Origin of the sequence: Pseudarthrobacter sp. NamE2 (assembly GCF_005796205.1) — a bacterium.
Classification (GTDB): domain Bacteria; phylum Actinomycetota; class Actinomycetes; order Actinomycetales; family Micrococcaceae; genus Arthrobacter.
The window spans coordinates 1-44,202 of sequence record NZ_VAHN01000022.1 but is presented as its reverse complement, the minus strand read 5'-3'; the positions used below and the strand labels follow the sequence as shown (position 1 = coordinate 44,202).

Annotated in this window: 44 protein-coding genes and 4 pseudogenes; 22 read left to right on the top strand and 26 right to left on the bottom strand. The window is 61.1% G+C overall.

Annotated elements, in window-relative coordinates:
- Positions 1-411: 411 nt before the first annotated feature.
- Positions 412-963 carry a MarR family winged helix-turn-helix transcriptional regulator gene (locus FDW83_RS18210; protein WP_240721047.1) on the top strand — a complete coding sequence of 184 codons (552 nt, stop codon included), beginning with the start codon at positions 412-414 and terminating at the stop codon, positions 961-963.
- A 49-nt stretch (positions 964-1,012) separates the two neighbouring features.
- Here the strand turns inward: FDW83_RS18210 and FDW83_RS18205 are convergent, their stop codons facing one another.
- From FDW83_RS18205 to FDW83_RS18160, 10 genes are all read right to left on the bottom strand, one after another.
- Positions 1,013-1,297: a hypothetical protein gene (locus FDW83_RS18205; protein WP_138139484.1), complete on the bottom strand. Its 285-nt coding sequence runs from the start codon at positions 1,295-1,297 to the stop codon at positions 1,013-1,015.
- Between the two features lie 41 nt (positions 1,298-1,338).
- Positions 1,339-2,475, bottom strand: coding sequence for a Vms1/Ankzf1 family peptidyl-tRNA hydrolase (locus FDW83_RS18200; RefSeq protein ID WP_138139483.1), 1,137 nt, complete (start codon positions 2,473-2,475; stop codon positions 1,339-1,341).
- Positions 2,472-2,690, bottom strand: coding sequence for a hypothetical protein (locus tag FDW83_RS18195; RefSeq protein WP_138139482.1), 219 nt, complete (start codon positions 2,688-2,690; stop codon positions 2,472-2,474). Before FDW83_RS18195 ends, FDW83_RS18200 begins: the two co-directional genes overlap by 4 nt.
- Positions 2,691-2,793: 103 nt before the next feature.
- Positions 2,794-3,129 carry a hypothetical protein gene (locus FDW83_RS18190; RefSeq protein WP_138139481.1) on the bottom strand — a complete coding sequence of 112 codons (336 nt, stop codon included), beginning with the start codon at positions 3,127-3,129 and terminating at the stop codon, positions 2,794-2,796.
- 59 nt (positions 3,130-3,188) lie between these two features.
- Entirely contained in the window at positions 3,189-4,445 is a 1,257-nt protein-coding gene (locus tag FDW83_RS18185) for an FAD-binding protein (RefSeq protein WP_138139489.1), read from the bottom strand.
- Positions 4,446-4,754: 309 nt separating this feature from the next.
- Positions 4,755-4,946: an IclR family transcriptional regulator C-terminal domain-containing protein gene (locus tag FDW83_RS19785; RefSeq protein WP_138139480.1), complete on the bottom strand. Its 192-nt coding sequence runs from the start codon at positions 4,944-4,946 to the stop codon at positions 4,755-4,757.
- Between the two features lie 726 nt (positions 4,947-5,672).
- Positions 5,673-7,109 (bottom strand): aldehyde dehydrogenase family protein, encoded by a 1,437-nt coding sequence (locus FDW83_RS18175; protein WP_138139479.1) that lies wholly within the window; start codon positions 7,107-7,109, stop codon positions 5,673-5,675.
- Between the two features lie 39 nt (positions 7,110-7,148).
- Positions 7,149-8,105: a C-terminal binding protein gene (locus FDW83_RS18170; RefSeq protein WP_138139478.1), complete on the bottom strand. Its 957-nt coding sequence runs from the start codon at positions 8,103-8,105 to the stop codon at positions 7,149-7,151.
- The gene (locus tag FDW83_RS18165; protein WP_205754700.1) at positions 8,102-9,292 is read right to left on the bottom strand and encodes a fumarylacetoacetate hydrolase family protein; all 1,191 of its coding nucleotides are present in this window, start codon (positions 9,290-9,292) and stop codon (positions 8,102-8,104) included. Before FDW83_RS18165 ends, FDW83_RS18170 begins: the two co-directional genes overlap by 4 nt.
- A gap of 159 nt (positions 9,293-9,451) precedes the next feature.
- Complete coding sequence (locus FDW83_RS18160) at positions 9,452-10,177, bottom strand: GntR family transcriptional regulator (RefSeq protein ID WP_138139476.1); 726 nt, start codon at positions 10,175-10,177, stop codon at positions 9,452-9,454.
- A 195-nt stretch (positions 10,178-10,372) separates the two neighbouring features.
- On the opposite strand from FDW83_RS18160, the gene FDW83_RS18155 reads away from it, so the two are divergent.
- The 10 genes from FDW83_RS18155 (at position 10,373) to FDW83_RS18110 (ending at position 20,254) form a co-directional block, all read left to right on the top strand.
- Positions 10,373-11,266, top strand: coding sequence for an NAD(P)-dependent oxidoreductase (locus FDW83_RS18155; RefSeq protein ID WP_138139475.1), 894 nt, complete (start codon positions 10,373-10,375; stop codon positions 11,264-11,266).
- Positions 11,259-12,269, top strand: coding sequence for a carbohydrate ABC transporter permease (locus FDW83_RS18150; protein ID WP_205754699.1), 1,011 nt, complete (start codon positions 11,259-11,261; stop codon positions 12,267-12,269). Before FDW83_RS18155 ends, FDW83_RS18150 begins: the two co-directional genes overlap by 8 nt.
- Positions 12,266-13,156 (top strand): carbohydrate ABC transporter permease, encoded by an 891-nt coding sequence (locus FDW83_RS18145; protein WP_138139474.1) that lies wholly within the window; start codon positions 12,266-12,268, stop codon positions 13,154-13,156. Before FDW83_RS18150 ends, FDW83_RS18145 begins: the two co-directional genes overlap by 4 nt.
- A gap of 20 nt (positions 13,157-13,176) precedes the next feature.
- The gene (locus tag FDW83_RS18140; RefSeq protein ID WP_138139473.1) at positions 13,177-14,520 is read left to right on the top strand and encodes an ABC transporter substrate-binding protein; all 1,344 of its coding nucleotides are present in this window, start codon (positions 13,177-13,179) and stop codon (positions 14,518-14,520) included.
- A 27-nt stretch (positions 14,521-14,547) separates the two neighbouring features.
- Complete coding sequence (locus FDW83_RS18135; protein WP_138139472.1) at positions 14,548-15,762, top strand: CaiB/BaiF CoA-transferase family protein; 1,215 nt, start codon at positions 14,548-14,550, stop codon at positions 15,760-15,762.
- Positions 15,759-16,553, top strand: a complete 795-nt coding sequence (locus FDW83_RS18130) for an enoyl-CoA hydratase (protein ID WP_138139471.1) — start codon at positions 15,759-15,761, stop codon at positions 16,551-16,553. The genes FDW83_RS18135 and FDW83_RS18130 overlap by 4 nt, the downstream gene beginning before the upstream one ends.
- Before the next feature lies 1 nt (position 16,554).
- Positions 16,555-17,415, top strand: coding sequence for an amidohydrolase (locus tag FDW83_RS18125; protein WP_171027615.1), 861 nt, complete (start codon positions 16,555-16,557; stop codon positions 17,413-17,415).
- Between the two features lie 63 nt (positions 17,416-17,478).
- On the top strand, positions 17,479-18,243 hold the full coding sequence (locus FDW83_RS18120) for an RraA family protein (protein WP_138139468.1): 765 nt from the start codon (positions 17,479-17,481) through the stop codon (positions 18,241-18,243).
- A gap of 131 nt (positions 18,244-18,374) precedes the next feature.
- Positions 18,375-19,130 carry a sugar phosphate isomerase/epimerase gene (locus tag FDW83_RS18115; RefSeq protein WP_138139467.1) on the top strand — a complete coding sequence of 252 codons (756 nt, stop codon included), beginning with the start codon at positions 18,375-18,377 and terminating at the stop codon, positions 19,128-19,130.
- Entirely contained in the window at positions 19,127-20,254 is a 1,128-nt protein-coding gene (locus FDW83_RS18110; RefSeq protein ID WP_138139465.1) for a Gfo/Idh/MocA family protein, read from the top strand. The genes FDW83_RS18115 and FDW83_RS18110 overlap by 4 nt, the downstream gene beginning before the upstream one ends.
- A 411-nt stretch (positions 20,255-20,665) precedes the next feature.
- Here FDW83_RS18110 and FDW83_RS19625 read toward each other — a convergent pair whose 3' ends face one another.
- Positions 20,666-21,925 (bottom strand): calcineurin-like phosphoesterase C-terminal domain-containing protein, encoded by a 1,260-nt coding sequence (locus tag FDW83_RS19625; protein ID WP_240721046.1) that lies wholly within the window; start codon positions 21,923-21,925, stop codon positions 20,666-20,668.
- Positions 21,912-23,297, bottom strand: coding sequence for a metallophosphoesterase N-terminal domain-containing protein (locus FDW83_RS19620; protein ID WP_240721045.1), 1,386 nt, complete (start codon positions 23,295-23,297; stop codon positions 21,912-21,914). Before FDW83_RS19620 ends, FDW83_RS19625 begins: the two co-directional genes overlap by 14 nt.
- 501 nt (positions 23,298-23,798) lie before the next feature.
- Between FDW83_RS19620 and FDW83_RS18095 the strand changes: the two genes are divergently transcribed.
- A complete protein-coding gene (locus tag FDW83_RS18095) occupies positions 23,799-24,014 on the top strand; it encodes an NAD(P)-dependent oxidoreductase (RefSeq protein WP_138139487.1) in 216 nt (71 codons plus the stop codon).
- A 99-nt stretch (positions 24,015-24,113) separates the two neighbouring features.
- Here the strand turns inward: FDW83_RS18095 and FDW83_RS18090 are convergent, their stop codons facing one another.
- A complete protein-coding gene (locus tag FDW83_RS18090; RefSeq protein ID WP_138139464.1) occupies positions 24,114-25,238 on the bottom strand; it encodes a serine hydrolase in 1,125 nt (374 codons plus the stop codon).
- A 369-nt stretch (positions 25,239-25,607) separates the two neighbouring features.
- On the opposite strand from FDW83_RS18090, the pseudogene FDW83_RS18085 reads away from it, so the two are divergent.
- From FDW83_RS18085 to FDW83_RS18070, 5 genes and pseudogenes are all read left to right on the top strand, one after another.
- Positions 25,608-25,840, top strand: a pseudogene (locus FDW83_RS18085) (ATP-binding cassette domain-containing protein); the annotation flags it as partial.
- 14 nt (positions 25,841-25,854) lie between these two features.
- Positions 25,855-26,157, top strand: a complete 303-nt coding sequence (locus tag FDW83_RS19685) for a plasmid pRiA4b ORF-3 family protein (RefSeq protein ID WP_255469953.1) — start codon at positions 25,855-25,857, stop codon at positions 26,155-26,157.
- Positions 26,057-26,509 (top strand): plasmid pRiA4b ORF-3 family protein, encoded by a 453-nt coding sequence (locus tag FDW83_RS18080; RefSeq protein WP_255469952.1) that lies wholly within the window; start codon positions 26,057-26,059, stop codon positions 26,507-26,509. Before FDW83_RS19685 ends, FDW83_RS18080 begins: the two co-directional genes overlap by 101 nt.
- 356 nt (positions 26,510-26,865) lie before the next feature.
- A complete protein-coding gene (locus tag FDW83_RS18075) occupies positions 26,866-27,837 on the top strand; it encodes a hypothetical protein (RefSeq protein ID WP_205754698.1) in 972 nt (323 codons plus the stop codon).
- On the top strand, positions 27,812-29,290 hold the full coding sequence (locus FDW83_RS18070) for a hypothetical protein (protein WP_205754697.1): 1,479 nt from the start codon (positions 27,812-27,814) through the stop codon (positions 29,288-29,290). Before FDW83_RS18075 ends, FDW83_RS18070 begins: the two co-directional genes overlap by 26 nt.
- 79 nt (positions 29,291-29,369) lie before the next feature.
- Here the strand turns inward: FDW83_RS18070 and FDW83_RS18065 are convergent, their stop codons facing one another.
- Together FDW83_RS18065 and FDW83_RS18060 are read right to left on the bottom strand one after the other, a co-directional pair.
- The gene (locus FDW83_RS18065) at positions 29,370-29,969 is read right to left on the bottom strand and encodes a recombinase family protein (protein WP_138139463.1); all 600 of its coding nucleotides are present in this window, start codon (positions 29,967-29,969) and stop codon (positions 29,370-29,372) included.
- A 385-nt stretch (positions 29,970-30,354) separates the two neighbouring features.
- Entirely contained in the window at positions 30,355-32,085 is a 1,731-nt protein-coding gene (locus FDW83_RS18060; protein ID WP_138139462.1) for a hypothetical protein, read from the bottom strand.
- A 513-nt stretch (positions 32,086-32,598) separates the two neighbouring features.
- Between FDW83_RS18060 and FDW83_RS18055 the strand changes: the two genes are divergently transcribed.
- From FDW83_RS18055 to FDW83_RS18045, 3 genes are all read left to right on the top strand, one after another.
- A complete protein-coding gene (locus FDW83_RS18055) occupies positions 32,599-32,955 on the top strand; it encodes a DUF3140 domain-containing protein (protein WP_138139460.1) in 357 nt (118 codons plus the stop codon).
- A 43-nt stretch (positions 32,956-32,998) separates the two neighbouring features.
- Complete coding sequence (locus FDW83_RS18050) at positions 32,999-33,883, top strand: class I SAM-dependent methyltransferase (protein WP_205754696.1); 885 nt, start codon at positions 32,999-33,001, stop codon at positions 33,881-33,883.
- A gap of 343 nt (positions 33,884-34,226) precedes the next feature.
- The gene (locus FDW83_RS18045) at positions 34,227-34,733 is read left to right on the top strand and encodes an OsmC family protein (protein ID WP_138139458.1); all 507 of its coding nucleotides are present in this window, start codon (positions 34,227-34,229) and stop codon (positions 34,731-34,733) included.
- A 229-nt stretch (positions 34,734-34,962) separates the two neighbouring features.
- On the opposite strand, the pseudogene FDW83_RS19615 reads toward FDW83_RS18045, so the two are convergent.
- The 5 genes and pseudogenes from FDW83_RS19615 to FDW83_RS19605 all read right to left on the bottom strand — a co-directional run.
- A pseudogene (locus FDW83_RS19615) lies at positions 34,963-35,690 on the bottom strand (cation transporter).
- Between the two features lie 46 nt (positions 35,691-35,736).
- Entirely contained in the window at positions 35,737-36,579 is an 843-nt protein-coding gene (locus tag FDW83_RS18035; protein ID WP_138139457.1) for an alpha/beta fold hydrolase, read from the bottom strand.
- Between the two features lie 1,180 nt (positions 36,580-37,759).
- Positions 37,760-39,016, bottom strand: a complete 1,257-nt coding sequence (locus FDW83_RS18030) for a S8 family peptidase (RefSeq protein ID WP_138139456.1) — start codon at positions 39,014-39,016, stop codon at positions 37,760-37,762.
- Positions 39,017-39,471: 455 nt separating this feature from the next.
- Positions 39,472-39,690, bottom strand: a complete 219-nt coding sequence (locus FDW83_RS19610) for a hypothetical protein (protein ID WP_240721050.1) — start codon at positions 39,688-39,690, stop codon at positions 39,472-39,474.
- Between the two features lie 67 nt (positions 39,691-39,757).
- A pseudogene (locus FDW83_RS19605) lies at positions 39,758-39,958 on the bottom strand (glycoside hydrolase family 3 C-terminal domain-containing protein); the annotation flags it as partial.
- Here FDW83_RS19605 and FDW83_RS19600 point away from each other — a divergent pair.
- Positions 39,912-40,220, top strand: coding sequence for a hypothetical protein (locus FDW83_RS19600; RefSeq protein WP_240721049.1), 309 nt, complete (start codon positions 39,912-39,914; stop codon positions 40,218-40,220). The pseudogene FDW83_RS19605 and the gene FDW83_RS19600 sit on opposite strands and share 47 nt — an antisense overlap.
- A 119-nt stretch (positions 40,221-40,339) precedes the next feature.
- On the opposite strand, the gene FDW83_RS19595 is transcribed toward FDW83_RS19600, so the two are convergent.
- The 5 genes from FDW83_RS19595 to FDW83_RS18005 all read right to left on the bottom strand — a co-directional run bounded on the left by FDW83_RS19595 (position 40,340) and on the right by FDW83_RS18005 (position 43,141).
- Complete coding sequence (locus FDW83_RS19595) at positions 40,340-40,810, bottom strand: glycoside hydrolase family 3 C-terminal domain-containing protein (RefSeq protein WP_240721044.1); 471 nt, start codon at positions 40,808-40,810, stop codon at positions 40,340-40,342.
- Positions 40,811-41,107: 297 nt separating this feature from the next.
- Positions 41,108-41,299: a YegP family protein gene (locus tag FDW83_RS18020; RefSeq protein ID WP_138139455.1), complete on the bottom strand. Its 192-nt coding sequence runs from the start codon at positions 41,297-41,299 to the stop codon at positions 41,108-41,110.
- A gap of 298 nt (positions 41,300-41,597) precedes the next feature.
- Complete coding sequence (locus FDW83_RS18015) at positions 41,598-41,807, bottom strand: hypothetical protein (protein WP_138139454.1); 210 nt, start codon at positions 41,805-41,807, stop codon at positions 41,598-41,600.
- An 805-nt stretch (positions 41,808-42,612) separates the two neighbouring features.
- Complete coding sequence (locus tag FDW83_RS18010; protein WP_138139452.1) at positions 42,613-42,861, bottom strand: TfoX/Sxy family protein; 249 nt, start codon at positions 42,859-42,861, stop codon at positions 42,613-42,615.
- 139 nt (positions 42,862-43,000) lie between these two features.
- On the bottom strand, positions 43,001-43,141 hold the full coding sequence (locus tag FDW83_RS18005) for a hypothetical protein (RefSeq protein ID WP_240721043.1): 141 nt from the start codon (positions 43,139-43,141) through the stop codon (positions 43,001-43,003).
- A 3-nt stretch (positions 43,142-43,144) separates the two neighbouring features.
- Here FDW83_RS18005 and FDW83_RS19590 point away from each other — a divergent pair, with 3 nt between their 5' ends.
- Entirely contained in the window at positions 43,145-43,507 is a 363-nt protein-coding gene (locus FDW83_RS19590) for an Lsr2 family protein (RefSeq protein ID WP_240721042.1), read from the top strand.
- 157 nt (positions 43,508-43,664) lie between these two features.
- Here the strand turns inward: FDW83_RS19590 and FDW83_RS19255 are convergent.
- Positions 43,665-44,202 (bottom strand): annotated as a pseudogene (locus tag FDW83_RS19255) (hypothetical protein); the annotation flags it as partial.

Sequence of the window (44,202 nt, the reverse complement as noted above, 5' to 3'; positions counted from 1 at the left end):
TGACGCTTCCTCCTTGGCCGCTTCTTTCTTGGAGGTGCCGGAGCTGGTGCCCGGGGCAGTGGTGGCGAAGCTGTCATCAACTCCGGTGGCCGGTGCCGCAAAGGGGTCGGTCGCAGCGGTGTTGGGGGTCTGGGGCCATTGGTTCTCTGTCATCGGGCTCTCTTTCATCAAGGGTTAGCTGGCAACAAGAACCAGCAGTGCTGGCGATTAGTAAGCAAGGTTACTAACTAGATACTAAGCACACTTTGCTTTTGATGCGCAAGGGGGAATGACGTTGGGCGATGATTTTCTGCGCTTTCGACCGGGAGGGATAGTAAGCCTACTTGCGAATATGATGCTAAGCATGCTTATTGTAGGAGCGTAGCGACGCAGGCGCCCCGCATCATGCCACCTACAGGAAGGCCCCGGCCGATGACCAGCAACCTCGATCCAGACGCCCGGAACAGCTACCGCCTGATCACCCTGGCGGCGCGGCTGGTCCAGAGGCGCCAGGACGATGCGCTGGCACACCTTGGATTGACGAGGGCTGCGGTCATTGCACTTGAAGGGCTGGCCGGCGGGCCGCTCAACCAGGAGCAGCTTGCTGAGGCGATCCGGGTGCAAAGCCAGACGCTGGGCCGGATCCTTACCCGGCTGGAAGCAGCAGGCCACATCACCCGCACCCGCCAGCAGTCAGACCGCCGGCAGCTGAAGGTGGAACTGACGGAGGCCGGGATGGCTGCGCTGGAAGCGGCACGGGATGCGGAAATCAACGCCTATCCTGACGATCCTTCCATCGGGTGGAAGGTCCTCCAGGACGAGCTGACCAAGTTCATCAGCGCCCTGCCCACGGGCAGGCATCCGGAGGTGGTTCCGTTCGTGGCGCCTGACCATCGCCCGGCGCGGCGGACGCATCACGGGCGGCACAGTAACCGCCGCGGAACAGGCGCACACGGCGAAGGGAACCAGAAGCCGCAACCCTAGGGCCATGCGGTTCAGGTTCCCTATCATGAGGCCGCCAAGTCTGGAGGAATTACTCCTGGCTCCTCCGGTCGTCGCCCAGCAGTCCGCGTTGGGCGAGGTCTGCTTCTTCTGATGATTCTTCCGGCAGGGGATCGGTGGCAGGAGGCACCTCACCGGGCGCATAGTCAGCCAGCCCGGCTGCCACCCGTTCCTGTTCGGCTGCTGCCTGGTATACGTCGTCGTCCACGTTGTCGGGCATCTTTGCGTGCCCGGATTGGTCCGGGTTCGGAAGGGCGTCCTCCCCGGGAATAATCACGCCGCCCGGGGCCTCGGGGGTTTCGTCTGCTGCAGTCATGATGGCACCTTCCAATCAGTTGGTTTGGCAGCTTGGCTGGATTACGACGACGGCACGTCCGGTCCCGTGGACCAGCGCAGAAGTGCCGCCACGTCAACGCCTTCCGGCAGGACCGGGCCGGGAACCAGCAGGACCCGGGCATCCGTCAGCGCCGCTGCCCGAAGGAGGGCAGCCGGTGCGGGAACCTTGCCCAGGACGTTGGCCGCCAGGGATTCCTCCTCGGCTGCTGCAACCCAGGGTTCGGCATCCAGGGCAAGCAAGGTCCTTTCGGACAGTGCGGCGTCGTTGAGGATCAGCACGTCCACCTGCGCCTGCTGCAGTGCGTGTACAACTGCGCCTATGCCGGTGGCGGATTCAGGGTTTGCCTGGCCTTCCTCCATTGCCAGCCGGTCCATGACCTCCTGCTGCTCGGTGGCCCAGAGCTCGGCGACTTTCTGGTTGACCTGGTCTTCGAGGAGCTGGTTGTCCGCGCCCGCCGTGTGGGTATGCGAATCCACCTGGGACACGAGGACCTGGCTTGCCTGCGAAAGTTGCTCGTGGACGAGCCCGCGGGCGCGGATGTCCCCGGCGAGAACGATCAGCCGGGCCCCGCTGCTGCTGGCCACCCTGTCGATCTCGCTGGCTATTTCGTCGGCGTTGCGCCGCCAGACATCCTCGGTGTGGTGCTGGAACCGGAGGTGGGCCCAGCCGCCGCCCTGGAACTTGTTAACATGCTCATGTTCGCCCTCGACTTCCCGGGTGCTGGTGGGGCCGCCGGCACCTGCGTGGTACAGCCGGATTTCCCCGTGCTCGCGGCTGACCTCGGCCACGACATACGGGAGTTCTTCCGGGCGGTGCTTGACCAGGGGCAGAAGGTCTGGAATGGGGTCCACGGAGACGCGTTCCGGCAGGACGAGGTCCCCGGGGAGGACCTCGTTGATCTCTGCTTTGCCCTGGTGTACCAGGACAAAGCGGGCCACGGGGGCCGGCACGCCTGTTGCCGGCTGGATGGCCTGCTCCATGGCGTCAAGATCGGATTCGGTTGCGCCCTGTCCCTCGAGCTGTGTCCGGACGTTGCCGGGACTGACATCTGCAGTTTCCAGGGAATCAACTGTCCCGGTGCCGGCATTGACGTAGGCGGTGCACCAGGGGCCGGATTGCCGGTAGAGGTCCGCGTACTGCTTGAGGCTGCCGGTCACTGTTCCCCCTCCTCATCGTCGTCCAGGGGGTCCGGTGAGGCGACCGGGTTGAGGGCCTCCCTCACTTCCGCAGCGTCCGTGTCATCCGGAAATGGCTCCGTCTCACGGAACTCTTCCGCGTGGGCCGGCTGGTTACCGCGCACCACCCCTTGGGTCTCGTGCTGCATCTGGTCATCCAGCTCGGAGTTGTGCTTGGTGTTTCCTCGTTCAGCCATGACGATCTCCTTCGCGCGTGATTAGTATCACAGGCTTACTAGTTCGTCATTTCACCGTAGCACCAGGAGGCGGGCGTTTATAGGGGTATTTTCCAGCCTATTGTTAAGCCGCGCAGGCGTCTTTCAGTGCCTGGACTGACTCAGCAGGCACCTGGTCTCCGGCCTCCGCAATCTCGCCCAACGGCGTCGTAATTTCTGCCGGAACGCCTGCCGTGCGGGCGGCGGTTACCAGCCCTGCCAGCACCTGCTTGTCCTCGGCGGTGACCAGCCCGTCCTGGACAACGGCGCAAATCTGCCGGTTCACTTCCTCCGCCGCTGCGGTGGCGACCTTGGACGCGGCGTCACTGGCTGCGTTGCTGGCAGCCTCCTCGACGGCGCCGCAGCCGGCGAGCAGCAGCATCAGGGGGACGGCGGACAGGGCGGTAAGGCGGTGTTTCATCCCTCCAGCCTAGCCTTTGTGCAGTGTAACTATTGTTCGGTGGTTATTGTGCCCGGGAGTCAGCGGGCGCGTGCCGCGGGCGCGCCGAGCACGGTGTCCAGGAGGGCGTTGCGGAGCTTGCCCCCGGGATCGTGCGCCCCCGCAAGTGCGCGGAAATCGGTGAACCGCGGGTACAACTGATCCCACTCGTAGCCGGCGGGGGTGAACAGCTTGCCCCAGTGCGGCCTGCTGCCGAAGGCGCGCAGCAGCTCCTCCAGCTGCGGCAGGAGCGCTTCCACTTCTGCCTGCAACGGCTTCCAGGTGAAGTGCAGGGCGACGCTCTGCTGCTGGTGGAACGGGCTGAGCCAGAACTCGTCCGCAGCGATGGTGCGGATTTCCGAAACGAACAGCACGGGTGCCAGCTTGTCCGCAAGGGTGCGGACTGCCTGGATGGCTTCGGGTGCGTGTTTCAGCGGCAGGATGAACTCGCTTTGCAGCTCCTCGCCTTTGCTGGGGGTGAACTCGTGGCGGAAGTGGGGAAGCCGGTCCAGCCAGGGGCCCGCTTCGTCCAGCTGTTGGGTGCAGTTTTCTGCGGACATGTCCGGCAGGGGATGCCTGGGCCGGATGGCAGCGGTGGCGCCGAAGAGGTCTGTCAGCTGCGGGTCGCCGTCGAGGGCTTTGAGCCAGGCCTGGCTGACGGTGTCTCCCGCGTAGTCCGTGAAGAGGCTGACGCTGTAGGCGCTGGAGACCAGGTCTTCGAAGTTTTCCAGGGCCCTGTCCCACGGGAGGTTCTCCAGCACGCGCTGGCGCATCTGGAAGCTGGGGCTGACCGCCAACTCCAGGGCGGTGACGATGCCCAGGGAGCCAAGGCCCACCACGCTGGCAAGGAACTCGTCGCCGTCCTCTTTTGTGAGCTTGGTCAGCTCGCCGGACGGCCGCACGAGTTCGATAGATTGGACCGCGCCTGCCAGGGACTGGTTGTTGACGCCTGAGCCGTGCGTTCCTGTCTGGATGGCACCTGCCACGGAGATGTGGGGGAGCGAGGCCAGGTTATGGATGGCCACGCCCTGGCGTTCCAGTTCACGGCAGAGGGCGCCGTAGCTGACGCCGCCGCTGACCCGGACTGTTCCCCCTGTTGCGTCCAGCTCGATGGACTGGGGGAGGGCATCCAGAAGGATGTGGGTGCCCTCGGTGTCGCCGATGCGGTTGAAGGAGTGGCGCGAGCCAAGGGCCTTGACGCGCCCGGCCTTGCCAACAGCGTCCGCCAGTTCGGCTACCGATTCGGGGCGGTGCACATCTGTAGAGGCGTATTCGAGGTTTCCTGCCCAGTTCTTCAAGTCTTCCACTTTCCCGGTTGGTGCCATGGCCTCCTCAACTGTCAGCGCTAACAAAGGTGGTGTCAAGGTGGCGTAGGTGGTCTTCGCTGAGGGCGGAGGATTGTTGCTGAGTGTCAGGTTGGGTTCTGGGATCTCCAGCAAGGCGTGTCAGAGAGCCGATTGGAATGGAGTCGGGCATCGGTAGTTTCTGAACTGTCTAGCAGTTGTGCTGCATGCCGGGGCAGTCCCGTACTGGGCGCAGCCCGATGCATCTGCCAGCATAACCAGCAATTGGGCAGCTTAGCTGACGGCGGCAAATCCGAGGTCGACTTAGATTGCATCAGCTGTTTCGAGGAGCTTTGGTACGCACACCGATTTCTCGCTCACCGTCGACGACGGCAAACCCCTCTGGCGGACTTTCGCCAGTTCTTCTTGTAGCCGTTCAGGGTCAGTGACGGTTGTTGGCGTGAGAGCTTTCAGCTCTACCCGTTGTAGGTAGTTTTCGAGAGCATGCTGCGGCAACCATGCGAGAGCATGGCCTTACCCAGGGATGCGGCGGATGCCGGCAGACGTGAGCCCGTGGCTAGGGAGATTGCCACGTTCCTGTCGGCTGTAATGCGCGCAAGATAGACGATCTCGTCCTCATCAAAAGTGCCATGGAGCAGGACTCCTCAAATTCCTTAGCAAGGCGTCGCAAGTGCGGTTGAGCCGTTTCCCAGTAGGGTAGGGCGGCCAGGTAACCGAATCCTAATCGCAGGACTTTAGGCGTGAGACTGAAATTCCTCCCGTCGGTCTCTGCGAAAACTAGGTGGACGAGACTAAGCAGGATGCGCCGAGCTGTGGGGCGAGTCAGGTCGGCCAGTTGTGCCGGCTTGCTCATCGTCAGGCTCGGGTTCGTCTAAGAAAGCATCTGCAAGAGTGCAGGCTTTCGCTACGGAGTCGATGTCAAGGCCCGCGGCGACCAGGTCGTAACGCTCTGATCCGTCGGGTTGCTATGCAAAGCTTGTTTCGTAGCGCCAAGTGGTCCTGCCGATCCGCTGTTGGCTTTTTCGTTGTCAGCGTCAAAGGGATCGGAGATGAGGCCGGCCCTCAGGAGATCGGTTATGGACGAGCCTGGGACTGAGGCGGGGACAGGGCTTGCGGGAAAGTCGTGGGGTGCTTCGCCGCCTGCGGGGGTGACAGTCCGCCCGCTGGTGAGTTCCGTATATGCCAATGGTTTTGCTTTCTGTGCCCGAAGGGTAGGGAGGTTTAGGGGTTGGTGTAGATGGTCTTGGTGGTGCTGTAAAACTCTTTGGCGTAGCTGCCTTGTTCCCGCGCGCCGTAACTGGAGGCCTTGGTGCCCCCGAAGGGGACGTGGTAGTCCACCCCTGCTGTCGGCGCATTGACCATCACCATCCCGGCTTGGGCGTGGCGTTTGAAGTGGGAGGCAAGTTTCAGCGAGGTGGAGCAAATGCCGCTGGAAAGCCCAAAAGCGGTGTCGTTAGCGACGCTGAGTGCTTCCTCGTAATCCGCTACCCGGATGACGGAGGCTACGGGGCCGAAGACTTCTTCCCGGTTGATGGTCATGTCTGGGGTTGTGCTCTTGACGAGCGCGGGGGAGAGGTAGAAGCCGGTTGTGGCCCTTTCAAGGATCTCACCGCCGATGACGTCGCCTCCCTCGGATGCGGCGAGTTCGATGTAGTGCCGGTCCTGGTCCAGCTGCGTCTGGTCCACGACGGGTCCGATGATGGTTTGGGGGTCCAGTGCGTTGCCAACGGTCAGTGTTCGCATCCGCTTCTCCAGGGCCCCAACAAATTCATCGTGGATGCCGTCCGTGACGATGAGGCGGGAAGAGGCGGTGCAGCGCTGGCCTGTCGAGAAGTAGGCGCCGTTGATGCAAACCTCCACCGCGAGCTCCAGGTCTGCATCATCGAGGATGACCATGGGGTTCTTTCCGCCCATTTCGGTTTGGACCCGGATGCCGTGTTCTGCCGCGGCCTTGGCGACGCTGTTGCCTACTCCTACTGACCCCGTGAAGCTGATGGCATTAACCAGCCCTGATTCAGTCATCGCAGCTCCTACCTGTGATCCGCTGCCGTAGACCAGGTTCAGTACACCGGCGGGCAGTCCTGCCCGGGTGAGGATATTGGCCAGCTCCCAGGCACAGCCCGGAGTGTTGCCTGCCGGTTTGAATACCACAGTGTTCCCCCAGGCCAGGGCGGGGGCGATTTTCCAGGCGGGTATGGCGATGGGAAAGTTCCAGGGGGTGATGACGCCAACAACACCGACAGGTTCCCGGACGATTTCGACTGTCATTCCCGGGCGCACCGAGGGAATGATTTCTCCGCTGAGGCGCAAACATTCCCCGGCGAAAAATTTGAACAGTTGCCCGGCGCGGGTCACCTCGCCGATGGCCTCTTTAATGGGTTTGCCCTCCTCGCGGGCCAGCAGTGTTCCCAGTTCCGCCACGCGGGCAAGGATCTCAGCGCCTGCCCGGTCAAGTACCTCAAATCGCTGCTGCGGCGTAGCTTGGGCCCACTGTTCGCGGGCGTCATCCGCCGCAGAGATTGCTGCCTTGATTTCCTCCGCTGTCGCTGAGGGTGTCATGCCGACAATGTCTGTCGTATCGGAGGGATTGATGTTTTGGGTGCCGGCCTCGCCTTCCCAGCGGCCGGCGATGAGATGACGGTATTGCGTGGTGTCCATTCCAGATCCTTTGGAAGTTTTTTGTCAGTGGACCGGCGCTCAGGTGACGGGGCAGCGGAGCTTTTCTCCGGCGAGATGACGCGCCGCTTCTTCTGCGGCGAGCCGCTGCAGGTTGGCCAGGGATTCATCGGAAAAAAAGGCTGCGTGGGGGGTGAGGAGGACGTTTTCCAGTTTTCGCAATCTGGAGCCTGGGGCCAGGGGTTCGGGGTCAAAGACGTCCAGTGCTGCTCCTCCGAGCCGTCCCTCGATGAGGGCGTCGGCCAGGGCCTCTTCATCAATGAGCCCGCCGCGTGAGGTGTTGACCACCAGTGCACCCGGACGCATTGTCGAGAGTGTGACCTCGTTGATCAGCTGATGGTTTTCGGGGGTGAGCGGAGCATGGAGTGAGACAACGTCTGATTCCTGCAGGAGTTTCTTGAGCGGGACCAGCTTGATGCCGGTACCTTCCAGTGTTGGGGCGCTTACGAAGGGGTCGTGGGCGATGATGGTGAAGCCGAAGGGCTTTAGCCTTGCCGCGGCTGCCCGCCCGATCCGGCCAGTGCCAATGAGTCCCACGGTCGTCTGTGAGAAGCCGGGCATTGAGCCCAGGTCATTGGGGCGGAGCCATCCGTCGCTGCGGATCCGGGAGTCCAGCTGTTTGACTTTGCGATGAAGGGCGAGGATGCAGGTGACGGCGTGGTCTGCGACGGTGTCGGCTCCGTAATCCGGTACATTGCTGACCGAGATCCCCAGTTCGCGGGCTGCTGCAATGTCGACGTTGTCGTAGCCGATGCCGTAGCGGATCACCAGCGCCCCAGGCGCCATCGCTTCCAGCACTGGGCGGGTGATTGGGGCGAAATTTACAAAGGCGACGGCGGCTCCGGCGAGGGCTTCCTTCGTTTCTGCTTCGCTGACGCACTGGTGGGCATTGAAGACAGAGCCGAAGCGGCGCGCAACAGCTTCTTCACGGGTTACGTTCCCGAACGCCTGGTCCGTAACGACGACTTTGGCGCTCATGCTGTGACCTCTTCACGGGCGGGCAGCAGGCCCCTGCTGGCGAGGTTGCGCATCAGCGATGAGATCCCGAAGACCCAGTCGGGGGCTGTTTCGGAGCTGGTTACTGTGTTGATGAGTGCACCGAGTTTGGGGCTTGAGATCGATACCCTGTCGCCTTCGTGGTGGGTGAACCCGGCTCCGGCTTCGCCGCGGTCCTGGGTGGGGGCAAACAGAGTGCCGGTCAGCAGCACGAACCCGTCCGGATACTGGTGGTGGGGGCCCCATGCGTGATGGATGAGGTCGAGCAGGTCGCGGCTGATGGCCGACATCGAGCTGGTGCCGTTCATCTCAAATTTGTCCGCCGTTCCTGTTACACGCAGTTCAATGTCCAGGCTCCTAGCAATTTGAAGGGTGAATGAGTCGTCAAAGATCCGGATAAAGGGACCGAGGGCGCAGGAGGCGTTATTGTCTTTGGCCTCGGTGAGCAGAAGGGCACTACGGCCTTCGAAGTCCCGGAGGTTGACGTCGTTGGCGAGCATGGCGCCCACAGGTTTTCCTGTGGAAGTGACAGCCAGCGCCAGCTCCGGTTCCGGGTTGTTCCAGGTAGACCGGGCCAGTACACCGATGGCAGCTCCTGTTCCCACAGCCGAAAGCACCGGTGCTTTGGTGAAGATTTCAGGATCAGGGCCGATTCCCACTTCGAGGTACTGGGACCACAGGCCTTCCCGGATCAGGATTTCCTTGACCGCGGCCGCTTCTGGGGTACCCGGGCGGACGTTGCCAATGGCGGTTCCGATGACCTCGTCCAGCTGCGTCCGTATTGCTTCCGCCCTGGCGGGCTCACCGGCAGAACGCTCTTCGATGACGCGCTCCAACATGCTTTGAACGAACGTCACTCCGGCCGCTTTGATCACCTGCAGGTCCACCGGTGCGAGCAGGTGAGCCCGGTCATAGTCCTGGTCGAGGGTGGCTCTGAGGACTTCATCCAGACGCCAGGTCCTGTCCGACTCAGCGTTCACCAGCAGCTCGGATAGGTCCGCACGCTCGAGAAGCATGGACACTGTCGGTTCAATATGTGTCACATCAATCAGCTCATCCCCGCGGGCAATGACGACAGCCGGCCCGCCAGCCACAGGGTCGAAAACCCTGCCGACCAGCAACGCATTCCGGTAGTCATCGGGCAGGACCTGGGCGCTGGGTACTTGCATGTTCATAAGCCTTTCATCGTTTGCCACTGCATCTGCGGCGACTTATAGGGGCGTCCTGACTTCAAAGCCAGGCGCCACAACTTAAATGCGGGATTTAGAATCAATGCCTGCGGGTCCGGGCGGTGGAAGGGTTTGAATTTCAGCAGGAGTTTGCAGGAATTAGCCGGTTTCTTCGCTTGCCGGAGGGGCAGCTTTCTCAAAGGACCGCTCCCCATGGACGGCAAGTTCAGCCAGAGCAGCTTCCCGGTCACCTGACTCCACCAGCTCCAGCAAATACCTGTGCCGGGCCACATGATTCTCAAGATCCTCGTAATACATCTCGCGCGCGATGAGGTTCCTCGCCATGCAGAGCAACAACTGGCGCTGGACCGATGCGTATGTCTGGTTGAGGCGCTGATGGTCAGCTATGCCGACCAGTGCGTAATGGAAGGCATACCCGGCCTGCACCAAGGCGCCCCGGTCCTCTTCCCGGGCAGACTGCTCCATATCCAGCAGCGCCGCCCGTGCCGGTCCGAGCAGCGCCGGGTCCTTAACCGGAATTCCCAGCTCGAACGCCATCCGCTCCAGCGTCGAACGCAGGGTCAGGATCTCGTACACGTCCTTGTCCGTAAGGGTCGAGACAAACGAGCCCCTGCGCTGCCGCGTCTCAATCAGGCCTTCGTTTTCAAGCGTCCGGAGCGCTTCGCGCAAAGGAGGCCGGCTAATGGCCAACTCCTCGGTGAGCCGTTCCTCCAGAAGCCGTTCGCCGGGCCCATACTCTCCGGCAAGGATCTTTTTGCGGATCGCATCAGCCGCCAATGTCACCAGACTCGGGGGATGAACCAGCGAGGTCAGCCTGCTTGCTGAGCTCCGCCCGTTACCGCGGGCTCCTGTCGGAGATGCCATGGCCTTCCTCACTGACTCGGTTCCACAGATTGTTTTTTGTCTCTTGCATTTTGTCTACAAGATGCGATAGACATTATCAGCAGCAGAAACTGTAAGCAACATCACACCGGGAGCAACATCGCACCGCGCCTTTTCCAACCGGCTCCGCTGGGTTTCACGGGGACCTGCCCGCACACTAACAAGGAGGTTAGCCACATGAAAGAGCGTCCTACCGGCCGACACATCGCGTTCATTGGCATCGGCAACCTGGGCGAGAGCATGGTCCTGAACCTGCTGGAGCGGGGATGGGATGTAACGGTCCTTGACAGGGCTGTCGATCGCGTTGGCGGCGTCACAGCAGCCGGGGCCACGGCGGCAAAGGAGCTGACAGACCTCAAGGACCACGACATCATCTGCCTCGCCGTTCCCGACGATGAGGCCGTCACAAAGATTTTGCTTGGTTCCTCGGGTCTGATGCATCAGCTGCAGCCTCATCAGAGCGTGATCGTGCACAGCACCATCCTTCCCGCGACGGCCCGCTCGCTGGGGGAGCAGTTCAATGCAGCGGGCCTGAACTTCCTCGACGCACCTGTTAGCGGGGGAGCTGCACGAGCACGCAGCGGAGAACTGACCCTCATGGTCGGTGCGACAGCCGAAGCACTTGCCGCGGTGAAAGAACTGCTCAACGATGTCGCGGCAGACGTTATCCACGTCGGGCCCCCAGGGGCCGGAGCCGCGACCAAACTCGCAAACCAGCTCATGATGTTTTCCGCACTGGCCGGAGCACACGAGGCCCTGGCCCTTGCAACTGCGTACGGGGTTGACGAACCACACGTGCTGGAGGCGCTTTCGACCAGCACAGGTGACACCTGGGTGGGGCGGAACTGGGGGTTTTTCGACGGCGTCGCCGCAGAATACAACCGCCTTGGCACCCCGCTGCGTGACCGCCCATGGAGCAAAGACCTCAATGAAGTTGTGACAGCGGCCCGGTCAGCCGAGATCGACGTGCCGTTTGCCGCGCTTCTGGCCCAGACCCTTCCCCGGCTGGTTGAACAACACGCCAGCCTGTCCAAATCCATGCAAGAGACGAAAGGCGACACCAATGAGTGATGCCCCGGCAGCCAAGGAGCTCACCGAAACAGTTCGTCCCGAGTCACTCGGGACCATCACCGACGATGGTCCCCGTTCGGCCCGGCAAACGCGCAGGCCCAAATCGCGCATCATGAAAAGCAAAACCAGGGAAGCAATCGCCGCCTACGTCTTTCTGATCCCCTGGATCCTCGGCATGATCCTGCTGACGCTCGGGCCGATGCTCTACTCCCTGTACCTGTCCTTCACGCAGTATGACCTCCTCAGCGATCCCCGCTGGGTCGGCCTGCAGAACTACACCCGCATGTTCACAGCCGATCCCCGCTACCTGAAGTCCGTGGCAGTGACGCTGGTCTACGTGGCGATCTCCGTACCCCTGCTGCTGATCGTCTCCATGCTGCTGGCGCTCCTGCTGAACCGGAATATGAAATTCCTCACCGGCTACCGGGCACTGTTCTACCTCCCCTCGCTGATGGGGGCGAGCGTAGCCATCGCGGCACTGTGGAGGCTCGTCTTCGGCGCCCAAGGGCTCGTCAATCAGGCTCTTGCAATTTTCGGTATCGAACACGGCAGCTGGGTCGGTAACCCCGACGACGCCCTCACCACCATCATCACCTTGACCCTATGGGTTTTCGGATCCACCATGATCATTTTCCTAGCCGGCCTCCGCCAGATCCCCAAGGAACTGCACGAAGCAGCGACCATGGACGGCGCCGGCGCCATCCGCAGGTTCATCAGCGTCACCATCCCGCTCATGACACCTCTGATCTTCTTCAACACGCTCATGGGCACCATCCATGCCTTCCAGTCCTTCACCGGAGCGTATGTGGTCAGCGGCGGCACGGGCGGCCCCGCGGACTCCACCCTCTTCTACACCCTGTACCTCTACCAGCGAGGGTTCGCCCAGCTGGATATGGGATACGCCTCAGCCATGGCCTGGGTGCTGCTTGCCGTCCTCGCCGCCTTTTCCGCCTTCTTTTTCTGGACCGCCCGCTTCTGGGTCCACTACGGAGATGAACGATGACTACCACCACACCGACCCGGCCGGCTGCCCGGACAATTTATCCGACGAAGAAGGTTACAAATCCCGTTCTTACGGCGGTTATCCGGCACGCGCTGATCATCTGCTTTCTGGTCATCATGCTGTACCCCGTCATCTGGATGGTGGCCGCTTCCTTTAAGCCAGAAAACGAAATCTTTAACGGCCTTGGACTCTTTGCCTCGCGATTCACCCTGGAAAACTACGCCAGCGGATGGAGCGCCGGGAGCCTCAACTTCTCCCGCTACTTCATGAACTCCTTCCTGGTGACGGTCCTGTCAATCGCGGGAAACCTCGTGGCATGCTCCATCACCGCGTACGCCTTCGCCCGGCTGGAGTTTCCGTTCAAGAAGTTCCTTTTCGCCCTGCTCCTTGGAACGATGCTGTTGCCCTCCCAGGTGACCATGGTTCCCCAATACATCCTGTTCAACCAGCTGGAGTGGATCAACACTTATCTGCCCCTCGTGGTGCCCCACTGGTTTGGAGTGGATGCCTTCTTCATCTTCCTCATGGTCCAGTTCATCAGGACCCTGCCCCGGGAGCTTGACGAATCCGCCCGGATCGACGGCTGCGGCCACTTCCGGATTTTCAGCAGGATCATCCTGCCGCTTGCTATGCCGGCAATCGGAACGACCGCGATGTTTACCTTCATCAATACCTGGAACGACTTCCTGGGCCCCCTGCTGTACCTCAACCGCACTGAACTGTGGACCGTCCCCCTCGGACTCAGCGCATTCCTGGATGCAACCTCGGAAAGCGCCTTCGGTCCCCTGTTCGCCATGTCTGTGCTTTCCCTCGCTCCCATCGTGGGTTTCTTCATCGTTTCCCAGCGGCTCCTGCTTGAGGGCGTCGCAACCACCGGACTCAAATAAACCGAAAGGCAATAAATACTGTGAAACTACAACGCGCAACTTTCCTTGCAGGGGCCACGGCAGCAGCGCTCCTTCTCTCCGCCTGCGGCGGAGGTACGGGCGCCAACTCGGGCCCGGCTGCCGACGTGCCGGGCGCCGACGGCAAGGGTGAAGTCAAGGGCGACATCGCCGCTGCCTGGTGGGGCGGCACGTCACGCATCGAGCTCACCAACAAAGTCATTGACATGTTCATTGCAGAAAATCCGGGGGTCACCGTTGACCGGCAGTCCGCCGACTTTGCGAAATACTTCGACAAGCTCAACGTCCAGGCCGCAAGCAAGGACCTTCCCTGCGTCGTGCAGCTCCAGGGACGTCAAATCAATGACTACACGAAGCGCAACGTCCTGCTTCCACTGGACCCCATGGTTGAGTCCGGAGCAATCGATATCGCTGACATCCCCAAGGCCGTCGTCGACGCGGGACGCGGAACGGATGGCAAACTCTACTTTCTGCCCTATGGGGCTGCCTATGATGCGGTAGGCGTCAACACAACCCTGGCTGAGCAGGCAGGGGTTGGAACGCTGTCCGAGGGATACGACTGGCCTGAGTTCATCTCCTACCTGAGCAAGGCGCAGGAAAAGATGCCCGACGGTGTTAACGCTTCCAACAACGGCGGTGGGCGGCCCAACTATTTCATTGGCTGGACCCAGGCTAACGGCAAGAAACTTTTCAATGATGAGGGCAAGCTCGGTTTCGAAAAGAGCGACCTGACCGAGTATTGGAAGATGTGGGAGGACCTGCGCCAGAAGGGTGTGACAGTTACACCCCAGCAAAGCTCAGAAGAGCCCACCGCCCCGGACCAGAGCTACCTTGCGCACGGTCAGGTTATGTCCGACACGCTCCCGGGCAACGCCTTCACACCCGCGAGCAAGACCCTCTCCGGCGCAGCTCCCGGCCAGGCTCTGACCACACTGCCATACCCCAGCGGACCTAGCGGATCCGGGAACGCCTTGTACCCGTCAGGCTTCGCCGTCTCGGCCAACTGCCAGAACATCCCCACCGCGGCCGCCTTCATCAACTACTTCACCAATGATCTCGAAGCAGGAAAAACGTTCGCCTCGGACAACGGTGCGGCCACGAACACCAAGGTCCTCGACGCCCAGATTGCAGACCCGTCCATGTCCGCTACAAAGAAGCATGAACTGGAAACCTACAAGAAGATCGTTTCCGAAGACCCGCCCACGATCGTCTTTCCCGCCGGCTACCAGTCCGTATTCGAGAACTCCTTTAAGCGTGCATATGAAGAAGTCGCATTCGGGCGCATGAGTGTTGACCAGGCTGCTGACAAATTCTTCGATGAAGCCAACGCCAAGCTCGGCCAGTAAATTTCCCGACCACAGGATGGCATCGTCATGACACAACAAACAAGCAGTCCTCCGACCAGGCCTGTCACTGCGCTCGGCGGTATCCGGGTCCTGGACCTGACCCAGGTGATGTCCGGGCCCTACTGCACGATGATGCTCGGAGACCTGGGGGCGGACGTCATCAAGATTGAGCAGCCCGGCTCCGGGGACCAGACGCGGAAATCATGGGGCTACGCGGTTAAGGGGGAGGACAGCCGTGCGTTCCTCTCCCTCAACCGGAACAAACGCAGCGTCTGCCTAGATCTTAAGCAAGAAGGCGATCTGCAGGACTTCTATGCCCTGGTAGCGGCCGCCGACGTCGTGGTGGAAAACTTTCGTCCCGGCGTTGCCAAGCGGCTCCGCATCGATTACGACACGCTCAGCAGCATTAACCCCCGAGTCATTTACGCAAGTATTTCCGGCTTCGGGCAAACCGGCCCTTATGCGAATTACCCCGGATATGACCTCATTGCCCAAGCAATGTCGGGCGTCATGAGCATCACGGGCGAGCCTGGTGGTGCACCCGTGAAGTGCGGGCTTCCCGTTGCGGATCTCGGGGCCGGCCTGTTCTGCACCATAGGCATTTTGGGTGCGGTTATCGCCAGGGGAGAGGACGGGCCGGGGCAGTACCTCGAGACGTCACTCTTTGAAACCGCTGTTGCCCTCTCGGTCTGGGAATCCACCGAATATTGGGCCACCAGGGAAGTGCCCGTTGCCCTCGGTTCAGCCAACAGGATGTCCGCCCCCTACCAGGCCATCGCCACCCGTGACGGCTATGTCACGATCGGGGCGAACAATGAAAAACTGTGGCAGAACCTTTGCAAAGCGATGGGAGCAGAACATTTCCTCGAGGACCAGCGGTTCATCGACAATAACCGCAGGATGGCGCACCGCGCAGAACTGATCGCTGCGCTCGAACCCGTCTTCGCGGAGAAGACTACGGATGAGTGGGTCGAGATCCTCCTCGCTGAAGGGGTTCCCGCCGGCCCCATCAGGAACTACTCCCAGGTCCTCGACCAGGATCCCCACGTCAAGGCACGGGGGATGGTCAGTTTCTTTGACCATCCCGTGGAAGGTCGCCTTCCCGTCCTGGCCTCACCCCTCAGGCTCCACGGTACTCCGCCGACAATCCGGAAGGCACCACCGTTGCTGGGGGAGGACACCGAGGACGTCCTCGCCGGGATCCGCGCTCATGCCCGCTCCTCGACGGGATCAGGTGCATGAGCACGATCACGAGAGATGAAGGCTCGGTGACCATCACGACGGCAGACAACATCGTCGTGGTGGGATTGCGTAACCCCGGACGGCTGAACGCCTTCACCTGGAACATGTACGACCACCTGGCAGCGCTTCCGGAATACCTCATCACACAGGACGATGTCCGGGCTGTGGTCATCCGCGGCGAAGGCGGAACAGCTTTTGCCGCGGGAACTGACATCAACCAATTCACCGCTTTCGCGACCGGCGAGCACGGTGTGGCGTACGAACACCGCGTGGGAGCCGTTTTCGAAGCTCTCACAAACATCAAAGTACCGACCATAGCTCTGGTGGAAGGACCAGCTGTAGGAGCCGGGCTCGCCGTAGCGGCGGCGTGCGACATCGTCCTGGCCACGCCCGAGTCCGTCTTCGGAGCCCCGATAGCCCGCACCTTGGGAAACTGCATGCCCGCCCCGGTCATAGCCCGGCTCCAAAAACGGCTCGGAATCAACAGGACCATGGCCATACTGCTGACAGCAACCATGCTTTCCGCCGAGGACGCACAAACTGCAGGATTTGTGCACCAGGTTTATCCCGCCGATGCAATTGATGGTGAACTCCGAAGGCTACTGAAACGGATTTCAACCTCGGCCCCGCTGACCCTCGCTTCCATCAAGGAAATCAGTCGGCGGATTGAACGAGCGACACCCGATGTCCCATCCGATGACCTTCTCCACCTCTGCTACGGCAGTGCAGATTTTCAAGAAGGAGTACGCGCCTTCCTCGAACACCGACACCCCGTTTGGAAAGGACAATAAAGTGAGCCGCACAATAGATGCCCATCACCACTTCTGGCGCACCGCCGCCCAGGAACAACCCTGGCGTAGCGACGACCACGCCGCACTCGAAGCAGACTTCGGCCCCGAAGACCTCCAAAAAGAGCTGTCCGCGGCAAACATCGATGCAACCATCCTCATGCAGTCCGTGGATGAACCCGCCGAGAATGACCGGCTCGCCGAATACGCCAAAGCCGACCTCGTGGCCGGCGTCGTAGCATGGCTACCCCTCGCCGAACCCGCCGCAGCCCTCGCGGAACTGGATCGGATAAATCCGCTCAAGGTCTGCGGTGTGCGTACCCTCATAGCCCAGGACCCTTTGGACTGGCTTACCAGCGAAGAATCGATATCCCTTTTCCGTGAAATCGCACGCCGTGGACTCGCATGGGACGTGGTCCCGGTATCGTCCCAACAGATCCGTTCCGTCCTCAAGCTCGCCGCCGCCGTGCCCGAGCTTCGGATCGTTGTTGACCACCTCGGACGTCCTCCTCTGGACACCCGGGAATGGCAACCCTGGGCCGATCACCTCAAAGAACTCTCGCAGTGCCCCGGTGTTGCCGTGAAAGTCTCGGTCGGCATTGACGTCCTCACCCGGTGGAGCTCCTGGCAGCGCGAGGACTTGGTCCCCTACGTCACATGGGTATCCGAGCACTTCGGCGCTTCCCGGCTCATGATGGCCAGCAACTGGCCTGTCATCTTGCTTAAGGCCGACTATCAACGAGCCTGGCAGGACCTGTCAGCCGTTGTCCGGGACGTCTTCCCCGACCCTGCCGACCAGGCCCTACTCAAGGGTGGCACCGCTGAGAGATGGTACTCACTCCCGGTTCCCGCCACCGCCCGCTAACCCCCAAGATGTCCGTCAAAAAATAAGCACGACAACGCAAACAGAACAAGGAGCACTTCCGTCATGACCACCACCGCCCATACCCCCTTCTCCTACGCCCAGGCCGACCCCGAAAATCTCGCAAGCCTCTACCAGCACCTGCGGGTCTGCGACGTGGTCGACGCCCTCGACGGCATTGGCTACTTCAACATCGGCCTGATGGACCCGGAAGTCCGCCCCCTCTGGCTGGGCATGAACTTTTGGGGCGAAGCAGCGACCATCCGCTGCGTCCCCTCCAATAAGCCCATGTGGAAGCTGGAGACCACCGAAGACATCGTCGCCGCCCACGGCCGCTGGTTCGCCGAAACTTCACACGCCCGCCTTCCCCAGGACCTCAAGCCTGGCCACGTGGTGGTCATGGACGCAGGCGGTGGACCCGAAGTAGGGTTCTGGGGCTCCGAGAACGCCATGGCAACCGTGCTTGGCGGCGCCGTTGGCATCATCACAGATGGCTACTGCCGCGACACCGCTGAAGTGGCAGCCCAGCGCAGCCCGGTCGTCGCCCGTCACCGCGGCCGCACGATCATCCCCGGACGAATCCAGGCCATCGAAACGCAGACCACCATCGCCTGTGGTGGCGTCCAGGTCAACCCCGGCGACATCGTCGGCGCGGATGACGACGGCGTGGTAGTCGTCCCCGCGCACGTCGCGCAGGAAGTCGCGGTCCACGCGCGCGCAATCCTTCTCGCCGACATGGCCGCCCGCAAAAAGCACTACGCCAACCTGGGCTACCGACCTGACAGCAGCGTCGACATCGAAGCCATCGAGGCATACTTCGCCAACGTCTAGTGGCAGACGTCCGCTGAACACTCATCAGCGGACTCGTAAGGGGGTGCCCCGGTCAACAGGCCGGGGCACCCCCTTTACCCAAGACTTCAGGCACCTAGGGCACATCGTTCAGACAGCAATTCAGGAGACTCATGTCGTACTCTCTTCAGCTTTACACCCTTCGCAATGCCATCTCCGAGGATCTCACGGGCACCATTAAGAAGGTGGCGGAGATCGGCTTTAACCAGGTGGAGCCGTACAACTTTGTGGCCACGGCCAGAGAGCTCGGCGCCGCCTTGAAGGAGAATGGCCTCACCGCCCCGTCCGGTCACGCGCCGCTGATGAGCCAGGACCAGGACGAGATCTTCGCGGCAGCGAAGGAGTTGGGCATCGGAACTGTCATTGATCCGTTTCTTCCCGCCGAGCACTGGGAGAACGACGAAGACATCCAGGCCACGGCCGCAAAGCTCAATGCAGCGGCAAAGAAGGGGGCGGAGTACGGCATCCGGGTGGGCTACCACAACCACGCCTGGGAACTGGAGTCGATGATCGAGGGCCGGACGGCGTTGGAGTACTTCGAGTCCCTGCTGAATCCGGATCTGGTTCTGGAGGTGGACACCTACTGGGCAGCCGTCGGCGGCCAGGACCCCGTGGAGCTTCTGGGCCGGCTGGGTGACCGGGTGAGGTTCATCCACATCAAGGACGGCCCCCTGAACAAGGACAACAAAGCCCAGCAGCCGGCTGGCCAGGGCAAGGTCCCGGTCCTGGACGTTATCGCAGCCGCAAAATCGCTCGAGGTAGGGGTAGTGGAGTTCGACGACTACGAAGGCAACATCTTCGAGGGCATCGCTCAGAGCCTGGCCTTCCTGACCAACAGCAGCACCGCGGCCGAAGGAGCCATCGTATGAGCATCTCCGCAGCCAAGGAGGGCCGCAGCGGCCCGGTGGGCGTCGGCGTCATCGGCGCCGGCAACATCAGCAAGCAGTACCTGGACAACCTCACCGTGTTCCCCGACCTGAAGGTCCATGTCATCGCGGACCTCTTCGAAGAAGCCGCCAAGGCCCGGGCCCAGGAATACGGCATCGCCGAGTGGGGCGGGGTGGACAAAGCGCTGAGCCACCCCGACGTCGAGATCATCGTCAACCTCACTATCCCGGCGGCCCATGTGGAAGTAGCCACCGCCGCGGTCAACGCCGGTATGCACGTCTGGACCGAGAAGCCCTTCTCCCTGGATCGCGAATCCGGGTCCGGGCTCCTGAAGACTGCTGACGCCGCGGGACTTCGCCTCGGCTGCGCGCCGGACACGTTCCTGGGCGCCGGCCTGCAGACAGCGCTAAGGATGATCCGGCGCGGAGAGATTGGAACGCCGCTTACGGCCATGACCACCTTCCAGACCCCCGGCCCCGAGTCCTGGCACCCGAACCCCGCTTTCCTCTTCCAGTACGGCGCAGGCCCTCTGTTCGACATGGGCCCCTACTACCTCACCACCCTCATCCAGGCGTTCGGTTCCATCCGCAAGGTGGCCGCCGCGGGGTCCAAGGCCAAAGATGTCCGGATTATCGGCTCCGGCCCCAAGGCCGGCGAAGAGTTCACCGTGGAGGTTCCCACCCACGTCTCCGCGATGGCCCAATTCGAATCCGGCGCGTCCTCCCACAGCGTTTTCTCCTTCGAGTCCCCCCGCGTACGGATGGGCTTCGTGGAGATCACCGGCACCGAGGCCACCATGTCCCTGCCGGACCCCAACTACTTCACCGGCGACATCAAACTCTGGCGCATAGGCGACGAAGACTGGACCACCATCCCGGCCACCGGGCCTGCCAACGGCCGCGGCATGGGCGTCCTGGACATGGCCCGGTCCATCCGGGCAGGTGTCCCGCATCGCGCCACAGGCGAGCTCGCCTACCACGTGCTCGACACGATGGTTTCCATATCGGAGTCCATCGACTCAGGCACGTTCGTCGATGTCGAAAGCTCGGCCCCCGATTCGCCCGCCCTCCCGGAGGACTGGGCACCGGAAACCGCAACTATCTAGTCCAGCAAGCAGGGAGCAAGCAGGAGTGCTCATGACCGCACCCGCACACCAACACCCGTCCAGGCCTTCGAGCAGAAGGTCGTCGTGGGCCGGGACGCCGGTGCTGCAAACGAGAACTCAGACGGATCGTCGATAACGGATATTCCGTCAGGTAGTGCGAGTGCTAGGATTACCGGCGGATTCATCGGGTGCTGCTCTGTTTGTTCAGCGGCTGTTCGTCGCACAGCTTGGTCAACGTGACCGACTCCGGCATTGTCTACCTGCAAATTTGGCAACTCTCCGATGTGGAGCTATGGGTTTCTCTCGCCGACGATCACCTTGTGCCGTGATTTGTAGCCCGTGAGCCCCGTCCTTCCAAGATGGCCGCGACGGGCGGAGATAAACGGACTGCGACGTCGTACTTACAAAGGGCTATTCGGTGACCTCGAAGGTGAGCGTCTCGGTGAATTCCCGTCCGTGAACGTCGGTGGCGGTGACGGTGGCGGTGTGCTCGCCGATGGCCAAGCCGGCCGGCAGCTTCAGGCGCCACAGATGGGAGGTGCGGTCGTGGAGGCCTCCGCCGTGCACCAGCTGCTCAAGGCTCGCGACTGGATCGGTGTACTCGGCGCCGATCCGCGGGATGTCGTCGGCGGTCATCGACTGCGTCCGTGTGGCCTCTACAACCTGGCCGCCATCAATGGATACCTTCACGGTCGAGCCGGTGGCACCCATCCAGAAGTTGGTGGTCAGCCAGGTCTCACCAAGTTCGCACTGGGCCACGGCGTTCAGGTTCAGTGGGGCCGGAGCCGATCCGCGCCGGTCCTTGTACGTGTCGTACCAGGTCCGGTAGGTGGGGGAGTTGATTCCCAAGGCCATCTGGTCGGAACCGTCGTCACCGGTGGCGGTGAAACGCTCGCGGAATTCCGTGTTCTTGATATCCAGGGTGAGCAAGCCGGGAGGGGTGCCGTCACGCTGCACCGAGCTGGGGTAACCCTCCTCGAGGATGCGTCCCTCGTACCACTGGCCGGATACTGCCGGGACAGTCAGGTGGGTGAATGGCAGGCCGTCCTGGCCGAGTTTATCGGTCCAGCCGGCCATCAGGTCGCCCTCGCGCAGATTCTCCGACATGTGCGTGTGCCCGGCTAGGGAGATCACCTTACGGCCTTCAAGAATCTCGTAGATCTCTTTTAGCGGCTCCGTGGAGTGGGTGTCGCTGTAGAAGAACTCGAGCAGGGGGCTGTGGGCGCCCAGGACGATGACCCGGTCCTCGGGCACAGAGGCAATGTCGGCGCGGAGCCACTCCAGCTGGCGGTCGCTTATGCCGGAGTCGTATTTGTTGCCCGACGGGCCGGGATACACGATGTTGCTCAGTGCGACGACGTGGGCCTTGCCGGAGTCGTAGGAGTAGTACTCCGGGCCGAACTGGGCGCGGAAGGTGTCGAACTCGTGCTCGCCGTCAAGGGCGTCAAAGTCGAGATCGTGATTGCCGGGCAGGAAGCGGGCCGGTCCGTTGAGCAATGAAGTCAGATTGCGGGTCTGCGAGTAGAGGGACAAATCATTGTCCACGATGTCGCCCAGGAACAGGGCGCCGCAGCCTGCGTAGTCGGTGCGGCCGGCGAGGTCAGCGAAGACACCGTTACGGGCAAATCTGACTTCTTCCTGGTCGTACGTCTGAACGTCAGCGCCGAGCACGCAGTGCTGTTCCTGAGACTGGGTAAGACCGCTCTTGGCCAGCGGGAAGTTCACCTTGTTCAGGCAGTGCTCCGGTCGGAGCGATGCCGCCATACTTCATAGCAGGCGAGCCAGCCGGCAGGTGGTTATAGAAAAACTGTGCGACGTTGTCCTCGTCCACCGGCACCTGGTAGCCGCGCGGCTGGGTAACGAAGACGGTCATATTGTCAAAGGCCGGCAGTTCGTAGCGGCCTTGCCCGTCGGCGGAAACGACGTCGCGCCCGTTGGAAACCGTCACCCCGGGCAGCCCCGGCTCACCGGAATCCTGAGTCGAGTTCCTGTTCCTGTCATGGAACACGGTGCCATCGAGAATCTGCTGGTCGGCCTCGGCAGCCCTGACGACCTCAACGCCGCCTCGGTAGGCGGAGGCAGCCCAGCGTGATTCTGCCGGTGCGCTGTCGGCACCTTCGACGGTGACGCGCCGGACTTCGGTCTTGACCGTGTTTGTTCCGTCCGAGACGGTGAAGTAGTACTCGTACCAGAGCTTGTCTGCCGGGTCGAACACGTGAAGGATGTGCTCGTAGCGATCGTCCTGTCCGGCCTTTAAATAGTGGGTCTGGAATTCCCGCTCAAGGTCACTGCGCAGGTGAAGGGTGACTGTGCGGACCTGCTGGTCGTCAGTGGCGGTCGCTTCAAAGGAAAAGTCTGCCGCAGGGTTGACGCTCTGTGCTGTCGCGTCCGTCACCGACGGTGCCACCGAGTCGGCGGGAGGCACCATGAGCCCTGCCGGAACCTGGTTCGGGGTGACGCTGCCGGGCGAAGCTGCAGCTAATCCGGTCAGCATCTGCCGGGAGAGGTCCTCAGGGTTGACCGCGAATTGGATGCCCTGATTGGCGGAGGTGTTGTCGGCACCGTCAAGGTTGTAGTAGGCGCGGTTCAGGCCAAAGCCGGTGTTCGTGGCGATCTCCAGCCCGCGCGGTGACCCGTTGGCCATGCCCCCGGTGAAAACCTCGACAAGGTTCTCACCCATGACCAGGGAGGAACCGAACCTGGCGTTGAAATCAGCGTCGGTCAATGAATCGTTCTGGCCGTTCTTGATCCAGAAGACCAGGGTCCCACCTGGTGCAATGGAGACGTCACGGGGCACCGACGGCCAGTCCACCACATTGGAGTTGGTCAGATCCGCGCGGGGGTAGAGGTAGCGAAGGGTGTAATCGCTGAAATCGACAGGCTCGGAAGAAGCGTTGTACACCTCGATGAACTCGAATCCGTCCGCAGTAGCCACGTTGGACGTATCCGGCGTGAATTCGGTGATCTGCAGGGGCGCAGTGACCAGCGCCGGGTCGGGTTGCACGGCCGGGGCTGGAGCGGCGGTGGCAGCAGGGCTGAACATGGCGCAGGTGGCCAGCAAAGCCAGAGCGCCTGAAGTTATACCCAGCGGCCGCGACCGCCGGGTTGGTTGCAAGGAAGGAGACCGATACACCGAATTGAACCTCTTGTGGGAGTGATTGGATTGCCGCCCGTTCGGCGAGACCACTGTCGACATTTTCCGAATCAAATGAATGAAATCCGAAGGATAAGCAAAGTGAGCGCTAACAGGGCCTGGCGCAGCAGCGTCTTATCCGCGTCGAGCACCTCTCAGGACGCCGGTTAGGGGATATTCCGTCACGCTGATCATGGACGCCGATAATAAGTGCGTAGGCGGAGTGTTTTGAGTATGGGTGGCTGGTACCAACAGGCGTGGACCAGGGCCAATCGTCTCGGTGCGATACTTTCGGTAGTCGGGGACCATCGGGCACTGATTCCCGCGCAGGCCTAACTGTGAGTCCTTCCGTCAAGCTATCACCCGGGCAACACATCTACATCTCGATGTAGCCCCAGGTATAGACGCGGCATCATCGACGAAGAGGCGCTCCTACGAAGCCTGGAAAAGTCTCACCTTGGCGGCGCAGCCCTGGACGTGACCGAAACCGAGCCGCTCCCTAGCGTCGACGGCGTAGCGCCCGCCGATGGTGATTGTCGGTATTCCGTAGCTGATCATTTCCCCGGCTCCGGGCAGCACGGCATGGATTCTGGTTCGTATTTCCCTGAGGACGGGCTGAACCGTTGAGGGTTGGGAAGCGATGTAGTCATCAACGGATTTGTGTTGCCCGGCCATGTCGTTTCCTCCGTCATTCCTTCGGGTGGAGGGGGCTAAGGCGTTTTCCAGCTAGCAGATGCTCTTGGCTGTTTGCTGTATGGCGTCTGCCATCTCCGGGACGAGCAAAGGCGGGTCAGTGACGTTCAGCTCCTGGGGCGGTAGCACCGTAGCTACCGTTACCTGTTGTTGACCGTCCTCGGAGGAAACGGATTGGACACTGTATGGACCTCCCCCGCCGGACACGATGATATGGCGGGCACCGGGACAGATGTCGTTGCTTGGACGGATGCCTCCCAAAGGGTGCGGTGTGGCCTCCACCATGCTTTTCCACGTGTCTTCGTGAAGCAGCCGCCCCGTCGTGAGTGCCGCAACGAATTTGCTGAGGTCTTCAACCGATGAGATGACTCCGGAGTCGGCTGATCCGGCAACCGCGTCTACGCGCGTGAAATCGCGCCTGGCCCCGCCGTCCAGTACGTACCCATGCAGCATGGGTTCTGGCGGCTGCCCCACTGCCGCTAGGTGGGTGCTGCTCATTCCTGCCGGCTCAAACACATCTTCGGCGAGAATTTCTGCAAGGCTGCGATTGTGCTTGCGTTCCAGCAGCCAGCCCAGAACTTCCCAGTCCGTTGCCGACCATGCGAAGTAGGAAACCGGACCAGGAGGCAGGTCCACCTCCGCTGCGATTCGAAGCCGCTCCTCGAACGTCATTCCGTTTGTCTGGAGTTCGTCCAGGGTTCTGGATTCAATCAGGGGTGGAAAGTAGTCGGGCAAGCCGGACGTACTGCCCAGCAGGTCCCGTACTGTCACCCGGTCCCACGCCGGGAATATGCCTGTGAACTCGGGCAGGTGAGCGGAGATGGGGTCGTCCAGGCGGACCGCGCCCGCTTCCACCAGCTTCATCACGGACACGGCCACCATTGGTGTACCCGCCCCAATGATCCACGTCTTGTCCGAGGGCACGGCCTTCCTGTTGGATTCCAGGTCATTTACCCCGACAGCCTTAAGCTCTTCCTGGTCTCGGTTCCGGACATGGAAGACCACTGCAGGTGCCCCGTGGGCCTGGGCATCCTGTGCGAAAGCTTCCAACTCCGGGGCTAGCTTCACAGCAGGCGTGGTGGCCGTTTCATCAGGGGTGCCGAACGTGCAGCCGGAAAGTACAAGCGTTACGGCCACCACGGCGGCGTTCGTCCTCACTTCGAAACCCGGCCGTAAGGATTGCCCGGACGGTCGCCCGCGGACAGGTGGACGATATTCACATTGCGAAGCAGGGCTCGGATCATGACCACTCCTCTCCGAGAATGTGTCTCCCAGCCCACTTCCAATTATGTTCCTGAAGAGTCTGATTGGACCTGAAAGAGTTGAGCGATTGCGGCAAGGCTGCCTGCTCTGAACACGCCGCAGCTGTAGCCGCGCCGTCAGCGGGAACGTTGCGTTGAGGCACCCGGTGTCCTGCGTCCTCTACGCATGCCTACTGTGAAGGACCAATCCCGCATCAAAGATGGGCTGGCAGCATGATGTTGGGGGGACGCGGCGGAGCCGCTTGTGCACATCAAGGACTTCCGGGTGGATTTCGAAAACACCAGGGTCATCAAGGACCTGTCCTTCGACGTACGGGCCGGGGAAACCTTCGGCTATCCTGGGCAGCAACGGGTCAGGGAAGACCACGACGCTGCGGGCGCTGCTGGGCATCTACCAGAACACCGCCGGTATCCTGCACATTGGCGGGAAGGCCCTTCGAGCCGCGGGACGGGGCACGCCTCGGGTGCCTCGGGTATCTGGCAGAGAAGCGGGGCCTGAGAGAATATTCGGCATGGACAAACTTGAGGCCGGCAAAGGCATCGGACTGGAGTCGATTTTGGTGGTCCGTGTGGAGCTAATCGAAAGCGAGCCCGAAATTTGGCGGCAACTGGAGATCCGCGACTCCCTGACTTTGGACCAGGTCCACCAGGTCCTGCAAACAGCCTCTGGCTGGGAGGACGCGCACCTGCACCGGTTCACAGCCGATTACCCCTTTGCGGCCGGTCAACGGCGAAATTCCGGAAACCCCGCAGTGGCTTCCCCAGCAGGAGTGCGAAGAACCGGACGACAGGCCCGAGGAGGCTTTCTCGCTTGACCAACTGTGGCGCTGGGTGCGGCGGGCACGGTGTTTTTATGAATACGACTTCGGCGACAGTTGGCTTCACCGGCTCGAGCTGGTGTCCCAACGTCCCGCGGATAAATGCACTCCGCCGGCCCGGCTGATCGACGGTGCCCGTCGCGGCCCGCTGGAAGACTCCGGAGGTTTTCCCGGATACGAAGACATCATGGACGCCCTGGCCGACCAGTCACATCCGGACCACGGCGAACGCTTTGAATGGGTGGCGGACATAACCGGTTCCAATGCGCCCTTCGACCCGGCCTTCCTGGACATCCCCGCCGTCAACGGGGCGCTGGCTGAGCAGTTGACCCCGGAATTCCGCGGGTAATGCTCGAACGGTGGCAGAAAACTACCCCTTCTGCGGACACTCCCCGACTGTTTCCCGAGAGCCGATAACCGACGTTCTGTAAGGCTGGTGAGTAGACGCGTGTTCTGCGCAGCTGCATAGGAGGCATTGCCATGGCAAGAACACTGCGCAGTCAGTTGCGGGTCCTGGATGGCGGGCTGGAGACGGTGAAACTCCCATGAAATAGCGGTTGGCCGGGGTGTGATGCTCCTGGTTACCGGCTCCGCTGTGCCTTACACGTGAGACCGGGTACCTGGCACGCCAGAACGTCCAGATTGTCAGCGGCAGTCGGTAACCTTTTCGGGGAAGCAAAACCGCAATCGAGTTGGGGGATAACGATGGCTGAACAAGTCGACGTGAACAAGGCCATAGAGGGCATTGGCAAGGTCTTTCGAAGTGCGTCGACGCAGCTCATCGAGCAGGTTGAAAGCGTCAAGGAAGCCGCCAAAGATACAGTCGATAAAATGGCCGTGAAGGCGCCGGACGCCTACGAGGAGGCGATAGCGGAGTACAACGCTGCCTTCGCTGCGATGAGTGACAAGGGGCTTTCGCTCCTGGGCCAGCGCGAACGGTCAGCGGACCTGATCGAGTTCGTCGAGCTGTTGGTGAACAGCATCGCCAACACCCCGAAGTCGTTCGAGACGTCCTTCGGTGAGATTGGCGACCACAAGGCCGAGTTCCTGGATGCGGAGGAGTTCGCCCGGAAGGACCTGGAAGCTGCCCAGCAGTCTGCTGCCGGCGCCGGCGCTGGGTTTGCCGCGGGAGCTGCAGTCGCGAGCGTGGCGCCGACGGCCGCGATGTGGGTCGCCACCACTTTCGGCACTGCCTCAACTGGTACCGCAATCTCCGCTCTCTCCGGAGCCGCTGCGAGCAACGCTGCTCTTGCCTGGCTCGGAGGCGGCGCGTTGGCTGCCGGAGGTGGAGGCACCGCGGCAGGCGGCGCCTTACTGGCGCTGGCTGGCCCCGTTGGATGGACCGTCGCAGGAGCCACCCTCCTCGCGTCAATCGCGCTGTTCGCCAAGAAGAAGTTCGACAATCTGGGGGCAAAGCAGGAGGCGCTTGCTGCGGTGAAGCGCAACTCCGCGTCGGTCAAGAGCGATGATGCGAAGATCGGGGACCTCCTGCAGAAGACAACCACGCTTCGTGTAGAGCTGGTGAAGTGCTACGGCGAAGCCCTGCCGTACTTTGGCGCCGATTTCCGTTCGCTCTCCGATTCCCAGCAGCAGAAACTCGGTGTCCTCGTGAACAATACGAGGTCGTGTGCAGCACTTTTAAACAGCCGAATTGAGCGGAATGCAGCTGATGAATGACATACCAAAGTTGGTCAGGAGCAACCAGGAGCAGGCGGTCGCTTCATGGGTGAACTACCTCAATCAACTCCGCATTGACGAATTGCTGAGCTCTTTCAGCCAGCAGGACGAGAACCTCTTGAACGCACTCACCAGCATCGATGAAGCTATTCGGAAGATCGATCTTGAGGTGGTCACCGCCAATCGCGGCGGACAGCACGGTATGCACGGCTTCATCGCGGAAATCGCGGAGGTGGGTATCTCCAATGCCCGGCAACAGATTCTCGGCCAGGAGTCGGTGTACCAATGGGTGAACGACAACGGACCTGTGGACCTAATCCGCAGTGGGGTGGAGATCCAGCAAAAGTTTGTCGCAGCAGGTGGCCGCTTCTCCCTTGGAGCAATTACCGAACACCTCGAGAAGTATCCCGACTTTGTGCAGAACGGCGGGAAGTACCAAGTACCCGCTGATTACTTCGAGGTGGTCAAGGAACTGTATTCCATGTCGCCTGAAGAAGCGGGAAAGCTCCTGTCGCGCAGCGGCGACGGCCCCTCCTTTAGGGATTGGCAACGAATCGATGTGTTCTTCCAAGAGGGATCGATCGGTATTGAAGCGCTCGAACCATCGACGCTCAAGTACCACGAGGTACAGAGGGGCGTTTACGAGTCAACGATGGCGGCCGAGGAAGCCTCCCTCCGTTCCACCGACCAGTCACTTCGTGACAACGCTTATCAAGAGAGCCTGCCAAACCTGCGAGAAGGAGCAAAAGCCACACTCGCAGCCGCCGTGGTTGAGGGCGGTACAGCTTTCGTGCTGGCCGTGGCCGCCAAGCGTCGTGAAGGCAAGAGGCTCAAAGAGTTCAGCGAGCAGGACTGGATCGACATCGCAGGAGAGACCGGCTTCAGCTTCGTCAAAGGCGGAGTACGCGGCCTCAGCATCTACACGCTGACGAACTTCACTGCCACATCAGCGGCCGTCGCAAGCTCCATTGTCACCGTCGCCTTCGGTATCGCAGACCAGGCGAATAAGCTCCGCTGTGGCGAGATCGACCAGCTCGAGTTCATCGAGAACTCCGAGCTCGTCGCCTTGGAAGCCGCGGTGAGCGCACTGTCGTCTTTTGTCGGCCAGGCGCTCATCCCAGTTCCAGTACTCGGCGCCGTTATCGGCAACACGGTCGGCACAATAATGTACAAGGCGGCCGCATCATCCCTCTCCAAGCGAGAGGCCGAGCTGATCGAACGCTACCTTAGCGAGCAGCGCGTGCTCAACGAGCAGCTCGCCGGCGAGTACCAGGAGCTCATAGAGAACTTGGATCGAGGCATGTCCGACTATCTCGGCTTACTCGAACGAGCCTTCTCGCCTGACGTGCAGGTCGCACTCATTGGATCAGCCGAACTCGCACGACGGCTGGATGTGCCTGCAGACGAAATTTTGGACTCCGACGAGAAGGTTCACGCCTATTTTCTCGACTAGTTTTCACGCTCGGAACAAAGGTGGTCCTGAGTCCTTGCCATTCTTGCAGTGTGGATGGACAGACGCGACGGTAGGCCCTCTAAATAAGCTGCGTGGGAGGAAGCTGCTTTGGATGCATTCCATTGGCGTGGCGGAGATATTGATAGACCGTTTCCCTGCTGATTCCGTAGTCACGGGCGAGGACGACTTTCGGGATTCCGCTGCCCGCGCGTTGGACCAGCTCGGCTGCCCGTTCCGGTGTCAGCGTCTTCTTTCTTCCCTTGTACACGCCGCGTTGCTGGGCCAAGGCGATGCCTTCCCGCTGACGCTCTCGAATGAGGGAGCGTTCGAATTCGGCGAAGGCTCCCATGACCGAGAGCATGAGGTTAGCCATGGGGGAGTCCTCACCAGTGAAGACGAGGTGCTCCTTGATGAACTCGACACGTACCCCTCGTTTCGTAAGCCCTTGAACGAGGTCACGAAGGTCATCCAGGTTGCGGGCAAGCCGGTCCATGCTGTGCACCACGACTGTGTCCCCGTCGCGGGCGAACCGAAGCAGTTCTGTCAGCTGCGGCCGCGCAGTGTCCCTGCCGGAAGCTTTGTCCGTAAAGACTCGATCGAGAACCTGCCCCTCGAGTTGGCGTTGCTCGTTCTGATCAAGGGTGCTGACCCGGACGTAACCGATACGCTGACCAACCATGACCGCCCTCCAACTCTTAGTTGCGTGGAATTGTCCAGACATCCGGGAGGAGCGTCAAGAGTCAGCTCTGCTACAAAGGGCGCGCTGAGTACCTGTGAGTATGTGAGTTGCGGCCGCGGCGGGGAACGCGCGCGCAGATGATGCATCTCATGCCATACGCAGCCCTCTACTTACATAACGTCGGCTATCGGTTTAGAAGATATTTCTCGCTTAGGCCGCTAAGTCACGAAGGGGGAGGGGCGGTAGCTTCTTGCTTGACGAGGTGCCTGTTAGCGCCAGCGGGGAGGAGGACGATGCCTCGAGCGCATTGTCTTTCTACACCGATTCCACAGTCTCGGTGAAGTGAGGCACTGAATGCCAACTACGTGAACAAAATTCCGTCTTTTCACTGACGGCTGTAAGTGCCGTCTCCATCACCGACATTAAGGTCAAGGCCTGCGCATCGGCGATCGGCCGTCTCGATGGCAAAAGGACCGTCCGTTCTTGCATCACCGTCGCTTGAACTCCGGAGGAGAGCTACAAGTCCTGTCAAGTCATCTGTACTATCCTCTGGGCGACAACCAACAGCTGCTCGCCAAGCGGGAGAATTGGCTTTGATAGTGACGGTCACAAGCGGGCTTTCTGCGCTTTCGCCCCCTGCCGCCGCTTTCTCTGCACTGCTCGTAGGCGCAAGCTGATACGCACCCCCGCCTTCTCCAATTTCTACTTTCGTTCCGGCACATGTCCCCGGGATGGCGACGAAGGTAAACGGACCGTTCTGCAAGCCGTCCGCATCGTCAGACGACAGAAGTAGGGCGTCCATTCCAACAATGTCTCCCTCGTCAGACCTGCACTTTTCCAGGGCTTTCCACGCCTCGGTACCTTGCGGAACGTTGACGAGGACATGACTGTTGAGTCCCTTATCTTCGGGGTTGCTCACTGCGTAGGCATAAAGCACGCCGCCGACGAGTATGAGGCCAGCCCCTATAGCGAGCCAGCCTCGGACAAGGCGAAAAGTTCCCCTCAACTGGGCAACAGCTGATTCTTCCAGGAGCAATCTGCGATGCCAGAGATACCTTTCGCGCTCTCGCAGCTTCACCGCGGTTTGGCCTGCCTTCTTAACAACTGCAGAGGTAGGCAAGAGGTCCACCAGCCCGCGGTACCTTTCCTCCTGGGCGCGGATTTCCGCTGAAATTTGAGGTTTACGCTCTTCAGATGCATCATCTTGTTGTCGACGTAGCTCCGCCAGAGCTTTTTCGGCGACCTGAAGTTCGACTCTGGCTTGATCCCCAATTGCTTTTAGTGCGATCGACGATTCGTTCCCGCCGGTCTCGTCGGCCATGACTTCTTTCTCGAGCTGACCGATTTTAGATATTAGTCCACTGACACTTGTAACTCCGGGACCCAAATGGGCTTCACTCTCCGGGCCGTAAAGCGTCTCCCACAGTTCGTGGGAAGCGCGTCTAGGAGCGGCGATCCATAGCCACCGCCACCACCTAGGAGCATTAGGACCATTCGAATATGGGCCTTTTTCCGTAGCACTATTGGCAGTGCCTTTCTTGGCGTCTGCTTGCGAGACAGGTTGCCCCGCGGCGTCTGCTTGCAAGACAGGTTGCCCGGCGGCGTCTGCTTGCAAGACAGGTTGCCCCGCGGCGTCTGCTTGCAAGACAGGTTGCCCCGCGGCGTCTGCTTGCAAAACAGGTTGCCCCGCGGCGTCTGTGCTCGCGGGTTTTGGAGGATCCCCAAGAGTACTTTTAAGTTCGCCCAGACTGGCGTCTTGGAGCTCAAAACCGCTGGTTGCCGCATACACCACGACAATTAATCCAACCCCTGCTATGAAAAGACCAAGGCCGGCGCCATCCCGCATGTCGACATTTTCAAGATCAGCGAAGGGAACGGAGCCAAAGATTAACAGGCCGATGGCGGCGAACACGCCCAGTATCCATCGAATAAGTCCGTCGTAGTTCTTACGGGCTCGAGCGGCTATATCCGCTGCTTCCGTGGGACGTGGTGTATCGCTGCCCGACTGGGGTTCAGTTACTGCTGCACCATTGGCCCCGAGACTTTCCAGCGTCTCCTTCAAGTTCTTCGCAGCTTCAATAGCGGATTTTATTGTTGCAGGCGTATTGTTCGACATGGGCCGCCTCCTCGGCCGCGGCGGGCACCGTCGATTACTCTGGCCGGCGGGTGCAGCTGCTTTGCCTTTCCCCCGTTGGCGGAACAGCTACAAGAAGCCCCGCGCACTCCCCGTGCTGCGGGGCTTTTCACTGCCCAAACAAAAAGCGCAATCCCCCAGGCGGGCCTGGGCGGGAAGAGCCGCGTGGTGTTCCCGCATGGGGCAGGCAAGGTTGGCCTGCCTTGAACACTCAATCTCCCGGAAGTATTGACACCTCCGCCACCTACGCTGAAAGATTTCAGCAGGTAAGGGGTATGCATGAGAACTTTAGAGGCTCCAGAGACTGATGCCGGTCTGTCGGCAACGGATACTCTCGAGACGGAACACCCGCCTTCGCTTTTCCCGGACATCCCGGAAAGACAGCCATCATTGATGGTGTTCCAGCCCTCCGACTGGCCCTGACCGCATCGCCCGCCTCTGGCCAACTGCGGGATGGACTGAACAAGATCTTTGCGCACTCAAGAGGAGCAAATCATGACGGATCAAGCGTATAGCGATTTCAAGTCGCTCGTGAATATGACCTCAAAAGAGCTCGAAAAATGGCTACAGACAGATGAGTCTCAATCCGTAGGCATTGCAAAAGGCACGTCGAGTGACAAGAAGACTGACGTGGACGGAGCCGAATCTATCGGGCATGAGTCGGGGAGGAAGATCCTGGATATCATGTCTAAGAAAGAAGGCGCCCTTACCGATGATGATCTTGCGCATATAAAGAAGGTAAATGCATACATTAAGCGGCATAAGGCTCAAAAACCAGCAAAAGAAGATATTGAACATTTTAGGTGGCGGTATTCACTCATGAACTGGGGGCATGACCCGTCGAAGGAATAGTTATTTACGGGCGTCACATCAAAAGAGTAAAATCCTTGGGGTTGTGAACTACAACTCCCACCCCAACCAGTGGGGATTGCTGGCCGCCAAGCCTCTACATTGGCACTATCTATGGTGGAGGCCGCAACTCCCACGTAGTCTGGCTGCACGCTTTTTTGGAGGATATGTGTACCAGACCAGCAACGCGGACATCACCAAAGCTTTCAACAAAAACGCCCGCATCTATGACCGGTGGATTGGACTTTTTGAGCGCTACGTCGCAGACGGAGCCCGCGTCTGGGCCATCTCCAAGGCGCAGGGGACGGTCGTCGAGATAGGTGTGGGCTCGGGCCTGAATCTCCCCCTCTACAGCCCGAAGGCCCAACATGTAACCGGAATCGAGCTTTCAGAGAAAATGCTCACCATCGCCCGCAGTCGCCTCGCGGGAAAGGGCATTGACCGCATCGAGTTACGTTATGGTGATGCGCAGATCCTGGACTTACCGTCGGAAAGCGCAGACACCTTCATCTCCACCTTCACGTTTTGCAGCATCCCCGATCCTCTGTCCGCCAGTCGTGAGGCCTACCGTGTCCTCCGCCCCGGCGGGGTCTTCGTGCTGGCAGAACACGGGTACTCCACCGGCATCCTCGGTCGTGCCATCATGCATGCCATCGAACCACTAAGCATCCTGGTCAGCGCCGAACACATAACACGCAATCCAGTCTCGTACCTGACAGGCGCGGGTTTCACCATCACCCACATTCAACGCAGTGGACCGGGCGGAATCGTCTTCCGAATGCTCGCCGCAAAGCAAGCACCTACCCAAACCACTGAGAGAGCTGAAAGTACTGACTGTTCTGCAAAGCCTGACCCGGCAGATCCAGGCACACCACAACCTGACAAAAGGCATCTTGACTTGAAACCAGAAAGATGGCTGAGGTTCGGTTGATCGGGCTGCACCAGACTCCAGCCCGATCCGACCCCTGAGTCGACACTGGCTCTCACACTCGCTGCAGCCCCTGCCCGGTGTCAGCTCGCTTGATTGCACCAAAAGCCAGCACCCAGGCTCTTGGCTTACTCCCCTGCTGCACCGAAAATTTATTTACTGGGCTAAGCAGTCAGCCGAATAGTAGTCACGGAGAGCCAAGACCTCATGTACACCAGCGCTGACCCTTCTGCGACAGACGGCGCCGCGAGTGGGGCGGATTGGTGAACGACCGGGGTGCGGCCACTTTCAGTTAGCGACCGCCCTAGGGGCTCGAGTCGGATCAGAAAAAGGAAGTTGTAGTCAGATGGGAAGCAAAACAACCCCGCAGGTCAACGGAATCAACATCGCGGCGGTAGAAGCATTTCGCGACAAAGTACAAAGGGACGCCTCGCTGGCCGACAACCAGCCGACGGTCATAGCCACTTGGGTAGGCGGATACCGATCGCGGGTGGAGTTGGACGGAAAGACCATGCACCTCGGCGGCGACGGAGACTTTAACTCCATGGAGGCGCTTCTGGGAACGCTGGCAGCGTGCGATGTCGACCTTCTCGCAATGCACGCGGCGTTGCTCGGACTAGAGGTGAAGAACCTACGCGTCGAAGCCACCGGAAACTTCAACCTTCGGGCATACTTGGGCCTTGAGGCGGCCGGTTCAGGCTACACGGGCATCTCCTACAAAATCATTCTTAACGCCCCCGATGCCACCGAGGAACAGATCCGTTCGTTACGTGAACGTATCGAACACTCCTCTCCTGTTGGTGACTCCCTCGCCCGATCCATCCCACTCAGGGTCGAGTTCAGCACGGACTAATTGGTGGGGGAAGCCTGCTTCACCCCGACCTGGCGCCGGCAGCTACTGGTAAGCGTGCATATTCGATCTCGAACTAATTGTGCTCTCTGAGGCCCGAATGGTCCGACTGGGCACACCCCAACCTGACATGGCGCCTCGGCTTGGGGTCACGAGAGACGACGGACTTGATTCTGCTGTCAACCTCGATCCCGGTTCCGGCACCCACCAACCGGGGGACAATTCTCATGGGTTATCCACCGCTACTGCTGCTAAGGGAGGTGGAAGTTAGTAGGTCGTGAACACTGCCGGCGTCTGTTGTGATAACGCGACGGATCGCGTGAGTCGTTCGAATCATTTCTTCCTGAACCCTGTCGTTCTTCGAGCCGACCAACAACATAGTTCTTGACGCGCAACAGACATCTCCTCGCCACGCGTTGATGCCTTCTTTGACAGCGATAGTTACGATAACCAGCGCCGCGCCCTGGTCGGCCCACGACCACCCAGAGTGCTGTTCAAAATCAGGCCAATCAGCAGGACAGCGGATAGATAAGCGCACAGCAGGTCTGTTTGGAATCGGCTACTGCGGTCCTGGAACCGAGTTCCCGCCCGGCACGGCGCTGAAACCACGACAGCATCGGTATGATCGCTAGACTCAAAGCTGCAATAACGATGCCGGGTGTTGTGTGCTGAGCCTCGACTTCGTTAGTGAGCGATGCGGCGGTGGTCCACGGTCACGAATGCGGCAAGTGCCATGAAGGAGACGGATATAATCCGCGAAGTCAGGCGTTCACGCCTCTCCGGATCCTTCACGGAGAACTGCCAGGACAACGCTAGTGCGGACATAACTTCAATAACCGAACTCAGTCCAAAGCCGATCAGCGCAGGCGAATCTGCAATTTCTCCGGCCCAAAGGGCCACAACAGCCTCAACGACGTTACAGGCACTGGTCGATGTGGCTGCTGACCGTTTATCGGACAGTCCCGCTGACGGGTTTGTTCCAGAGCATTGTCAAGGCATAGGAGTTCTATTTGTAGGGTTCGGGTGCGCCCCGGGTTTCGAGGTAGTGCAGAATCGCGCGGGCCGTTTCCTGCGGAGCACTGACGTGGGGGCAGTGCCCGGTGGCCTGAAGCTGCACCAGGGTGCTGTGTTCCAGATTGTTGTGCAGGTAGGCGCCGACTTCCGGTGGTGCAAGCCGATCGTCGGAGCACTGCAGAATCAGGCAGCTGGTGCGCACTTTTTTAAGTTCAGGGCGGGTGTCGGAGAAGAAGGTTACCTCGGCGAAGTGGCGTGCAATGGCCGGATCTGTCCGGCAGAAGCTGGCACGCAGGTCCTCCGCTAATTCCGGTTCCTGCGGGTTGCCCATAACTATGGGCGCCAGGGCCGCGGCCCAGGCGAAGTAGTTGCTGTCCAGAGATGCCAGCAGGCCCACGATGTCTTCCCGTGAGAACCCGCCCACGTACCCGTCGTATGGGTCATCCGTATGACGGGGTGAAGGAGCAAGCAGGACCAGGTCAGAGAATCGGCTAGGGTCCTTCACTGCTGCGATCACGGCGATCATCGTGCTGACACTGTGCCCCACCAGGATGACGTCCTCAAGTTCAAAGGCGGCGCAAATCTCCAGCAGGTCCGAAGCGTAGCCATCCAGGGACCCGTACTTCTCCCAGTCATATGCGCTGATGTCGGAGTGTCCCGCGCCGACGTGATCAAAGAGCACCAGCCGGAAGTCATCAACGAAATAGGGCAGCAGCTTCCGCCACATGGCCTGATCGCAACCAAATCCGTGGGCGAACATCATCACAGGCCCATCGTCCCGGCCGAGTATGGTGACATTGTTCCGGCGGTCAATCACCGCAGCAACTGCTTCCATTACGTTCTCACTGACCCTCGCGTACGGTGGCGTCCTGTCTCAGACTATCCACGGGAAATAGAGAATCCTAGGCATCCTCACACTATGACCTTCACCGCGACCTCGATTCAGCGCCTTTCATGCGACGCGGCCTACCCGAGCCCTCCCGACAGGGACCATGATGACGATCAGAGCGATGTCCGCTCGTCACCGCCTCTCGCATTCAGTCAGCGCTTGGAGAATGCTGCGTGATTAGCAACCCCAATTAGACAATGCCGATCATGGAGATTTCGTCAGGTAGCGATCGGGTTATGCCTGAGGCAGCAGAAATTCCTAGCGGGGGCCGCTACACGCGCCCGCCCGTCAACGTCTTCTCAGAGGTCGCCGCGCCGTAGAGTCGCATTGGACATGGGTGACGGGCAGGGGGGCAACTTGCGGGCGCCGGTCTGCCGTCCTCATCTGGTGCAGGACATGCGAGGCGACAATCTGCGTTGGCATCAGAATAGCGCGACCTTCCGTCTTATCGACAGTGGCTGAGATGTTCTCAGATTTCATTCTGACAGTGGGAGGAGCGCGAAACCCGGGCGCGATAGCTCGAGAATCATCGAAATAACCCGACGGATCTGGATTGATAAAAATCCCTTGGAGCAATGGCTGGCGATGACACCTCTTCGACTCCCCGGGTGTCCAGAAACAGACTTGAGCTCCGTCGATAGGCCGAATCCTCCTTGGTCAGCCGCCGACGTCAGGTTGGGGTGTAGCTGTACCTGATCACGCTAGCGGAATCAGAGGACACAGGGGAGCGTCCAATACGCCGTTAAGTGCATCCAGGCGGAGGGGTCATTCCCTACCAGCTAATGCCAAGCTGCCGGCCCCAGCCTGAGTATAGGGAGCGTCCATGCCAATGCCAGTCGTCGGGGGCCGTTGTTCCCTTTCGGGATCTGTTTTGTCGGCTGCTTCCTTTTACGTGATGCTTTAAGTGGCTTCTCTTAGTCCTTGTTGGGGTGTAACAGTAATTTCTTCGCCCCGGGAGAAGCTGCTGGGGGTGGGGCTGGCTCTGGTCTCAGCACGTCATGAGCCAGCGCCCACTACGCCGTGGTGCTGTCCGTACAGTTCTAAACCTGCCCTGGGCTGGCACCTTTTCTGACGAATGAAAGGCTCCGCCCAGGTTTCCCGGCGGAGCCGTTCGTTCTCTATATATCTACTTGACCGCGTTGTGGGCGTTCACCCGGCCGTGTGCCCAGTAGGTCTCATGGCCGGCCTTCTTGTCGGCGGTGGATTCCACCTTTCCTCTGACCGCGGTCTGGGTGGCAGCAGGATTGGTGCTCCAGACCAGCGCGGCAACCGCTGCGACGATCGGTGCGGACATCGAGGTGCCGTTGCCGATGTCATAACTCAAAGACCGGTTGTATTGCCCGGCCAGGGCGAAGTCGTGGTTCGGGAACGTTGAGTAGACGGCGGCTCCGGGTGCTGCGATGTCAACCCAGCTGGACCCGTATGTTGAGAAGGAGGCTTTGGCGTCGTTGTTGTCGGTGGCGCCGACGGCGATGACGTTGGTGTAGCCGGCCGGGTAGATCTTGGTCTGGTTACCGCCGTTGCCGGCAGCGGCGACGAGCACCACGCCCTTGTTCCATGCGTTGTTGACGGCAGTTTCTAGGGTGCGTGAGGACCGCACGCCGAGGCTCATGTTGATGACCTTCGCGCCGTTATTGACCGCCCAGTTGATGCCGTCGGCAAGGCCGGAGCTGGATCCGACCCCGCTGTCATTGAGGACTTTGCCGGCCAGGATCGTGCACCCCGGGCAGGTGCCGGCCACGCCGGTGGTGTTGTGGGTGGCGGCTACGATGCCGGATACGTGGGTTCCATGACCGTAGTAGTCCTGGGCGAGCGGGTCACCGGTCTTCGTTGCCGAACTGCTGAAGTTCGCGCGTGCCACAACCTTTGATGAAATGTCCTCATGGTCGCTGTCCACGCCGGAATCGAGAACGGCGACTCTAATGCCGCTGCCGGACGTGACGGCCCAGGCGTCGGGAGCGTCAACATCCGCGTCGGCCGTGCCTTCGGCTACGGTGATATCGCCCTTGGTGTTGGTGAATGATTGTCCAACGTTTTCCAGGGCGTACTGGCGGCCGAAGTGTGTGTCGTCTGTTGCGGGAGTTACCACTTCGTCCGGTTCGGCGTATTCAACTGCCGGGTTCCGGTTCAAAGCTTCGATGAGCTGGAGCTCTTTTCCTGCCGGCACCGTGATGAGGTGAGCGCCTGTGCTCCCGATCCCTGGCCCTTCTTTAAGGCCATGCTGGCGGAGCACCCCTGCTGCTGCTCTGCCGTCGCGGAACTTCACCATGATCTGGCCCTGTACGTGTGAATCCGACGGTGCTGCGTTGGCAGGGACGGCGAAGGTAATTGCGGCTGCAGTCAGCATCGCCGCCATTGAACTGGCAAAGAACTCTTTTTTCATGATCTGGCTCCCTACGTGGATATAAAGGGCTTCATCGGGAATCCGTCACCGTCGATGTCTTAATAACAGGGCGTCGTCCGGTCCCATCCCGCATCTGGGGCCGGACATGAGGCGGCATCGGATGCAAGGCTGTGGCTGTCTGAAGTTGTGTGCATCTCGTTAAGGGCTAGCTTCCCCCGCAGGTTCCACAATGTCGATACTGTCTTTCCTCTTCTTGCAGAAGCTCCACATCAGATTTTTGGCGCTGATTTCCGGCGGGCTTCCTCCAGCTCACGCGAAGCTGGCGGCGTTTCCGCCGCGCCACGATTTTTTTCGGCGGTGCAACGGGAGGGCGTTAAGGCCTTGGTGCAGGCGGGAGCGTCTAGCCGCACCCCTATCGCCGACTTTGGACCTCGTAGACCCGAAGCGGCCGGGCCGGCTCCATAGGAAGGAACCAACCCGGTCGTTGTCGTGCGTTACTGCGTCAGCGGATTTCGATGTCCAGGGTCGCGGCCGGAGCGGCTGCCGGTGTTGCGGACCGGAACGTGGACCACCACGTCGTTGCCGGCCGGCACGGACTGCGGCGCGTGTGGGGCGGACAGTTCGAACGTCGTGTAGCCCAGTCCGTAGCCGAACGGCAGGGCGGGAGCGGCGCCCCCTTCGGCCTGCTGCTTGAGCCAGGCGCGGTAGCCCACGTGGATTCCCTTCGGAGTAGGCCACCTTGCCATCGACCGGCGTGGTGTTCAGGACCGGAACATCGTCGAGGGGTGCGGGCCAGGTGGTGGGCGGGCGGCCGCCCGATTCCTCGGCACCAAGCAGGATGTCCGCGATGGTACGGCCGAATTCCTGGCCGCCGAACCAGCCGAGCAGGACCGCTCCCACCTTGTCCAGCCAAGGCATCAGGACAGGCGAGCCGTTGTTCACCACAACAACGGTGCGCGGGTTGACGGCGGCGACGGCCACCACCAGCTGGCGGCCTTGCGGCTTCCACGGCGGCGTCGATCTCGGCCTGCGGGTCCGCGACCACGGTTTCCTCGCCCAGGAGGATGGCGGTGAATGGGATGATTTGCTGCTTTGGCAGCTGGTGCACGGCTTCCATCCGGACCGCTTCACCGGCTGCGGTTTCCACAGCGTGGACGGTCTTGGGCGGGTCGAAGAGGGCGGCGCCGAGGACTTCGGTATCGTTTTCGATCTCGGCGTTGAACACCTCGTCGCCGTTGAGTGACAGCCGGATCTAGCCCACGGTGCCCGCGCCCAGGTGGTGGACGACGGCCGTCGGGGCCGTCCAGTCAGCTTCCATGCGGATGGCGGCAGCACCGCCCGGAATGCCGACGCCGAACCAGATCAGGTGCGACGCCGGCCGGTCCTCACCGGAGATTTCCGAGCCGTCCTCGCAAGGAAAGTCACCCGCATGCCCGGAACGTTAGAGGCCGGGTTGTGCAGGGAGGTGCGGGGGAAGGCCTGCAGCCCCTCTGCAACCTCGGCGCCGCAAGCATAGCTCACGTTCACGCTCTCGGGTAGTGCTTCGCGCAGGCCCTCGAGCGGCGAAACTGTGTACTTGGGCATTACGGTGGCGCTGCCACCGCCCTGGGTGCGGGCTTCCTCGGCGTTGTGCCCGCTGACCGCAACGCTGGTCAGCGACGCCGGGTCCAGCGGGAGCAGCCCGTCCCGGTTGCGGACCAGGACGGGAGTGGCTGCCGAAGCGGGCCCCGGCGCCAGGATGCCCAGCCCAACGGCCGCCAGGAGCGCGGTGAGCCAGAGTAGGAGTTTTTCATTGGGGTGCCATCCAGGGAGGTGGTGCGGCTGGATAGCCAAGATTAGGGAGTGTCCGGCGCCCAAAACGAGGGTTGTTGCCGCTTCGGGGCGGAACCGTAAAGAAGGACTCGCCCGGATTGCGTGCCCGTACATCGCAGGGCGTCCGGACGCCATTTTAATCGGTTCGTGCCGTTTCTGGACCCCGTCGTAATGCGTGGTAAATGGCGCCAGGACGAAGAGGCCCCTGGACGGACCTTCCACCCAGGAGGGTCAGCGTCCCAGGAACCTTCTTGTGGTTAACTCGGTCTCATGTCGGTCGCGTCCCGGTCCGCCAGCCATGCCGGGTGGCCAGGACGTTCAGGTGTCGGGCGTGCAGTGGTCGCTGATGAGTCCTGTGGCAGCACACTCGCGGGCTGTCCGGATGCCCTCAACCGCCGATTCTTTATCCGGATAACGTGCGGATTCGGCTATGACGGTGCCGTCTGAGGTCTTGAGTCTGAAGGCGTAGAAGTTCTGGTCGGTGTTGTAGAGCTCAAATGTTCCGGTCATGGTTCCCCCTCATCCCGCCTGAGGCCACAGGGCCTTGGGCGTGCAACTGCTTCGGAAGCGCTTCGTTGCGCTCCGGCCCCCAGCCGCCCGGTACACACACCGTACCGGAGAAATCGCTTACTCGCGAGTGTGACTCAATTCAAATGCACTTTTCACCGCCTAAATTGGTCCTTGGCCAGGCAAAGGTCTCCCGTGACACCGGTGTGGGGCAGCGGTTAGGGTCCCGACTGTGACGGCCTCGGCAGTTGATGTGCTGTGCTTAATGCGTTGACCGGGGGCTCGTGGTCCTGTACAAACCCTATTGCTGGTCGCCGTCGAGGCAGCGGAGGCTTTCGAGGCGCCGCCTGGCCAGTTGGATGTCGGTGGAACTGACCATTTCCGCGGCGCCGGCACCTTTCGGTGAGCGTCCGAGTTCGCCGGTTCTGAGCATGCCCAGCACCTGATTGATGTCGACGTTCAGCGCTTTGGAGGCCTGCTCAACGGTGAGATACCGGTCGTATCGGCGCATGTGTCTCTCTTCCGGGGTTTCGGGCGGGTCAGGCAATGTCGGTGTCTGCTGCCAAACTTGATGATGCCAGCGCAGGTCCGCTGGGTTATCAGGACTGGCTGGTCCCGGTGGGGAAGGCGTCGTCCTGGTAGGGGCTTTCAACCTGGAAGCCGCAGCGACAGCGCAGCACCCGGGTGGTCAGGTAGACGGCCAGGGCGGCGGCTTGCGGTCATCGCCGGAAGTGGTGCGGATGGCGCGTACCTCAGCCCCGGCAGTTGCCATGGGCTGGCCGCAGTGAATGTAGTGGCCTCCTAGGGCCAGGACATCCGCGAAGCTCCTTCCCTGCCGGTTCAAAATACGGGCCACCTCGGTGATGTCTGCCGGCCGTGTGCACGGCAAGCCGCAGCGGGTACGCGTGAAGGAAACCTCCACGCAGGACCCTTCGCCGGAGATGGCGTCGATGGACGAGATCTCAAGAGCCTCATCCTGTTGACAGCGCCGGCAGCGCAAGGGATCGGGCCGGAGGGGGAAGGGGACGCTCCGGCTGCCGGAATCGACAGGCATCATCCACCTCCCGGGCGGCTGCTGAGCGTGGAGCCGGCAAAATAGGAGTAGTGGGTTCGGTCGGGGATTGTCTGGACTGCGATGAGGCCACGGTGCGCTCTTTCGCTACTGCATCGATGCCACCGTCAGGCTACAGCGGCTACCCGGCCGGTCTGTGCAGAAAAGCGGCGGGGGAGGGGCGTGACGCCCGTCACCGTCGAATTTACAGGGGCCTGGGGTTGATGTACAGCGAATGGACCAGTGAGGCTGCGAGTCGCGTATGCTAATCCACCCCGGGCCCATGGGACGGACGGTCCTTGCCCATGTTGGCCGGCTGTCCGCCGCGATCCAGCAAGTCCTTATGGGCGTCAGGATTAGCGTGGAGACGAAGGTCCCCGTCATGACCGGCGGCTACGACCGTCCGGTCATCCACCATGAAGGACAGTCGGCCGAACATTCGAACTTCACGCACGGTCTGAGATGAGGTCAGCAAGTCCCGGACTTGTTCGCGGCGGACTCCGGCGCCGGTCATGACACTCCTGCCCGCCGCACAGGAGATAGTGCTTGGAACCCGTCATAGCTCCCGAGCAGGCAGTGACACTCACGTTGCCTCATCGATTGATACTGTCAGTCTGCCCGGGCTCGGCGACGGCACTGTCTGCTCCGGGTGCTCAGGCCCGCCATGGTGTTAGCCGCGGCCACCACCCCGGATCGTTACGACTGTAGTCAAGGTACTGCTGGCCGTAGGTACGGGTCAGGCTGGGTTCTTCGTAGCCTTTCACGAACGTGACGACGGCCGCAAGTGCGATCATGGCGTGAAGCACGAGCCGCGAACTCCCGAAAAGCAGGGCCGGCTGAGCGACCAAGCCCTTTGCTGCCTGCCGACGCCTGTGCTGGCGCAGCCTGCCCCGCATGCCCGGCGTCCCATTGCAAAGTACGCTTACCAAGTGGCTCTAAAGGCAGTGATAACACTTGAAGACGACATTGACGGGTCCGAAGCGGTCGAGACCATCACCTTCGCTTTGGACGGGGACGATTACGAGATTGATCTCAGCGCGGCGAACGCGGGCGGACTGCGGGAGGCGATGAAGCCGTACGTATCCGCCGCACGTAAGACGACCGGGCGCAGGCGCAAAACCGGGCAAAACGCGACAAAGCCCTTCTCCTTCCTGATCTGACTCCTCAGCCCCGTCCTCTGCGAGTCGTTCGCCGATTCCTGGCAAGGGACAGACGGGGGGTTCAGGATCTCCTGCCGTCGCGCCCACCCATCATGCAAGAAAGCGTGATTTCCCTGTCCCTGCCCCTGGGCAGGGGCAGGGACAGGGAAATCAGGTGTTAGGAGATCCTCCGCTTGCGGAGCAGAACGAGCCCGGCGCCCAGCAGCAGCAGGGCGAACGGTACGAGTGAGATGTCCGCGCCGGTGTTGGCCAAGGCGCTGCCATTACCGGTGGTGCTGCGGTAAGAAGAGTCGGTGGTGATCACGCCGCCGACCGTGGTGGAACCGGCAGCTGCCACGAAGGTTCCGCCGTTACCGGAGGTGCCGGTGACCGTCGTGTCATCAACGGTTCCATTGCCGTCAGTACCGCCGTTATCCGTGCCCGGGTTGCCGCCGGTGCCGGGATCAACGCTGCCGTTGCCGCCGGTGCCGGGATCAACGCTGCCGTTGCCGCCGGTGCCGGGATCAACGCTGCCGTTGCCGCCGGTGCCGGGATCAACGCTGCCGTTGCCGCCCCCGATACCGAGGTCAATACCCAGATCGATGCCGGCGTCAACTCCGCCGTTACCGCCAGTGCCCAGGTCAACGCCAAGGTCAACACCTGCATCTACTTCGCCGGTGGTGCCGTCGGTGCCGTTGCCGCTCAGGTCCAGGTCA

Coding starts and splice junctions, on each gene's coding strand:
- FDW83_RS18065 (WP_138139463.1), bottom strand. CDS start 29,969: ATGGTTGGTCAGCGTATCGGTTACGTCCGGGTCAGCACCCTTGATCAG.
- FDW83_RS18175 (WP_138139479.1), bottom strand. CDS start 7,109: ATGGACACCACGCAATACCGTCATCTCATCGCCGGCCGCTGGGAAGGC.
- FDW83_RS18075 (WP_205754698.1), top strand. CDS start 26,866: ATGGCTGAACAAGTCGACGTGAACAAGGCCATAGAGGGCATTGGCAAG.
- FDW83_RS18115 (WP_138139467.1), top strand. CDS start 18,375: ATGTCGTACTCTCTTCAGCTTTACACCCTTCGCAATGCCATCTCCGAG.
- FDW83_RS18010 (WP_138139452.1), bottom strand. CDS start 42,861: ATGACCGGCGCCGGAGTCCGCCGCGAACAAGTCCGGGACTTGCTGACC.
- FDW83_RS18210 (WP_240721047.1), top strand. CDS start 412: ATGACCAGCAACCTCGATCCAGACGCCCGGAACAGCTACCGCCTGATC.
- FDW83_RS18015 (WP_138139454.1), bottom strand. CDS start 41,807: ATGCGCCGATACGACCGGTATCTCACCGTTGAGCAGGCCTCCAAAGCG.
- FDW83_RS18160 (WP_138139476.1), bottom strand. CDS start 10,177: ATGGCATCTCCGACAGGAGCCCGCGGTAACGGGCGGAGCTCAGCAAGC.
- FDW83_RS18055 (WP_138139460.1), top strand. CDS start 32,599: ATGACGGATCAAGCGTATAGCGATTTCAAGTCGCTCGTGAATATGACC.
- FDW83_RS18005 (WP_240721043.1), bottom strand. CDS start 43,141: ATGATCGCACTTGCGGCCGTCGTCACGTTCGTGAAAGGCTACGAAGAA.
- FDW83_RS18190 (WP_138139481.1), bottom strand. CDS start 3,129: ATGAAACACCGCCTTACCGCCCTGTCCGCCGTCCCCCTGATGCTGCTG.
- FDW83_RS19620 (WP_240721045.1), bottom strand. CDS start 23,297: ATGTTCAGCCCTGCTGCCACCGCCGCTCCAGCCCCGGCCGTGCAACCC.
- FDW83_RS19685 (WP_255469953.1), top strand. CDS start 25,855: ATGGACAAACTTGAGGCCGGCAAAGGCATCGGACTGGAGTCGATTTTG.
- FDW83_RS18165 (WP_205754700.1), bottom strand. CDS start 9,292: ATGCAAGTACCCAGCGCCCAGGTCCTGCCCGATGACTACCGGAATGCG.
- FDW83_RS18155 (WP_138139475.1), top strand. CDS start 10,373: ATGAAAGAGCGTCCTACCGGCCGACACATCGCGTTCATTGGCATCGGC.
- FDW83_RS18205 (WP_138139484.1), bottom strand. CDS start 1,297: ATGACTGCAGCAGACGAAACCCCCGAGGCCCCGGGCGGCGTGATTATT.
- FDW83_RS18035 (WP_138139457.1), bottom strand. CDS start 36,579: ATGGAAGCAGTTGCTGCGGTGATTGACCGCCGGAACAATGTCACCATA.
- FDW83_RS18060 (WP_138139462.1), bottom strand. CDS start 32,085: ATGTCGAACAATACGCCTGCAACAATAAAATCCGCTATTGAAGCTGCG.
- FDW83_RS18020 (WP_138139455.1), bottom strand. CDS start 41,299: ATGACCGGAACATTTGAGCTCTACAACACCGACCAGAACTTCTACGCC.
- FDW83_RS18170 (WP_138139478.1), bottom strand. CDS start 8,105: ATGAGCGCCAAAGTCGTCGTTACGGACCAGGCGTTCGGGAACGTAACC.
- FDW83_RS18195 (WP_138139482.1), bottom strand. CDS start 2,690: ATGGCTGAACGAGGAAACACCAAGCACAACTCCGAGCTGGATGACCAG.
- FDW83_RS18110 (WP_138139465.1), top strand. CDS start 19,127: ATGAGCATCTCCGCAGCCAAGGAGGGCCGCAGCGGCCCGGTGGGCGTC.
- FDW83_RS18045 (WP_138139458.1), top strand. CDS start 34,227: ATGGGAAGCAAAACAACCCCGCAGGTCAACGGAATCAACATCGCGGCG.
- FDW83_RS18135 (WP_138139472.1), top strand. CDS start 14,548: ATGACACAACAAACAAGCAGTCCTCCGACCAGGCCTGTCACTGCGCTC.
- FDW83_RS18030 (WP_138139456.1), bottom strand. CDS start 39,016: ATGAAAAAAGAGTTCTTTGCCAGTTCAATGGCGGCGATGCTGACTGCA.
- FDW83_RS18130 (WP_138139471.1), top strand. CDS start 15,759: ATGAGCACGATCACGAGAGATGAAGGCTCGGTGACCATCACGACGGCA.
- FDW83_RS18120 (WP_138139468.1), top strand. CDS start 17,479: ATGACCACCACCGCCCATACCCCCTTCTCCTACGCCCAGGCCGACCCC.
- FDW83_RS18150 (WP_205754699.1), top strand. CDS start 11,259: ATGAGTGATGCCCCGGCAGCCAAGGAGCTCACCGAAACAGTTCGTCCC.
- FDW83_RS18145 (WP_138139474.1), top strand. CDS start 12,266: ATGACTACCACCACACCGACCCGGCCGGCTGCCCGGACAATTTATCCG.